The organism is Hymenobacter frigidus, from assembly GCF_014640435.1.
In the GTDB taxonomy this organism is placed as follows: domain Bacteria; phylum Bacteroidota; class Bacteroidia; order Cytophagales; family Hymenobacteraceae; genus Hymenobacter; species Hymenobacter frigidus.
This window is the reverse complement of the sequence record NZ_BMGY01000035.1, coordinates 1-49,735: the sequence shown is the minus strand read 5'-3', so window position 1 is coordinate 49,735 and position 49,735 is coordinate 1. Positions and strand designations below refer to the sequence as shown.

The window sequence follows — 49,735 nt, the reverse complement described above, 5'->3', positions numbered from 1 at the left end:
CGGCCCGGCCGGCCCCGCGCACGGCCCGGTCCAGGGCGGCCAGGCAGCCGGCCGTGTGCAAGCTGGCGTGGACGTGGTGGCCGACGATGCGTCGGGAAAACGCGTCGGTGACCAGGCTCAGGTAAACCGTGCCTTGGCGGGTCGGCAAGTACGTTATATCACTGACCCATAGTTGGTTGGGAGCCGTGGGCTTGGGCGCGTCCTTGACCCCGTTGGGGTGGCAGTGAAAGCGGTGATGCGAGTCGGTCGTTTTCGTGTAGCTGCGCTTGGGGGCAATCAAGAGCCCGTGTTGGCGCAGCAGGGTGAACAAGGCATCGCGCCCGCAGGCTACGCCCTGCACGCGCAGCAGCGGGGCAATTTTGTGCCGCAGCTTGCGCGTGCCCAGGCGCGGCAGTTTGGTGCGGACGGCCCGCACGTGCACCAGCACGGCCTCGGCCCGCGCGGCCGCGCGGGCCTGGCGCTGCCGACGCTGGTAGAAGCCCTGGCGGCTCACGCCGTACAACTGGCAGCTGCGCTCCACGCCTAGTCTTTTTTCATCCGCCAGCTGGGAAACGGCCGGCGAAAAGACTTTTTTGGCAAGGGGATACCGTGGTCCTCCTCCACCACTTGCAACATGGTGCGCAGCAATAAATTCAGGTCTGTACTGTCTTTTAATTGCTTCTCATACTGCTTTTTCTGTTCGCGCAAGGCGGTTTCCAACCGCTTGATGCGCTGCTCCGGGGTCGGGTCCACGGCGTGCGTGCCGACGGGGGAGGTGGACCCACCGGCCTGAAAAGTTACGAACTGGCTGGCGTAGCGTCGGCACCAGCTCAGCACCGTGCTCCGGCCTTGGATGCCGTAGCGCCGCTGGGCTTGTTTGTAGCTCAGCTCGCCGCGGCCGACTTCGCCCACCACGGCCAGCTTAAAGGGCAAACTGTAGTCACATTGACTACGCCGCACGCGCGGCTCAGAGGGGTTTTGCATGACATCTTTCGGAAAAGTGTCAACGCATAGCCGGACAAGACAGCCGGCTACGTCCTCGAAATTCGGGACACGGGCCTCGGCATCGGCAAGGAGCAGCTGCCCCGCCTGTTCCACCGCTTCGACAAAGGCGGCAGCACCGACCCCGACAGCTATGACCTGGGCTTGTCCATTGTGCACACCATTGCCGATTTGCACGGCATCGGCCTCGAAGTCAATTCCATCGAGGGGCTGGGCTCGTCTTTCCTGCTCACCTTTCCGCCCGTAACAACTGGACCGGGCGGTGACCGCCCAAAAGGACGGAAAGTGGTGGGCTAGCCACACCGAACAGCGCAGGAATTGGGCCTGCTCACCCCCCACGGCCCCGTTAACATGTACCCGCCCCCTTCCCGGTCGTCAACCCGGCGTTCCCCGACGCGCCGATTGCGCTCCGGCACCTGGGGCCCCTCACACGACCAGCACCCGCAACAACGACTTCTACTTGAGCAAGGACCGTTGGCCTCTGGCGCGGCCAAGACGTCAAGGGTCCGCCGCGGGCGTTCGAGCACGTGCAGACGTTTCCTCCCCGGGGCCTTGGGGGCCCTGCCTGAATTTCAGCAAAGTGTGCTGACCCGGCGGGCAAGTGGTGGCAGCCGGAGGGCATTATCGCCCGCCGGCCCGGCAAGCGACACGCGTATCGTTGCTCGTTTGCTGCGGGTATTACAAATTACTCATACATTAGGGCATTCTATTTCCAATTTTAACCGTTTCGCTCCAATTTTAACTGTTTCACCCCAATTTTAATCGTTCTAATTCAATTTCAACCGTTTCAACCCACTCGTCCTTTATGAAAAGCAAGTACAATGTAATCGGCAAGGCCCTGCTGGGCATGACAGCTGCGGCTGCTTTGACGCTGACTTCCTGCGAAACCTCCGTGGAGGCGCCCAAAGGGGGGATTGAGGCGGTGGACCAGTCGGCGGATGCGATGGGCACCCCGGGCCGGCAATACGTCGCCAACGAAGTGCTGGTGAAATTCAAGGCCGGCGTTTCGGCCGAGGCCCGCGCCAACGCCCTGTCCCGGATTAGCGGCCGGGTTTCCGAGCGCATTGTCACCAAAGCCATGGAGCGCGCCGGTGACCGGGAAGGCCTGACCGTGGTAAACACCCCGCTGGCGGCGTTGGAGGCGGCTGCCCGCGTGAAGGGCGCCGAAATTGAGTACGCGGAGCCCAACTGGATTTACCAGCACGCCGCGGCCAGCACCGACCCCTACTTCACCAACGGGTCGCTGTGGGGCATGTACGGCGATGCTTCGTCGCCCGCCAACCAGTACGGTAGCCAGGCCGCCGAGGCGTGGGCGGTGGGCCACACCGGCTTGAGGTCGGTGGTCATGGGCGTCATTGACGAGGGCATTCAGATTACCCACCCTGACCTCAACGATAACATTTGGGTGAACCCCTTCGACAAGGCCGACGGCATCGACAACGACGGCAACGGGTACGTGGACGACATCAACGGCTGGGACTTCGACGGCAACAACAACACCGTGTACGACGGCGGCACCCGCGGTGCCTACGACGACCACGGCACGCACGTGGCCGGCACCATCGGCGCCGAAGCCAACACCGAGGGCGTGGCCGGCGTGAACTGGGCGGTGACCATGATTTCCTGCAAGTTTCTGGGCCGCAACGGCGGCACCACGGCCAACGCGGTCAAAGCCGTGGACTACCTCAACGACCTGAAATCGCGCCACGGCATGAACATCGTGGCCAGCAACAACTCGTGGGGCGGCGGCGGCTTCTCGCAGGCCCTGTCCGACGCTGTTGACCGCGCCAATGCCCGCAATATCCTCTTCATTGCCGCCGCCGGCAACGGCGGCAGCGACGGCGTGGGCGACGACAACGACGTCACCGCCAGCTACCCCTCCAACCTGCCCCAGGCCAACGTCATTGCCGTAGCCGCCATCACGTCGGGCGGCGCTAAGTCGAGCTTCTCCAACTTCGGCGCCACCACCGTTGACCTGGGCGCCCCCGGCTCGGGCGTTTGGTCCACCACGGCCTTTAGCAATTACTCGTCGTACAACGGCACTTCCATGGCCACCCCGCACGTATCCGGTGCCGCCGCGCTTTATGCCTCCACGCACCCCGGTGCCACGGCGGCCGACATCAAAGCCGCTATTCTAAACAGCACCGTGCCCACGCCTTCCCTCACGGGTAAGTGCGTGACGGGCGGCCGCCTGAACGTAAGCGGGTTCTAGCGGCGAATTGCCACCGGCGCTCCGCTGCGAGCTTGCTGGCCCGCACCAGGCCCCGCGATTGCGCGGGGCCTGGTGCGGGCCTTTTCGTTGCGGCTAACCAATCGATAATTGCGGCTTTAATTGCGGCTTTGTAACTTTTTCTTGCTCTCTGTTAAGCTGCGCGTTGAAAGGCAACGGAAGCACGCATTCCCGGAGTGAACCGGGCATGCGACCCTGACCTGCTGCTGGGCAGCGCGAAACCCCGACCCTCGTTTATTCCAGGAACAGGCTGTGCGCGTTCCCAGGTTGACCGGCTGCCTTGAGCGGAGCGGCTGATGCGGCTGGTCGGCGTGACCGGGAAAAATAAGGAGTCAGTCCACTTCGCTGGCACCAAGCCCACGCTTGCCGAAGCCCTGCGCTTTTCGCTCCGGTTTGGCCTCATCAGTTCCGGCGGCCCGGCCGGGCAGATTGCCATCAGGCACACGGTGCTGGTGGAGCAGAAGCGCGGGATTGCCGACGTCAAGTTTCTGCACGCGGTCAACCACTGCATGCTGCTACCTGGGCCCGCGGCGCAACAGCTGGCTACTTACATCGGCCGGCTGCTGCACGGCACCTGGGGCGGGCTGGTGGCGGGCGTTCTGCTCGTGCTTCCTTCGCTTCACCGAACCCCTGACTAGCCCGCCCCGGGTTCACCACCCGGCTTCACTGGCCAAACTGCTGGAAGTAGCGGGCACCCGCAAGCGCATCGTGGAAGCCGGGGAGGTATCGGCCCGCGCCGATGATACCCGCACCGGGCACCTGCACCGTAGGCGCGCTGCGGCAGCTCGCCTGGGTGCTCTAGGTGTCCGAGGAGAACTTGTTTGCCATGGTGCGGGCTCAATCTTCAGCTGCTCCAGTAAGCCAGTAGGATGGACAGCGGCTGGCGTTAGCGTTTCGCCGTTGCTGGTGCGGGTGGCTCGGTGCAGCTCCACAGTAAAGCAGGGGCCTTTGCCCTGCGGGCTTTCCACCCACCGTTTGCCGCGGTGCTGCTACCCTATCTGCTTGGTGATAAAAAGGCCAAGTCCCGTGCTCGTTTCGCCGCCCACGCTCGAGCGGACCGACGGGTTGAACCTCCCGAACAAGCCGGCTGGCAGCGCTTCAGGAACGCCTGGGCCCATCTCCTTAATCGTGAGCAGCACCCAGTTGGGGCACTCCCGCAGCCCCAGCGTTACGCGTCCCCCGGCCGGAGGAGCAGGACCAGTACACTGAAAAGGCAATGGCCTTGCCTTTTTCTCATCAACCATGCGTTTCCTGCTGTGTGGGGAAGCAGCGGCCGCCAAAAGGGAAGCGGCCAGTGAACGGCCCGCCCGAAAACGAAACGAGCGGGCCCATGGGCCCGCTCGTTTCGTTTTCGGGTCACCCCTCGCCAAGCGGCCGGTCTCAAAACTCGGGGCGCCGACGGCCGGGTGCTTCACCGAACGTCGGCGCCGGGGGCTTCTGCTTCCCGGCCCGAGAGCCGGTCCCCACCCAGGGGCCGCCGTACGCGGGCCGAGAGGCGCCTCAGCTGGTCGGCCCGGCGTCGACGCGGGCCTCGACCACGTCCTGTACGGCCGTGGACACGGCCGAGAGGACGTTGTAGCCCGTGGCCGCTTCGATGGCGTCGACGCTGGTGCGGTACACGCCCCAGTTGGCGTCGAGCGCGTTGTCGTTGGGCGTGTTGATGGCAATCACGCGGGTGCTGGTGGTCACCCGGCCGGCGTCGGAAGAGCCTTCGGGCAGCACCACGACCACCTTCCAGCAGCGGTTGGGCACCGTCACGCGGCCGGCGTCGAGCGTGGTTAAGTAGCCGTTGGAGCCCGTGCCGCCCTTGCCGTAGGAGCCGGCGATGACGTAGAGCTCGTAGCCCTGGCCGACGAGCGTGCGGCAGTAGTTCTCGAGCCCGGCCCAGGTTTGCTGGTTGTTGCGCGGGGCCTGGGGCATCATGTTCGTCATCTTGAACGTGGCCGAGTTGTCTTCCACCGAGCCGGTGCGGTCGGCCGAGGGGCACAAGTGCCCGCGGTCAAAGCCCGAGCCGGTGTAGCTAGTGCTGGTGACCCGGTACCAGCCCGTGGGCAGGGACGCGTCGGACGAGAAGTTGTCCTGCCGGGGGGTGCTGCCGAGCCAGGCGCTGCTCAGGTGCCAGCTCACCCAGTTGGGCACGCCCCGGTCGCGGTGGTAGGACATGACGAACTGGGGCTTGGTGAGCAGGTAGTTCCAGTAGTAGTACGGGTCGGCCACCGCCCCGCTGGGGTTGCCCAGGGCCAGGTGCCCGTCGCGGGTCGCGTCCTGCGTCACCACGGCCGCCGTGGGGGTCGCCGGGACGTTTTGGGTGTCCTTGGCGCAGGAGGTGGCCAGGGCGGCGAGCACGGCCAGCGTGCCCAAGCGGGTAGTGAATGATGCCATGTAATGGTACTTAATAAGGAAAAGATGATAGGGAAAAAAGTGCAGGACGCCCGCCGCCGCGTTGCCCCGCCCAAAGCTAAGGCATTATCGTTCGGCTTGCTAACTTCTTCACGAACTATAAGCGGGTTCACCGGAGCGCGCCTCCCAAGCCAAGCAATAAGACCGTGCGAAACAAGATTAATTCAATAAGTCACGGGGCGGACGAAGCCCGGGGGCGGGCCAAGGGACGAATGGGCCGCTCGGCAGTGGCATCTAACCGTAGCGCCATTAAAGTGCACCGGAATGATTTGCCGAGAGTGAGTGGGCGGAGCAGAATCCCAACCAACGAAGGCAGTGGGGGCCTCACCGGCCAAGTTGAATAGGCGCATCCGGGCCGCCCACCGAAGGATAAAAATCTCTGATTCAACCATCCTGCTGTTTGGGGCACCGCCCTTTCCACCTCTCGCCCCGTTGCAACGAAACCCCTGTGCTCATCGCAGCCCGCAGATTTACAAAAACAGCTCGCCCGGATTCTTGGTGGCTTTCACCTCATCGGTTTTCAGCTGGTTGGTGAACTTGAACAGTTGGTCCAGGTGCTTGGGGTCGCCGAGAATGGTGGCCACCAGCTGGGGCTGGGTGATGCCCAAGGCCGACAGGTGCTGCCGAGCCGAGAAAGCCCGGGCGTCCTCGGCGGGCTGCTCGAAGGGAATGGGCAGCTGCTGGGGCTGCTGGCGGGCACCGGTGAAGCGCACCGCGTCGTGGGCCCGCCCCTCCTCGAGTAATTGGTAATCAATCTCGAGGCCGGTGTGCTCGCTGACCTGGCGCACGGCGATGTTGAGCACCCGGGCCCTGAGCTGGCTGATGTTCTGGAACAGCTCCGGCTCCTTGCCCTTGGGGTCTTTCAAGTGCAGGGTTTCCGCTACTCCGATACGGGGCCGTCTAGTCCCGTATCAGGATTGACTCGACCAAACCTTCCTCCAGGCAATTGTGCGCGTCTAAATGCAGGTGACTTCCCACGGGCACGGATTTTTGGTGAGGTTCAGTAAATGGTTGGCCGGAGCGCGCAATTCGGCTTGATTGCCGCGGAGGCAAACGGCCCCGGCTTCGAGGGTGACGCTGATTTTGAAGTTTCTTGCCCAGCGCGCTCGAAAGCCGGTTTCGGAAGAATAATCCGGGACGTCGAGGGTCATTTGCACAGCAGCGCGTGGAAGAGGGCAAGGACAGGGAAACGGTTCGACTAGCAGAGGAATGGCAGCAAAGGGTCGACCGCATGGTGTTGTACGTTCGCGTGCAAGCGATGGGAATTAACAAGCGAACGGTGTCCCTGGTCGAGTACGGCACGGACCGCAATTGGCTGGAGCAATTGCCGCCACATGGCACGACGATGTCGAGGAGTGCCTGTGGTTTGCGCTGTTTGCCGCGCACACCGATGCCGTGCTGGCGGTACTGGACATGACAAAGGGAATGGCCTTGCCGCACATCCAGGCGTACCTGGATACGTTGGCTGCTGGTGCAAACGAATAAGCCCTTCCAGAAAGCGAAATATCATGTGTACAACAAAACGGTCGAGGCTGTTGCAGAACTCAGATTTGACTCGGCAGATAGGTCATTTAGAGCGTGAAGCAGGCCAGCAATGTGATGGGACAGACTTTTTGCACCATTGCTTAATCTGACGTGGGCTCATTTTGAGCTGTTTGCCGAGTTCTGCAACAGCCACGCTCCTTTCTTTGAACGGGCCGCGTTTAGCTTGGGACCGTTTCTGTAAACGAGTGCTTCTTGCCGGCTACTTGTGATACCCTTCCTATGACAGCTAAACTGGACGCCCTTCTCTTAGCCATTCCATTGGAGCTACGGCCTGAAATCGTTCCCTTCTCCCCGGAAGTGTTTGTGCACCAGAACGGCCAAGCGCCGTCCGACTACCTGCAGGCCTTTGCCCGTTATCAGGGCGGTGCGGGCGAAGTGGGAACGGCCTACCTAGATTTATGGGAGCCGGCAGAAGTCTGGCAAGCCAACGAAGACTACCATGTAGCGGAGTTCACCCCCGGATTTACCATTTTTGGGTCTGATGGAGGTGGCACGGCCTATGCCTTTGAGCGCCGTTCCGGCTTTATCCATGAGTTCCCCTTCATCGGCATGACCATGGAGGAGCCGGCCACCTTCCGGGGCCAGTCATTAGAGGAGTTTTTGACGTGGTTAGCGGCACAGATGGACGAATAACAATTCTTCGTTCAACCCCGGACCCTTTTCCTGAACTGAGCAGGCATTCGGTTCTTTGGCGGCCAATTGGCACTTGCCTCCTGTTTCTGCCGTACATGTATAAATTCAACTTGATAGGTGGCTTCCTACTTGTAGTGCTCTGCTGCGCGGTATTGCCGGGAAAGCTCGTTGAGCGCGAAGTGGCCGTAGCTGGGGAGTTGGTTCCTGTTGAGGTAGTGAAGTTGAATTGCAATGCCTCGGCGGCCTTTCGGTTTATGCACTTTCGGTTCCACGGCCAGCAGCACTCGCTCAAGATTGACCTAGAGAGCTGCCAACGCCTTCAAGTAGGCCAAACTACGATGCTTCAACACCTGGACACGCATCCGGGGGTGTTCCTATTTCCAGACAGCTACAGCCCAGCTGAAAGCTTTTCCTGGGGCGCCCTCTTTCTCTTGGGAGGCTATGCCATCATAAACAGCGTGCTGTACTTCCGAAAGCGACCTGCCTAAACGCTCGTTTGACTTTTCAACCGTTAAAGTGAACACTTGGACGATGGGCTTGCTGGACTTGTTTTCGTCTCCGACCCGCTCATTTAACGCTCCTTAGAGTATGGGTATCGAGAGTAGGGGCAGCAACGCAAGAGCTATTACCCCAACGCCCAGCAGCGCGTAACGCACCCGATGCGGCTCCGGAGAAGGTGCGCGGCCGAGCCGTTGCAGGTAGTGTTGGGGACGAAAGTAACCCCACCAGAGCCCAGCCAGGAGCAGCAGTTCGGCGCACAGAGCCGTCCGTATGGAAAACAGGAGACCGCCGGCCATCAGGCTTAACACCAAGTAGTAGCCTAATGGCAGCAGGGTCAGACAAACGAATAATATGAATTTGGCTCCTTCCACGCGGTCGGGCCGTTGGCGCGAACTGAGGCAATAGAAGCAGTAGAACAAAAAGTCGAAGCACGCAATCATCTTGCAACGATACGCCCCGCTACTTTGATAACGACTCCCGCCTAAACGCTCCTTTTCCTGCACGGCGCGCGTTTAAGGCGCCACCGTTTACGTGCCCGAAGCAGGCAGAAAAAAGCCCTGCGGTGCTGGGTGCACCGCAGGGCTTTTTCGCGGTTCTGTTTCTTTACTGGGCCGCCGGGTACCAGTTGCGCAGCCGCACGTCAATTTTCTTATTGGCCGCGTTCACGGTTTTCTTGAAGGTGGCCACGTCGCTCAGGCCGTTCTGACCGCGGTAGTGGTAAGGGTACACGATGGCTGGCTTAAAGGCCAGGACACCCTGCGCGGCCTGGTTCACGTCCATGGTGTAGGGCAGATTCATGCACACGAGCGCAACGTCGATGTTCTTCAGGGCGCGCATTTCGGGGATGTCTTCGGTGTCGCCGGACAGGTACACGTTTTTGCCGCCCAAATGCAGCACGTACCCGTTGCCGCGCCCTTTGGTATGGGGCGCCTCGGCCGCTTCGGGCAGGTTGTACATCGGAATAGCCGAAACACTCATGCCTAATGTGTCGAGCCGCTGGCCGTTGCTCAGGACGCGGACCTGCGCTTTGTACTCCGCCGGCAGCTTCTCGGCCACCGCTTTGGGCACCACCATCAGGGCTTTGCCTACGGAGAGGCTGGCCAGCGTCTTGGGGTCGAGGTGGTCGCCGTGGATGTCGGTGATCAAGATAACGTCGGGCGTGGCCAGCCCGGCATAAGCCGCGGCCCCGCCGGTGGGGTCCACGTAAATGGTTTTGCCGTTCCAGGTAAACACCACGCTGCCGTGCGTGACGGGCTGCACCGTGAGGGGGCCTTTGGTGGTGGCAATCTGGTCGGCTGCGGCGCGCGGCGCGGGCGCCGTCTGCGCCTGTGCCGGAATCGCAAAAGTAGCCAGCGCGGCCGCGAGGAGGAAGGGGGTTTTCATCGGTTTCCTGCTTGTAGAGTGGAGTAGGTGTACGGGTTTTTCTAGCCGCAGCGCCTTACTACGGGGGTTGCCACCGAAATCCGCGAGCATAACCCAATTGCCCGGCACAAGTTCAGGCCAGCAAGCCGAGAAATTTAATATGGTGACTTTTGCTTTTTCCACCCTTTCGCTGAACAGCTGACTAGCTTGGTTAAATGCTAGCAGGCTCTGCCGGTTGGCCACCTCTGCTCTTCATGCTGCTCTGGGCGCTGCTGCTTTCCACGCAGTGGCGCCAACGTTATTCCCCTGTCGCATTGCCCACGGACGCCCCTTCGAGCGCGTGCGCGGCCTTTCCCCTGCTAGCGCTTGAGGAGGGGCCGAGCCGGGGCCTGGTCCACCTGTAGCCAGTAGAGGCCCGCCGGAAGGGCGGAAAGGTCCAGGGGCTGGCCGGCGTGGTACGTGCCGGTTAGCCGCGTGCGGCCGGTGCTGTCGAGCAGGCGCCACGTGCCGGTGCGGGCCCCGCCAGTGACAGTGAGTTGCTCGGCGACGGGGTTGGGAAAGAAGCTGGCCGTGGCACGGGGCCCGGCCGCGGGGCGCTGCAGGGGGCTGCTGGCCGTGGAAAATACCCACGTGGCCCCCGTACGGAGGAACCACGACCCGCCCTCCGTACGCAGGTCCCGCGACCCGCCCACGGCCAGGGTGGAGCCGTCGGCCGACAAAGCCACGGAAGTCCCTTGGTCTGCACTTCCCAAGGCCCCGGAGCCGACGAGCTTGGGGCCCTGCTGGCCCCAGCTCGTACCGCTGCGCACAAACACCCACGTGGCCCCGGCGTGGCGGTTGTCCAAAGGTCCGCCCACGGCCAGGGTGGAGCCGTCGGCCGACAGGGCCAGGGAAGCCCCTTGCTCTGCACTTCCCACGGCCCCGGAGCCGACGAGCTTGGGGCCCTGCTGGCCCCAGCTCGTGCCGCTGCGCACAAACACCCACGTGGCCCCGGCGCTGAAGTTGTCATCCTCACCGCTTACGGCCAGGGTGTTGCCGTCGGCCGACAAAGCCACGGCTCTGCCTTGCCCTGCTGGAGTCCCGGTGCCGACGAGCTTGGGGCCCTGCTGGCCCCAGTTCGTGCCGCTGCGCACAAACACCCACGTGGCCCCCGTGTAGTTGTTGTCCGAAGGTCCGCCCACGGCCAGGGTGTTACCGTCGGCCGACAAGACCACGGAATACCCTTGGTACGGCCGGCTTCCAACAACTCCGGTGCCGACGAGCTTGGGGCCCTGCTGGCCCCAACTCGTGCCGCTGCGCGTGAACACCCACGTGGCCCCCGTATAGTTGTTGTCATTCAAGCCGCTGACGGCTAGGGTGTTGCCGTCGGTCGACAAGGCCACGGAATACCCTTGGTTAGCTTTTCCCACGGCCCCGGTGCCGACGAGCTTGGGCCCCTGCTGGCTCCAGCCCGTGCCGCTGCGCGTGAACACCCACGTGGCCCCGGTGTTGGAGTTGTCCAACGTTCCGCCCACGGCCAGGGTATTGCCGTCGGCGGACAGGGCCACGGACTGGCCTTGGTCTACATAGCTCGAGGCCCCGGTGCCGACGAGCCTGGGGCCCTGCTGGGCGGTGCCCAAGGCCGTTCGGGTGACGGTGAAGGCGGCCGCAGCAGTCGCCGGGGCCCCACCGGTGGTGGTGAGGGGCCCGGTGGTGGCGCCGGGCATTACCAACAGGCGCAGGGCGGTGCTGGTCTGGTCCAGAATGACGCTGCTCGTGCCGTTAACGGCCACGGCGGTGACCAAGTCCAGGCGGGTGCCGGTGAGCGTAACCAGCGTGCCCACATTGCCGGAAGCAGGGGAAAAGGACGTAATGGCTTGGGCTTGTACGGTAGTAGGCGACCAAACTAAGAACAGGAACAGGAAGGAGTAGAATCTGGTCACGTGAAGGAACGTTAGGTTAACTGGCTGAGAAAACACCAGTTAACCGCGCGAATGGTTATCATCGCCGCGCGGCCAAGCAGGTCCAGTGCGCGGCGGAGGGAAGGAAAACCAGTCATGGGACGGCGGGAAAAAAGTGGAGTAAGGCTTTTGTGCAAGTTTTGGCAGGAAAAAGAGCCGGCGACTGCCCAAGTTAAAAGAGGCGTTTCAATTCCAAAATACTGACAAAACACCTGTTAACCCGACGAAGATAGAGCGATGGGCAACTACCGCCGGGTTACTTTCCTTCTATTCGCTCCTATTTTTGAACGCACCTCGTTTAGCTTGGGACCCTTATCTTGAACTTCCTACGCTTCTTCATCTTTGCGGTACTTGCTACCCCATTTGTTTAATGTGAGCGCGGGTTGAGCGGGCAGATGCCTCTCCAACACGGCCCCAATCAGTATGAAAACCTGCGACGTGTGCCGGCCCTTATTACACGGCAGCTCCGTGTTGTGCTGGCTGTTGTGTGCCTGCCAGCCCCAGGCGCCTCGGCTGCCAGTGGTCGGCATCTACTGGGATTTGGTGGCCACGGGCACAGGGCGCAGCCTGGGGCCCACTCCGTGCCTCAACGGACACGCCAAATACAGCTTCCGCTTTACCCCTGATTCGGTCTACCACTACGTCAACGCCACCGAACGTGAGGTGATTGATATTGGCGCGCACGGCGGAGATTTCATCTATTCCCACACGTTCACCCAGCGGAACGATTCCCTCTTTTTTGACGGTGGCAAGTACCGCATCGCCTTCCTCAGCCGCGACAGCTTGGTGTTGAGCCGCGGGGCCATCCGCGCTGTCTACACTGCCGCTCGTGAGCAGCAGAAAGTCAAGCAGAAGTTAAAAAAGTAACGCTCCTTTAACTGAACAGGTGGCTTCTTGCTGAACAGGTGGCTTCTTGCTGAACAGGTGGCTTCTTGCCTCTTTGAACCACCTACCTTTGCACGTATGGGGCATTACACCGACGCGCCGGAAGATAATTTACTGGGCTTAACCGACAAGGCGGCCCTAAACGAACAGGAAGCGCTCGGCGTGGCCCGGGTGGAGCGCTTCCTGCTGGAGGAATTTGAGTACCCGGTGGCGCTCTCGGTCGGGCTCTTGCAGGACCTGCACCGGCGCGCCTTCGGCCACGTGTACGACTGGGCCGGGCACTGGCGCACGCAGGTGCCCAACGTGGGCGCGTACCTGCCGCCCCCGGCCCCCCGCGTGCCGCATCTGCTCTACGAATTCATCGACGAACTGCGCCACCGACAGGCCCGGCTGCCGGCGGTGCCCGCGGCGGAGCAGCTGGCGGCCTGGCTGGCCTACGCGCACCACCGGCTGGTGGCCATTCACCCCTATACCAACGGCAATGGCCGGACCGCGCGCTTGTTTACCAACCTGCTGGCCTACAATTACGGCTACCAGGACGTGGTCTTGTACCACCGCGAGAACGGCGCGGGACGGACGGAGTACCTCCAAGCCATTCGGCAAGCGGATGCCTACGACCTGGCCCCGTTGCAGGCGCTGATCAGCGCCCAGTTGCGGCCGCTGGGGGCGTAGAACCCGTTTGCTCGTAGAGGGCCTCCAAGCGCTCGACGGACACGGTCTGGTTCTCCAGCGCCATCGAGGCGTACACCGAGCGCACGACCATGGCCTTGACCACGGCGGGGTCCTGCAGCTGGCGGTAGCGGTCGCGGAGTTTCATGGCGATAAGGGATTGGCTGGTTAGAAGAACAAAGGTAGCGGCAAAGTTCCCCCGTGCGCCGGCAAGAATGGGAGCCGGCGCGCCAGCAGCCCATTCAATACATAGCCCACGGAAGTGGTAAGCGATTTTGACCGTTTTCCTGAACTTGAATAGGTATGGTCAAACCTATCGCTGCACGGTGTTCATTTGTGGAATGACAGATAGCGTGTCCACAGAACTAGCCGATTTTATCCGCCACGAGTGCGGCTTTTCGGACGAGGAAGAAATTAACTCTCATACGGGCATGTCACGCGATTTGGGCGTGTACGGTGATGATGCGGTCGAATTCCTCGTCGCGTACGGGGCGCACTTTCACGTAGATGTCTCCGGCTTTATGGCCGCGGATTATTTCGATGGCGAAGGCATGGACGTACTGGGCGGGCTGCTGCGTGCAGTGGGGCTGGCCAAGAGTCGGAATCGGAAGGAACTGACCGTGGGCCACCTGCAACGAGGAATAGCAGCCAAAAGGTTGGATGAACAGGTCATTGCGGGCGGGTAACCAATCCGGTTGACACATAACTTAAAGGCTCCTTTCCGCAAACCACTAGCAGTGGCAAGAAACCAAGTGCCGATAAGCCATTGCAAGGCCCGGCGAGTTTACGAAACGCGTCTACGATTCAAAGTTTACGAAACGTGCCGAGGGGATGCGTGTCGTAAACTCACAACCACGTCCTTTCCCGGACCTAGGCAAACAGGATTTTGGGGGCAGTGGGGAAGTGCAATAAGCGCGATACCCATCTGGGTTGTGTCCCTTACCCTAATGCTAGTTATAGACCCACTCTTGGAAAAGTAGCAGTTTTGGCCTCCCTTCGCGGGGGGCTGCCAGCGTGGTACTTTGGCGGGGAACCGGGCTCTTGTTTGGAGTTTACGAAACTCATCTACTTTGTCAGTTTCCTAAACTTTGAATCGTAGACGAGTTTCTTAGACTCTCCGGGCCTTGCAATGGCCTACGAGCACCTGGTGCTGGGCAACTGCCAGACGTTTACCGGAAGGAGCGCAACTTTGAACCGAGTTGATTACCGCATCATGCGCTCCCTTCCTTGTATTGTAATAGCTGCCATGTCCCTGTTTAAGTTGACTAATCCTGTTCGGCACAAACTAGCGGTCCAACTGGAACCGTGGGCAGAAGTGTATTATCTGCGAAAGGGGCAGGAAATGGAGTTGCGGCAACCCGTTTCCGCTCAAGGATACTACCACCTGATAGTATGGGAGGATGGCGACGTTCAGGTATTTGTCGAAGGAGAGTTCGACAACCCGCAAGTATTCATCGACGGAGAAGAAGCACAGCCCTGGAACGACTTTGTGTAGAGGAGTAGCCTTGTCAGTGGTCGTAGTACTGCCTGTTCAAGAATACGGTCGTGCCGTAAACGCGCTTCTTTCATTGAAAGGAGGATTAATAGGTTATATCAAACCGGCCGTTGTGAATCGCGACATACGTTCCGGGGTGAAAGCCGTCTTCGAGCCGCCCCTCAAACGTGCCCGAAACGATGCGGTGCAGGGTGTCAACGCGCGTGAGCACGATGCGCGTGGCGTTGGCGCGGCTCACGGAGTGCTGGTTGAGGCGGCCCTCCGTTAGGCTGATGCCGTTGGCCCCGGTGCCGACGGCATCGGGCGGCCAGGAGGCCGGGGGCGGCCCTGCGAGGTACGTTCCGGGACCGCGCAACGTGTCGATGGATAACGCAAAATCTTCTTGGTGACTCGGCGTAATCAACCCGGCCGTGACCGACAGGGAGCGCACGCCGCGAAAGGTGTGGGACTGCCCCCGAAGCACGTTGTCCTGGCAGCGCCCGCCGAGGAGGCCGAAGCAGGCCCGGCCGTAGTTGACCCAGACGCGCCCGTCGACTTCGAAGCCCAGCGTGTTGGCGCCCACGGCGGTCGCCGCGGGCAGGGTAAAGGTGGGCTCTGGGGCACTCTTTTGGCAGCCGAGCAACCACAGCCCAGCCAGCAGGCCGGCCAAACGGGAAAGGAAATTTTTCATCAACGCCGAGAAAAAGAAGAGAACGAGTGAATGTACGCCTCGCGCTGAGCCTGACCAACCCGATTTATCGCGTAAACAGACGTAAACAAGGAGCGTTCAATCAGCCAAACCCATTGACGGTTAAATTTATATTCAAAAAATAAAGGACTTTACATTCGACGGGTGAGAAGAAGGTCAGCCCTTCCTGGATACTAAAAACCCAAGGCTTAATTACTTCCTAACTCGTTCAGGAAAAGGGTGGTTTAAATAACAAAGAAACCCTTTTACATTCTGCAAACGACCGTTCATAGCTTGTAAAGGGTTTGGTTCACCCTACGCTACCCATAAAGATCCCCCCGGCTAGTGGTACAGCCGGGGGGGCCGAAGCGGGTGCGGAAACACCCTGACTTCTGCTCTTATGAAACGGGAATACGCAAAGCTAACCCGCGGCCGGACAACTCCCGCCGGGACAATCGTGCCCGTCACTTGGCTACCTTACAGGCCGGAAAATCGGTCGTTTTACGGTTTTTAGCCTTGTACTTTTTAATCTGGTTAAGGTAGTAGACGCCTTCCTTGTCGAACTCCTTATTCTGGACCTGCAAGGCGGCGTGCTTCGCCTGCAACTGCTGCTGCTGCGCCTGGAGCTGCTCATAATCTTCTTTGTCCACCTTTGAGAACTGCCCCGTTACGGCCTGTCCCAGCAGCAGGGCCATCAACGGCACCAACACCAGGCCCGCCACCCAACGCCAGCCCTGCTTAAAATCCACCGGGATGGAACGAGGTGCAGCGGCCGTGGCCGTCCGATAATCCGCTGCGGACGCCGTGCTTTGGCGGGCACTCTCCTGCACACTGGCCACGAGCTGCTGCATCACACCCAACAGCTGCTGCACACTGGCCGCCGTGCCCGCCTTGATGGCGGCCTCTATGCCCGCCCTGCCCGCATTGAGGGGTTCTCGTTGCAAAAGTACGAATTTACACGCTAAGCATTTAACGTTTTGGTTATATGATACTTGCTGCCTTATTGAGTTTGCTTTACCAGAGAGGATTTCCTTTTTGATAAAGCTGGCATACCCTCTGGATTGCTTGGAATCGCCCTTTTTAAGGAGGTTTTTGGGCTACCCTTTTTGATAAAGGGCTTCGCGTGTAAAACCGCCCTTTAGGAAGAAGAACCCCTATCAGGAGGCGCTGCTTACTCACTATGTCTGCCAGTAGGGCGCACCACCGGCGGTGTTGGCTACCCAGCGACCCTCCTTTCATCATGTACCCGCCACGTTTCGGGTACTGGAATTTGCCCCAACGCTTGCGCGGACGATGTGGACGTATACGACGTGCGGCATGTCCTGGCCGGACATGCCCCAGCTGCTCGAACTGCACCTCTTCTCGCCGCGCCAAAGCCCGGAACTGGTGGACTTGCTGACGGCCGTGGCCCATTACCATCAAACAGCGCACGCCCTGGGCGTGGACCATGCGGTGAATTTTGGCGTGCCTTGGCTGCCGGATTCGGCTTGTTCCTGCGGCCTGGTGTCGCTCCCCTACCTGGACGGTCCCGCGCTGGAGCGGATGCCTTACCAGGCGCAGCAAGTGCAGTGTTTGTGGCTTATTCCCATTGCCCCAGCCGAGCGTGACTTCAAGGTAGCCTACGGCGTAGAAGCCCTCGAAGAGTTGTTTGAGCAAACAGGCTTTGATTACGTGAATCCAACCCGGCCCAGCGTGGTGTAGCTCCCATCCCTGACAGCAGGAGTTCGGGAAAAAAGTCTGACTAGCAAAAGGAGCAGAAAAGCGATAGCGGTAAAAGGAACGGGGACCGCGTGGCAGGAAGGCTTAATTTACCACCAGGCGGCGCGTGACTGTATACGCCCCGACCTGCACCTGCACCACGTAAAGGCCCGGGGTGAGACCCCGCAAGTCCAGCTCGTGACGCAAGCCGGCGGCAGGCAATGCAACCTCTATGGTGCGCACAGGGCGGCCCAGTGCGTCGCAGATGCGCAAGGCAACGGCACCGACACCGGCCATCGATGGCACCTGTACCGTGGCCCTCGCGTGAGTTGGGCTCGGAAATACAGCCACCAACTCAGCCTGTAGGCGGGGCATCACCGCCAGGGGGGCCGTAACGCTAAAACTGCTGGCCGGGCTGGTGCCGTGGGGCGTCACCACCGCCATCGCGTAGGCACCCGCAGCCAGGCTGGCGGGCACCAAGAGCCCGATGGTGTTGGGGGTGGCCGTGTAGTTGGTGCTGGTGAAGCTGGCGGCCGGCACGGTCGCCACCACCTGCGTGCGGCTGCTGAAGGTCACCGCGGTGGCTCCAGCCAGCCGGGTGCCGCGCAGGGTAATGGGTGCGCCCGCGCTGCCGCTCGCGGGGCCGGTCAAGGGCAGGATGGGGGCTTGGCTTAAAAATACGCCGGCGGTACCCGTGTTGAAGTTCGCCGACACCAAGTCGGGGGCCCCGTCGCCGTCCACGTCCCCGATGGCCACGCTGATGGGGCTGCTGCCAAGGCCAGTGGTGTAGTTCGTAACCTGTCCGAACAGGCCCGCGCCGGCTCCCAGCAGCACCGACAACTGGTCGCTGCCGAAGCCGGCTGTGACCACGTCGGGGAGGCCGTCGTTGTTGACATCGCCCACGGCGATGCCCACCGGTGCTGCGCCCACGGGGTAGGCGGCCGCCGGCCCAAACTGGCCGCCCCCGGCATTCAGGCGCACGCCCACGCTGCCGCCGGTATTGGCCGTGAGCAGGTCGGGCTGCCCATCGCCGTTTACGTCGCTCACGGCCATGCCCAGCGGCCCCGTGCCCGCGCCCATCACGTAGCTCGTGGCGGGCCCAAACGCCCCGCCGCCCAGGTTCAGGAGCACGTCCACCGCATCGGTGCCGGCGTTGGCCACGGCCATGTCGGGCCGGCCGTCGCCGTTCACGTCGCCCAACGCCACGGCTTCGGGCTGGCTGCCCACGGCCAACGGGAAGGTACGGGCCGGCGCAAAAGACCCATTGACGCGGCCCAGCAGCACGGAAACTTGCTCGTCGCGGCTGGTAGCCGTGCTGGCCGCGGCGACCGTCACCACGTCGGGCTGGCCGTCGCCATCCACGTCACCGAGGGCCATCGCCCCGGGATTGCTGGTCATGTGCATCGTAAACTGCGAACCCGGCGGGATGAGTACACCGGTCGTCGCATTCAATAGCGAACCGCCGGTGCGGGACCCGGCCACCACGGCATCGGGCCGGCCGTCGCGGTTGAGGTTGCCGACCTTCAGGGCCACCGCGCCGGCCCCGGCCGCCGGCAGCACCATCAACTGGCCCAGCGTGCCATTGCTCTGCCCATAGAGCAGGCTCAACGATTGGGTGGGGTCGTTGGCGGTGAGCACATCGAGACGGCCGTCGCCGTTGAAATCGGCCAGGACAATGCCCAACGGCCTGACATTAACGCCCAAAGCGTACGGAATCATGGCCCCGAAATTCTGCGCCTGCGACGGCAGCCCGGCCCCGAGTAGCAACCCGGCCGCCGCCAAACGCCACGTCGCCGATGCCGCAAAACATACTGGTAGTTTCATAGGAAGGCAAGATAAGCAGCCGCGACGGCTCCGTGCTGCGAGACGTGGTAGCGCTCTTCAAAAGTGACGACGACGTACCGGTTGGGCGGTCCCTGGGCGTTGGCTCGGAAATAGCCGGCCAGTGCCAGCAACACGAAAAATAAGAAGCGCCCCAATGTGGTAAAGGGAATGCGCCCTCTCCGGTTTAAGGAAACGGTCCGATTGGTTTGGGCCTGCCCGCCGGTGAGGCTCGTCAACGACGAATTGAGTGCGCACGTGGTGCATGGCCAATGAGCGACTGAACGAGCAGGTTGTGCGCACGAGCACGGCACCATTCCGGCGCAAGCAGTAAGTGCCGGCGTCGACGATGGTTTGCCCGCTACCTTTAGCACTGGGCCGATGCGCTGATCAAGTCAAGACCCGCTTTTATGCCTTCCACTCCTCGGTGAAGAAGCAGGTGCCCGCCCGATCGCCTTGCGGCAAGGCGGCCCACCAGCGCCGGGCCGGGGCCACGCTCCGACAGCCCAGCACCCCGGTCAGGATGCACCGGCGTGGCGCGCCGCCGCGAACCAACGCCACTAAAGAAACACCCCAATAAATGTACATGAAGAAAAAGTTGCTCGTAACGGGTCTGTTTGCCGCCCTTAGCAGCCTCGCTTACGGCCAAGCCCGCCCAACGCCCGGCCCGGTTCCCACCGCCACCGATACGGTAAAAAAAGTGGCGGGCGCGGCCGGCCTGCAGGGTAATGCCACCCCGAAATCGCAGCCCAAACCGTACAAAACGGTAATTACTGACAAGGCAATCACCAGAACCGGCCTTTTTAAAGTCCACAAAGTCGACGACAAGTACTTTTTCGAGCTGGCCGATTCGGTGATGGGCCGGGACATCCTGGTGGTCAACCGAATTTCGAAAGCCGGTGCCGAAGTGCGGGCGGCCGCCGGGTACGCCGGCGACCAGATCGGCAGCTCGGTCGTTCGATTCGAAAAAGGGCCGAACAACCGCGTTTTTCTGCGCAAAATATCGTTTAGCACCTACAGCCCCGACAGCACCAAGGCCATGTACCAGGCCGTGCAGCGCTCGAATATTCAGGCCATTGTCGCCGCCTTTAACGTTGCCGCGTACGCCCCCAATAAGAAAGGCAGCGTCGTTGACGTTACCGATTACATCAACGGGGAAAACGAAATATTCTCGTTCAGTTCGGCGGCCGCCAAAACCCGCATCCGGCTGGGCAATTTCATTGGCGACCGGAGTTACATCGAAAACGTACGCAGTTTCCCCACCAACGTTGAAGTAACCACGGTTAAAACCTACGCGCTCGCCCCGGCCCCGGCGGTAACCCCGGCCCCGGGCAGCCCCGGACCGCCGGCGGCTGGGAGCGGACCCAACAATTTGACGGGTTCCGCTACCATTGAAGTCAACACGTCGCTCGTGGTGTTGCCGAAAAAACCCATGCAGCCCCGCTACTTCGACCCGCGGGTGGGGTATTTTACCGTGGGGTATACCGATTTTGACACCAACCCGCAGGGCGTGAAAGAGATCCAGCTGGTGAAACGCTGGCGCCTGGAACCCAAGCCCCAGGACGTGGCCCGTTACAACCGGGGCGAATTGGTGGAACCGCGCGAGCCGATCGTCTTTTACATCGACCCGGCGACGCCCAAAAAATGGGTACCCTACCTGATCGCGGGCGTCAACGACTGGCAGAAAGCCTTCGAACAAGCCGGGTTTAAAAACGCCATTGTTGGCAAGGTGGCCCCCACCGCCAAAGAAGACCCCAACTGGAGCCTCGACGACGCCCGGCACTCGGCGATTGTGTACAAACCCTCGGAAATATCCAACGCCAGCGGCCCCAGCATTTCGGACCCCCGCAGCGGCGAAATCATGGAAAGCCACATTAACTGGTACCACAACGTCATGAAACTGGTGCACGACTGGTACATGATCCAGGCGTCGGCGAGCGATCCGCAGGCCCGTAAAATGGAATTCAGCGACGAGCTGATGGGCGATTTGATCCGGTTTGTTTCGTCGCACGAGGTGGGGCACACCATTGGGTTGCGGCATAACTACGGCTCCAGCTCCACGGTGCCCGTGGAAAACCTGCGGAACAAAAAGTGGGTGGAAGCCAACGGCCACACGCCCTCCATCATGGATTACGCCCGCTTTAACTACGTGGCCCAGCCCGGGGACAACATTTCCGCCAAAGGCCTTTACCCGCGCATCGGCGATTATGATTTGTGGGCGATCGAGTGGGGGTATAAGGTATTGCCGAATGCCAAAAGCGCCGCCGATGAAGTGGGTATTTTAAATGAAGTGACGGTCGCAAAATTAAAAAACCGCCGGCACTGGTTTGGCACCGAAACCAACCCGAACGACCCGCACTCGCAAAACGAAGATTTGGGCGACAACGCCATGAAAGCCAGCGAGTACGGCATCAAGAACTTGCAATACATCCTAACCAAACTGCCCGACTGGACCCGCGAGCCCAACGAAGACTACAAAAACCTGGAAACCATGTACGGGCAGTTGACCGCGCAGTACAACCGCTATTTGGGCCACGTAGCCAAAAACATCGGGGGCGTTTACGAAAACCCGAAAACGGTGGATCAGGCGGGCCCGGTTTACGAACGCACCCCGGCGGACACGCAACAAGAAGCGCTGGCTTTTTTGGACAAGAATTTGTTTACGACGCCGTTGTGGCTACTCGACAAGCCGGTGTTGGACAATATTGGCGGCAACCCTATAATGGTCGTGTCGCGGAGTCAAGAAACCATCCTTTCCCGCTTACTCAGCCACAATACGCTATCCAAATTAATCGCCGGCGAGGCCTTTGACGGGAACAAAGCCTATAAGATAACTTCGTTTTTTGCGGAGATAAACACTTCCATTTTCAAAGAAGTAAAAATCAACCAGTCCATTGACGTTTACCGCCGCAACCTGCAGAAAATTTACGTTGAGAAGGTAATCGAACTGCTCAAACCCGCGTTGGCTTCTGCGGTGGGGGTGCCATCTGCTGGCACCCCCACCGCAGAAGCCAACGCGAAACACGGGGATGTCGTTTCCGTGGCCAAAGCCGAGCTGCGTACGATTAATGCCCTCGTAAAAGCTTCGTTACCGAGCCAAAAAGATGCCTTAAGCAGCTACCATTTACAGGATATTTCGGATCGGATAGAGGAAGCCCTGAATCCCAAAGGCTAAAGAAAAAACAAATAATGCATGAAAGAGCGCTGCCCCTGATTTTAGGGGCAGCGCTCTTTCATGAAGTCCGGTAATATCAAAAACTGTATTGACTAACTCTAGCCGCTTCGCTTGCCTCGTTCAGCAAAAGGGTCCCAAGATAAACGAGGCCCGTTCAAAATAAGGAGCGCTTACTTTGCTGCCTGCAACCTTCTCGGCACGCGAGCGCCTCCTCCGTTGGCACGTCCCGAGGTGGAACCAGCCCCAGAAAGGCTGCTGACCCGGCACGCGCGGCCCCACTCGGCAGAACCCCCGCCTTATTCGTGCCACGCCGCGGCGTGCCCCCCTGCCATTCATGCGCCTTCCAAACCTGTTGCTCCTGCTCCTGCTGCTATGCTCGCTGGCGCCGGCCGGTGCCCAACCCACCGTCGACCGAGTAGCCTACCTAAGAGACCAGGCAATCGTGGTCCGCAACGTAGAGCCGACCAATGAAGATTATACAGATTTATACTCGTCACGAAGTGAATTGCGAATAAGTTACCGGCAAAGTCCTAAACTTGTGTTATGAACGTGAAGTTGACCGCGCCCGAACGCCAGCAGTTGCGGCAGTTGCAAAAGCAACGGCGTGACGAGGCGGGCTATGTCAAGGTCACGGTCATTCTGCTTCTGGACAAGGGTCGCCCACTGGCCACCATTGCCGATGACCTGGGCCTGGACGAAGTCACGGTCTACCGTTACGTCCGGGCCTTTGGCACGTTAGGCGTGGACCAGTACCTGGCCCACGAGCAGCCGGGTTACTGGGACTTACTGACCAGCGCCCAATTGGCGCACTTGTGCCAGCAGGTCAACGCGACGCTCTACACGGACTGTCAGCATGTGCGAGACTGGCTGTTGCGCACGTACCAGGTGCACTACTCACGCTCGGGCCTGACGGACCTGCTCCATCGCTTGGGCTTTACCTACAAGCTCACCACGCCCGTGCCTTGCCAGGCCGATGCCGGGGCGCAAGCCGACTTTCTGGACGAATTGGCCGTGCTCGAAGCCCATGTCGAGCGGGGCGAAGCGGTCCTCTATTACGCCGACGCGGCCCATCCCACCCACAACACGCGCTGCACCCGCGCCTGGTGCGCCGTGGGCCAGGAGCGCCCCCTGCTCACCGTCAGCGGCCGCGAGCGGGTCAACCTCAACGCCGCCCTCAATGCGTACGAGCCCACGCAGGTACTGCTCGACGAAACCACCTGCGTCAACGCCCAGAGCACCCGGCGGCTGTACGAGCAGCTGCTGGCCGCCCACCCCGACAAGGCCCGTATTTACGTCGTGTGCGACAACGCCCGCTACTACAAAAACAAAGAATTGCGGGCCTGGCTGGCCGATAAGCCGATTTGTCAAGTGTTTCTGCCCCCGTATTCGCCCAACCTGAACCTGATTGAGCGCTTTTGGAAGTACCTGCGCCAGAAGATTATCAACACCACTTTCTACCGCACCAAAGGCCAGTTCCGCACGGCCGTCCTCGACTTCTTCAACCGACTTCCTGAGTTTGGCCAAGACCTCGCGTCCCTCCCAACCCGTAAATTTCATGTTCTCGATTCGCAAACTGCTTCGTGACGAGTATAGCCCCTCTTAAACAAAGCCTCCAGCAGGTTACTATTGTCGGATTGGGCGAGCCAATCCATTACGACGGCAGTGCCTTCAAGGCCAAAACCCGGCTCGTTAAATTTCTGCATCAGGAACTGGGATTTAGCGTCATTGCTTTTGAGAGTGGGTTTTATGACTGCTACAAGGCCTGGCAGGAAATCCAAGCCGGGAAATTGACCATTGATGCCGCGCGGAAGTCACTTTATCCGTTCTGGATTAGTACGGAAACGCAGGAGCTGTTTGCCTACATTGACCAACAGAAGAACACCGATAAGCCGCTGATACTGGCCGGAATGGACTGCAAATTCTCCGGCCCTTACTCTGACGAGAGCCTGCTTCCCGACTTGAGACGTTACCTGCAGGCTGTCCACTCGGGGTTGGTGCAGGACACCGCCAAATGGCGCGCGTTCAGCGCTTCCTTAAAGCGGGCGGTCGCCATCTCCGATTATCTCACCAAGCCCAGCCCCGCTGACACGCTGGTCCTAAACACGGCCTTCAAAGGCATCCTTGCTGAATTGAAAGCAACGGCCGTCTCGCCGACAGCCCGGCTACCGGACCACTTGTTCTGGCAGCAATTCTGTCGCAGCGCGCTTGCCGAAATAGCCAAGAAGTTCGCGAAATCAGACGAACAGGTGCGGGACCGGCAAATGGGCGATAACCTCGTTTTCCTCCAGCGCGAACTGTACCGCGACCGAAAAATGATGGTGTGGTCGGCCTCTTCTCACCTCACGTATAACGGGGCGAATATCGAGCGCAAATTCTACCACCAGAATCCGAGGGTGGGAGATTACCTCAAGCAGGCCTACGGCGAGCACTATTACCACATGGGGTTTACGGGCTACCGGGGCGAATTTGGGAAGCTTCTTTTCTTTCACGTGCTGAATGTGAAGAAACACAAGCAAAACAGCATAGAATACCTACTAGAGCAGACGAAGCAGCCCTTTCTGTTCCTCGACTTTCGCAAGCCTGCGCTCCCGCAATGGTTGCGAGAGCCCCTGATTGCCATGCCGTTTGGGTACCGGGAAACGCAGATGCGATTACCACTCGTGATGGACGGGTTGTTCTACACGGAAGCCGTTTACCAGAAACATTGGATTCCGCCGTCGGTGCCGCCAGGGCCGAAGTGAGGCGGTCCAGGGGGCACCGACGAAGGTGGGCCTGGAGTGGCCAAGTTTGAAAGGCGCGCCTTTCGGGGGCATCCATTTGTTGTGTATCGCGGGGTCATGTACCAGTATGAAACCCTTTTTTCAGTTTGCGCAAACGGTCGTTTTTGTGAACCCTATCGAATGACCGCCGCTGCGCTTCGGCTCCGGAACTCCCCGTGCTTGCCTGGTGCAGGGCCCAGTTCCCCGCAAGCAGGCGGTTGACCCGGTTACAACGGCGCCTGAAAATAGGGCCACGTGAAATAGAGCACCGCCCCTTGCCGCAGCGTCAGCCCCAGGGTAACGCCCCAGAAAGCAGCCTTGCGGTTTTTATGGTGCAGCAGCCAGATAGCCGCCCACGCGCCGGGCGTCGCGCCCGGCAGCGTGGCTAGGTGCAGCATTTTTTCGGCCATGCGCCGCTGGTCCCGTTGGGCTTTGCGTTTATCCAGGGCAAAGAGCAGGAAACACAGCAGATTGAAAAACAACAGGCAACTCAGGAGTAGTTTCATGGGGCGGTCGGCGGGCCTTTCGGAGTCGTCTGTTCCGGGTTTCGGCCCGGGTGGTCGCGGCAGGGGTCTGAACCGGGTGGGCGGGTTCAAAAAGGGGAGGGGAAGACGGGATACCCGTGGGTTGACAGACGACGATTGCACCCGCGGGGCCGCAAGTTATGGAGCTGCGTTCAAGAAAAGGTCGAGCCGCAGCAGCGGTTGGTGGCCCAAATCAAGGAAATCATCGCCCACCTGCTGGCCACCGAGCCGGCGGTGCTGCGCAGCGGCCACTTTTCGCGGCAGCTTAGCGAGCAACTGCAGCGGCGGTTTGCCTACCTGAGCGACGTGTTTTCCGCCACCGAAGGCCTTAGCCTGGAGCATTTCATCATCCGGCAGCGCGTGGAAGCGGCCCAGTGCCTGCTGCGCGAGGGGACGTTGCCCGTGGGCCGCGTGGCGCGGGAGTTGGGCTACAGCAACCTGGGGCACTTGTCGCGGCAGTTCCAGCGCGAAACGGGCACTTCGCCCACCGAATACCGACGGCAATGCTTGGCAACTGTGGTAAGTCAGCTCAGCGCTGAAGAATATAATGATTTTGGTAATCGTGTGAATTATACAGGGAGTGGTTGGCAATCGTGCATAACAAGGCCGGCTAATGGGAGTAAACCCATCACATACCATCATCCACCTAATCCTCTTTCCCATGCACGCTCAAAACCAATCATTGCTTGACGCCCTCAATGCCTGCATCGCCTCGTGCGAGCATTGCGCCACCGCCTGCCTCAGTGAGCAGGACGTAAAAATGATGGCCCGCTGTATTCAGCTCGACCGCGACTGCGCCGACATCTGCGCCCTGACCGCCCGCTTCGTGGCCCGCGGCTCGGAGCACGCTGCCCACCTGCTGAAGGAGTGCGCCGAAATCTGCAAGGCCTGCGGCGACGAGTGCGAAAAGCACGGTGCCCACTTCGCGCATTGTAAGGAGTGCGCCGAAGCCTGTCGTCGGTGCGAGCAGGCCTGCCGTCAGGGCATGAGCACGGCTGCTTAAACAATTCAGCACAAAAAAGCCAGCTTGCGTCATGCGAGCTGGCTTTTTTGTGTTTCAGGAGTGTGCAAATCATGTAAGCTGGTAGCGCAATTCTGTACCCCTTTCAATGCACGTACCGGTACTTTTTGGCGTTATCCACCTGAAACCGACCCGCTCGGCCTACCCTAATTCTGGCTCTCATGAAAACCCTTCAGTTTAAAACCAACATCAATTGCGGTGGTTGCCTCAAGGCCGTTACGCCCACGCTCAACCAGCAGGCCGGCGCCGGCAACTGGCAGGTGGATACGGCCAACTCCGACAAAATACTCACTGTCACCTCCGACAAGGTCACGGCCGAGCAAGTAGTGCAGGCCGTCGAAAACGCGGGCTTTAAGATTCAGGCGGCCTAAGCGTCCGCGCTTCCCCCATTAAAACGCCTGGCTTTGCCGGGCGTTTTTGTTTCTGGCCCATAAGGTGAACGACATAGCTGGTAACATGCTGGCCCACACCGGGGGCAACGCAAGCGGGAGCTGCCGCTGCTATTACCAGGCTTCGTAACCCCTGGTAATTCAACAAGCAAGTAGGTCTAATCGTGTGAATCCATATTCATAATGAGCACGTTAGGTGATTAATGTCATTGACGGAGCCTGTTATTGTCATGTCAGCGGGGGGTGGCAAGGCCGAATTTTGCATTACTCTTTTTGCTTCCTCTGACCCAACTGGCTGAAGCACTTGCGGAGAGGTCACTCATTTTAGCGCTTATCAACCACATTTTTCTTTTCAAACCATGAACAAGTTCGCCTACCTCCTTTCCGCCCTGCTCGTCACCGGGCTCACCACCGTCGCCACTGCCCAAACGGCTCCGAAAACCAAAACCGCCAAGTCCATGGGCAAGATGTCCAAAGACTATTGCATGATGAAAGACGGCAAAATGATGATGATGAAGGGCGGCAAAATGATGCCCATGACTGAGAACATGACCATGAGCGACGGCACCATGTGCATGACCGACGGCACCTGCATGAAGAAGGACGGCACCAAGATGACCATGACCAATGGCCAGTGCATGATGATGAATGGCAAAATGACCACCATGGACGCCATGAAGAAGAGCGGCAAGATGGGAGCGATGAAAATGTAAGCCCGGTACCAGCGGACGGGGCGCTGCATTGGTCTTCGTTGGACTGGTGCGGCGCCTCGCCTTTTCTGACTGGCTGATTCCCACAACGCCCCCGCTTGTTGCTTCTCCTCACCTGGATAGGGAACTGCCCTCTTACAGCCTTGGCCCGTGTCCAACCGCACTATAACGCCCTCGGCACCGCCGGCCCGCGGCCTTTCCGGACCTGTACGGGGCCATGATTGGGCTGCTGCGCTACCCGCAGGGACTGGCGCGTTTTTTTGCCAACGCCTCTTTTCGGCGGCCCGCCCTGAAAATGCTCGACGCGGGCTGCGGCACCGGGGCCGCCACGCTGGCCCTGCACGCGGCTTTGGCCAAGCGCGGCTGGCAGCCCGCTCACGTCGATGCGTTTGATTTGACCCACAAGCATGTTGAGCCGGTTCCGGCAAGCCTCGCAGCGGGCAGCCATTGCCGGGGTCGAACTCGCGGTGGCGGATGTCCGGCACCTGGATACCTTGCTTGTCGCGTGGCAGGACTACGACCTGATTGTTTCCGCGGCCATGCTCGAATACCTGCCCAAAGCGGCGGGCACGCTGGTCGTCTTCGTTTCCCGCCAGAACGCCCTGATGGTGCCCTTTATTACGAAATGGTGGCACGCCCAGCTGTACGGGAAAACGGAGTTGCGCGCTGCCTTTCAACAAGCCGGGTTCCCGGATGTCGTTTTTGAGCGCTTTCCCTTCCCCTACAACTACCTCAATGCGTGGGGCCACGTGGTCGTGGCTCGGCCCTGAAAGACGCTTTTTTCTTTTTTATCCGCTTAGCACCGCATCGTGCTGCACCGCTTGGCGCCCCTTCCATAGCCGGCCGATTTCAGCCGCTGCCCCCCGAATGAAACTATCAACTGTCTTATTCCCGCTGCTGGTTTTGCTGCCGGCCTTCTTGCCGGCTGTGGCCCAAACCATGCCCGGCATGCAGATGCCCGCCAGCGCGGCACCCCAGCCGCCCCGGACGGTCCCCGCGCCCAAAGCCGCCCCGGCCGGCGCGACCACCGGTGCCCGGCCGGCTCAGGTCGGCAAGCGCGTGGAGTACGATTTGTACGTAATGGACTCGCTGGTCAATTTCACCGGCAAAATTCGTTCGGCCGTGGTCATCAACGGCCGGCTGCCGGGCCCCACGCTGCGCTTCACCGAGGGCGACACGGCCGTGGTGCGGGTGCACAACCGGCTGAAGGGGGCCACGTCCATGCACTGGCATGGCTTGATTCTGCCCAACGCCCAGGATGGGGTGCCCTACCTGAACACGGCCCCCATTCTGCCCGGCACCACGCACACGTTCACCTTTCCGCTCGTGCAGCACGGCACCTACTGGTACCACGCCCACGGCCTGGAGGAGCAACTAGGGATGTACGGCTCGTTCGTGATTCAGCCCAAAGAAAGCAAGCCCGCGATGCGGGAGTACGTGCTGCTGCTCTCCGACTGGACCGACGAGCGGCCCGCCGAGGTGCTGCGCTACCTCAAGCGGGCCGGCGAGTGGTACGCCGTGAAAAAAGGCGCGACCCAGAGCTACGGCGAGGCCCTGGCGGCTGGCTACTTCAAGGATAAGGTGAAGCAGGAGTGGGGCCGGATGCCGGCCATGGACGTGTCGGATGTGTTCTACAACAAATTCCTGGTAAACGGCCAGGAACAGGCCTATTTCAAGGATGCGCAGCCCGGCGAAGTCGTTCGTCTGCGCGTCATCAACGGCGGCACCTCGTCGTATTTCCACCTTCAGTACGCCGGCGGCCCCCTGCAGGTCGTCGCCGCCGACGGCAACGACGTGGTGCCCTTTCCGGTCACCAAGCTGGAAATCGCCACCGCCGAAACCTATGATTTACTCATCACCGTGCCCCCCATTGGCGCGGCCGAGCTGCGGGCCACGTCCTCGGATGTGACGGGCTATACCTCCGCCTACTTTGGCAGCGGCGAGGCCATGAAGGCCCCCGACCTGCCCAAGCTCGACTACTTCCAGCTGACGCGCGAGATGAACCAAATGGGCCCGATGACCGGCCTGAGCGCCGACGGGGCCGGCCAGATGAGCACGGCCAAGAAGGGCCAGGCTGCGCCAAACGCTGGCGACATGAAGGGCATGAAGATGCAAAACAGCCCCGAACCGGCCGCGCCCGTGCCCACCCCCCGCGACCGGCCGATGAACCGGCAGGAACGAAACGGCCTGAGCATGGGCAGCCTGCAGGACCAGGGCATCGGGATGGACATGGGCGGCATGGCCGGTGAGTTTAACTACAACCGGCTCCGCGCGCCGCGCCCTACTACGCTGGATTCGACCCACAAGTGGCGGGAAATCAAGCTCACGCTGACCGGCAACATGCTGCGCTACATCTGGTCGTTCGATAACAAGACCTTGTCCGTGGCCGATGCCATTCCCATCCGCAAGGGCGAGAACGTGCGCATGGTGCTGCAAAACCTGACCATGATGCGCCACCCGCTGCACCTGCACGGGCATGTGTTTCGCCTGGTGAACGCCCAAGGCGCCTACTCGCCGATGAAAAACACGTTTGATATCCCGTCGATGAGCGTCGTCACCATTGAGTTTGCGGCCAACGCCGAGCAGGACTGGTTTTTCCACTGCCATACCCTCTACCACATGGCCGCCGGCATGGGCCGCGTCATCAGCTACGAGGGCAGCCCGCAAAATGAGTTTGCCAAAACCGGGTACAAAGTGGTAAAGGCCGGCGACAACGCCCGCTACCCGTGGCTGGACTTCTCGGTGCACTCGCAGGCTACTTTTCTGGAAGCCAACGTCTCCAACAACAAGAACGCCCTGGAATTTGAGGGCCGGTTTAATTACCGGGGCGACTACGAAACCGAAACCCATCTATTGCGCTACCTCGACAAGCGGCAGTTTCTGGCCGCTTACGTCGGCTTCGATTCCCGCAACAACAAGACCCTGCGGACCGAAAGCGAAACGAACACGAAAAACAACCGCCGCGTGGTGGATGCCGGCGTGTACTACCTGCTGCCCCTGCTGGTGCGCTCGGAATGGCGCGTCGACAACACGGGCAAGCTGCGCCTGCAGCTGGAACGCCGCGACCTGCCGCTAAGCAACAATGTCTTCGCTGATTTAAGAGTCAATACCGACAAGGAATACACGGTGGGGTTTCGCTATATGGTGCGCAAGTGCCTATCCCTGAGCACTAACTACGACAGTGACTACAAATGGGGCGCCGGCCTCACGTTTCACTACTAAGCCTTGATGCGGGTGGAGTACCGCCGATGTAGCCGAACGATTAACTAACCTTTCCCAATCATCATGAAAACGGTTCTGATGGCTCTATTGGGCTTTTTTGCCCTAATTACTACGGGTCGGGGCCAGTCCCCATCATTCGGCAGTGGGCTACACCGCTCGGTTGAAGACTTCCGCAACCACCGCCTCACGCTGGCGGTGGACTGCAAAACAGCAACCCACAAGTTGCGCTTCCACGAATTCAACGGCAAGCCTTACCTGACGGTAATTCACGGGGGCAAGCCCTACCAAGTGGCCAAGGACAGCCTCTTCGGCTACCGCGACTGCGACGGGGTCGAGTACCGATTCGCCTCCGGCAACCAGCACTATCCCATCCTGAACCCTGGCAAAGCGATACTACTCTACAAAGTGGAACAGCCCGCCGTGGGCAAGAATCCTGGCTACGTGCACCTGTTTTTCAGCACCACGGCCGCCGCGCCCATTCAGCCCCTGACGCTGCTTGCGGCCAAAAAAGCCTTCCCCAACAACCACCGCTTCCACGACCTGCTGGACGCCCAAATTCAGAATGGGGACCTGACCGCCTACGATGCCATGCACCACATGACCAAACTCAACTGGCTGCTCCGGCAGAGCCAGGCTGCCACTGTTTCGCACTGAGGGCACTCTTCCAACAGCCCACATGAAACGGTACCCCTGTACTCCAAAGCTTTGGCGTTCGGGGCTTCCGTTTGCTCAGCATCGATTGCTATTTCCTCTTGCTGCACCTGCCCTTACTGCCGGAAGATGCTCGATTGGCGGGATGACGGCGGTGAATTTCTGCTCGCTTCCGACTTCAAGTGGCTGCTGGCGGGGCTCACGCTGCCGGGGGTAGCCGTCCTGCTGCTTTACCGAATAGAAAAGTGAATACCCGGTTGAGGACGAAAAATTGCTGAAAACTGCTCTAGCTGTAGTGCGAAAGACGATGACGAAACTTCGCCGCAAAAGCTCCAGCCTTCGAATCCTGCCTTGCCAGGCCCCGCTCAGCCACTACATGATGCACTTTCAGATGGTGGACAAGGCGGTGGTCGTGCAAGGCAACGGACAAACGAAGGCGTGCTGCGGTGGGGTCGTGGTCGCGCAGTGCAACAAGCGCCACCAAACCACGGCGTGGAATGACCTCAAAGGCGTGGGATACTACAAGCACCATTAAAATCCGACCGGAGTCATGCCGGCGGGCAAAATCATTGATAATTACCTGGCATACATCAACAAGAGATGACCAACCTTACCCCGGCGATGTTCGTAGCTCCAACAATAGCGCTGCTCAGCGCGGCATGGCTCTATGCCTACTTCCGCAAGCGCACGGCTGACAAATTCCTATTCCGACGGTTTATCAGCTGGGTAACTGTTCTGGCTTTTCTGTTGAATTTTGCCTGGGAGTTAAGCCACTGTCCCCTGTATAAGGGATGCGGCTACGACTTCGCACACGTTACATTTTTAGCCCTGGCCTCGCTGGCGGATGCCATCTTAGCGGTGTTGCTGTACTTTGGTTTTGCGCTTGTCTACCGAAACGGTATGTGGGCTCATCCCCTGACCGCAAGGCGCGGTTTTTGGTTGATGGTGGTGGGTGGTACGGGAGCAGTCGTTTCCGAAATGGCTCATCTGGCCGCGGGAAATTGGGCTTACACCGATGGTATGCCGCTTATTCCGGGCATTGGAGTAGGCGTTACCCCGGTTCTCCAGTTTACCGTCCTTCCGCTGTTGATTTACAGCCTGAGTTCCTATCTCACGACACCGAAAGCAGGACCCTCCGCTCCCAAATCCGTTTCAGGAAGTAGTTCAGGGTAGCCGAATTTTTCGTGCCCTGAGAATACCCCGGTATGCACGCTGCCCTTGTGCTCACTTCTTAGCCACTCTTTATGGGCCTTCAGTTCCTTTTGCCACGGGCGTCGAAAACAGTAACCCAACTATTCAACACGGTAAGCAACGCGTGGATGAGCTGGAAAAGAGTGGTCATTACACCTGCTGGCAAAAGGATTTCGACTTGGTGCAGGAGCTGGGCATCCGCTTTCTGCGGTACGGGCCGCCCATTCACACCACGTTTTTGGGACCGGGCAAGTACGATTAGGCTTTTGCCGTTGCCACGTTCCGGGACCTGCGGCGGCGCGACACCGTGCCCATTGTGAACCTGTGCCATTTTGGGGTGCCCGACTGGATTGGCAACTTCCAGAACCCCAATTTCCCGGCGTTGTTCGCGCAATACGCCAAGGTCTTTGCCCGTCGTTTTCCGTGGGTGCAGCTCTACACGCCCATCAACGAAATGTACGTGGTCCTCTACGGGTGGTGGAATGGGCAGTTGAGCAGCGACCAAGTCTTTGTGATGGCGCTCAAGCACCTTATGAAGGCCAACGTGCTGGCCATGCAGGGTATTCTGGAAGTGCGCCCCGATGCCATCTTCATTCAGAGTGAGTCGTCGGAATACTACCACGCCGAAAATCCGGCCGCCATCAAGCCCGCCGAGCAAATGAATGCCAAGCGGTTTTTGTCGTTGGACCTAAACTACGGGCAGCGCGTGAACTCCGAAATGCACGACTACCTGCTGGACAATGGCATTACGCGGGACGAATATCACTTCTTCCGGCACGGCAACCCGAAGCACCACTGCATCATGGGCAACGACTACTACAAAACCAACGAGCACCGCGTGGCCGCCGATGGCAGCACCCGCGCCTCGGGCGAAATATTCGGCTACCACGCCATCACTATGCAGTACTACGACCGCTACCATTTGCCCGTGATGCACACCGAGACCAACCTATGGGAAGGCCTTTGGCGCGACGAGGCCGTAAACTAACTCTATAAAGAATGGGCCAATGTGCTGCGCGTGCGTAACGATGGAGTACCCATCGTCGGCTTCACCTGGTATTCCCTCACCGACCAGGTGGATTGGGACTCGGCCCTGCGCGAAAACAACGGCCGCATGAATCCCGTGGGCCTCTACGACCTCGACCGCAACATCCGGCCCGTGGGTACGGCGTACCAGCCGCTCATCGCCGACTGGTACCAAGTGCTGCCCACGCAAAGTATGTGCCTGCAAGTGCCCATCGTGATGCCCAGCGAGCACAATTACGGGTGGGCCAAAAAGCAGCGGGAAGACGTGCCGGCGTATCAATCGGTACCGATACCTGAGCAGGACGGCCCCGCGCCGCCAACTGCTAATGCGAATGTAGACAGGTAGTTACAACTTGTGCATAAGCTACGGCGTATAGAAAAAAAAGTGCATTAGCGGTGCCGTTTGCTGGAATTTACTGACCGGCCCTTTCCTCCCAAATCCCTGAGGGTAAAACACCTGCCCTAAATAGCTATTCTGTTGTCACTATTAAACCTTTGAAAACGCCATGAAGCCAGAAACCATCATCGATGCGATTACTCGCCAGGACTGGCTGGGTACGGCCGGCGACGCCATCCAGCCCGCCATCATCAAGGCGTTTGAAGCGGGCGGCGAAACCGGGCAGCAACTCAAGGATTTCCTGCACGGTACCTGGCTGGGACACCCGCTGCATCCGGTCATTACCGACGTGCCCATTGGCGCGTGGACGGCAGCGGCCGTGCTGGATTGCCTGGAGCTAAGTGGCCAGCGCAAGTATGCCCCCGGCGCTGATGCCGCCATTGCCATTGGGCTAGTCGGGGCCCTGGGCGCCGCGGTAACCGGTTTGACGGATTGGACGGGTCTAACTAAGAAAAAACGTAGAATCGGGCTGCTGCACGCCTTCCTGAACATCGGGGCCACGGCGCTCTATGCCACCTCCTACATACTACGGCGGCGCCAGGACTCCCGGGGCCCGGCCATTGGGCTGGCGCTGGTGGGCTACGGCATCGTATCTGCCTCGGCCTACTTGGGCGGGCACTTGGTTTACGCCGAACAAGTGGGCGTGGACCATACGGCTACGTCGGACGAATATCCCAAGGAGTTTGTGGCCGTACTGCCGGACGCCGAACTGGCCGAAAACACGATGCGACGGGTCCAGGCGGGGAGTATACCGGTGCTGCTGGCCCGCAAGGACGGCGAAATCTTTGCCATTGCGCACACGTGTTCCCACTTGGGTGGTCCCCTTTCCGAGGGTGCGCTGCTGCCCGATGGTAGTGTGCGCTGCCCCTGGCACGGCTCGGTATTTTCGCTGGCAGACGGACGGGTGCTGGCCGGACCGGCCACCGAGCCGCAGCCTAAGTTTGACGTGCGCGTGACCAACGGGCAAATCGAAGTGCGCCTATTCCAACCCCAAAATAAGTAAGCGCAACGAGCGCCCCCCCCCCTCGTTAACCTAACGCACCTTCTTTTCTTCGGCCCTGCCCAGAAGGCATACTCTTGATGCGGTAGCACCTGCTCTGCGGCTGCTTGGCGGTGACTCAGCGGTTTTACCCTATTTGTTTAACAACACCCAAGGGTGCAGCGCGGCCAAAAACTCCTCCCGGCTCCGAGTGGAATGGCCGATGGTTCAGATGGTCCGATTATTTTCTCCCGTGTAGCGGTTCGTTAGAGCCGTTGTTGAGGCTTGGCCTTTTCCTGCCGCACCATCCGTCGTCAAACCCGCAGTTTCGTCAGCGCGGTGCCTTTGTGCGCGGCAACGTGGTCGGTTTTGTCGCTTTTGATTTCGTATTGCGGCTCCGCCGGGCTGGCGTGGTGCGTGTAGCCCTGGTACGCAAAATCAGCGGTGTGGACCTTGCTGATGGTGCCCGACACCCGGCCGGCTTCGGAGTTCCACCGTACGTGGTCGCCCACGCTAAATTTCGGTTTTATAGCCATGCGTTCCTCTTACGTGTCGGCTAGCAAATCGAAGTATTCGTCGTCCTCGTTTTTGCCCCCGAACCCTTTGCCGACCTGCTCGTGGCTTTCCACGAACTCGACCCGGCAAACCCACTTCACCATTTTGTAGCCCAGCTGGTTTTCCACCCGCAGCCGGAGCGGCGCGCCGTGCCCTTCGGAGAGGGGCGCGTAATTCATTTCCCAGGCCAGGATGCAGGCGGGTTTCAGGCAGTTGGCCAGCGTGTGGGTGTCGTAGTACGCGCCGCCGTACAGGCCCTCGCCGAAGGAGTAAAACGCCACGGTGGTCACGGCGGCGTGGGGCTTCACCAAGTCAACCAATTTGCGCAGGGGCAGCCCGCCCCATTCGGCGATGCCCGACCAGCCCTGAATGCAGTGGTGCATCGTGATGTTTTGCTCCAGACCGAGCGCTTTCAAGTCGGCCAGCGACAGCTCGACGGGGTTTTCGACCAGGCCGCCCACGCTCAGTCGGAAATCTTGGAAGTTGGTAGCCGCCAGGGTGCGCCACTGCTCCGAATCCGGCAGTTTGCCGTTCAGCCAGAAGTAGGACGTGATGTCGGCTTTTTTGTAGTAGGCAGTGGGCTTGAATTGGTCAATGGATAACCGCCACAGGTTACCGTTGATGGCGGCCGCGGTTTGCTGAAGCGCGCGGGGCCGTTGCCACGACACCCACTGCGCCCCCACGGCGGCGGCCACGGTCAGCAGCAGCACGCCAGCTCCAATCCAGAGCCCGGTGTGGCTCACGGAGTCATCCCGCCCGGTGCCCATGTGGTTCATGTTGCGGGTGAGGCCGGTGGCGGCCACCATCGCCACGTGAATGATGGTGAAGGCCACGTAGGCCACCGTCACCAAAAAATGCACCGAGCGCGCCCCCTGTCGGCTGCCAAACAGCTTGGGGAACCAGTGGAACCGATTTTCAATGGCCGGCGACATGGCCATGCCGCTTAGCATTGAAATTGGGGCGAGCAGGAACACGACCGCGAAGTACGACACCTGCTGCAAGGCGTTGTAGTGAAAAAAGCCGTTCGGCTCCACCGGCAAATGGAACGTGGCGTAATGAACGAAAATGCTCCAGGCGTCGGGCACCACCTGCCACGACGTGGGCACCAGCCGCCGCCACTGGTTGGTGAAAAACAGCAGGGCGATGAACACCGCGCCGTTGAGCAGGAAAAACGGTACCGTGATAAAATGCCAGTGCCGGGCCAGTCCCACGGTGTGCCGGTAGCCGGGCAGCCCCAGCACGGGGCTGAGGTAGCGGGCGTCTTCTTTGGCCGTCCACATCCGGTCGGTGGGCACGGCCACCGGGGTGAAGCGGAGCCAGTCGGTGCCCGGCGCGCAGCCGTTGTTCCAGTACAAGCGGGCGTGGTCGGCCAGGATGGAAAGCCCGCTGCGGACGATGAGCACCAGGAAAAAGAAATTTACCCAGTGGCCGATGCGCAGCCACGCCGGAAAGCCCTGCGGGTCGGCGGCGGTGGGGGCCACCAGCCGCGCCGACGGGTCGGTGGGCAGCCCAAAGGCCAGGTACTGCGCCCAGGCAAGCCCCACCGGCACCAACACCAGCGCCGCGCAAACCGCCAAGGCCCCCGGCTGGAACCGGGCCACCAGCCGCCGGTCGGCGGGGTAATGCACAGCGCGTTCCGCCGCGTTGAAGTTGGTAAACATAGTTGGGTTGGAAAGGAAAAACGTGTTTACCGAAAGTAGCTCCGCTGTCTTATTTTTTTGTGGCCAGCGTGAGCAGAAAAACGGACTCCGTGACCGCGGTTACGCTGTGCGGAATGCCAGCGTGCAGCGTCAGCAGTTGTCCTTGGGCTAATTCGGTCGCTTGCTCGGCCGTGCGGAACATCAGCCGGCCTTCCAGTACCTGCACGCTGATAATGCCGGGGGCGGTGTGCGTTTTTAGCTCCGCGCCCGCGTGCAGGGCCAGCAATACAATGCGCATTCCTTCCGTTTTGAAAACGGTCAGGGCGTTCCGATCGCTGGTGCGGTAGGCGGGCTCCTGCCGGACTTGTGCCAGTAGGGCGGGCAGGTCGAGCACCAGCAGCGGGGCATCGAAGGGCTGGCCTCCTTCCGGCCGTTGGGGCGTGGGGTCGTTCGATTTATCTTCCATCGTGTCGTTCGGGGTCTGGGGCTAAAGTCTGGTTAAGTTGCGTACCACCGGGATGCAGGCGGTTTTCACCGGCTTTTTCTTTGGTCAGGCCCCGCGGCCATAGTCGGTCCACCAGAATGCGGGTGCCGTCCTCCCGAGTCGGTTTTTCGTAGACTCTTTTGATGTTGATTACCATGGCCTTGTGCAAGGTTATTGGACGTCACTTTGGCCACCAGGTACTTGCGGTTCAGGGTCGCGATATTTCCCTGGGTGATGCCGGCTGGGCATTCGGCCGCGCATAAGCCGATGTTGAAACAGGACCCGAAGCCTTCCTTGTCCAATTGGGCCACCGTGTTTTCGGCGCGGCTTTGGCGTTCGGCCTGCCCCTGGGGCAACAGGACCAGCTCCATCACCTTAGCCCCTACGAAGAGCACGGCCGACGAGTTTTTGCAGGCTGCCACGCACAGCAACTCTTCGGCATATGGCCGGTAATTACCGCCTCATTTAGAGCAGGTAGTGGGAATTATGTAATGCTGTCAGTTAATAGCAGCAAACATTAAGGGGGTTAGATGGCGTAAGGAAGCAAAAGTACTGGCCAGCATATTCCGCATCAGCCTTTTGGCTGCGCACTATTTTCCAGAAGTTTAGCAGCAGGTACTGCTCGGCCCCTAACCGCCACCACTACCAGTTACTTTATGTTCAAAGATTTTCCCAACCTGCACCCCTTGGTGGTGCATTTTCCCATCGTCCTCATCCTGCTCAGCGCGGCCCTGCAGGCGGTACTGGTGTTCAAGGATTGGCCGCCCGTCCGATGGATTACGCTGGTCATCATGGCCGGCGGCTTCGCCGGGGCGCTGGCCGTCAGCACGGTGTTCCACGCCATGCCTGTGGGCTTGTCACCCAAGACTGCAGACTTGTTCAGCGCCCACGAGCAGTACGCCAGCTACGCCCTCTGGCTTTCCGGCATTACCCTGCTGCTTGGTGGAGTGGGGGAGTTTTTTCAGCTTCATCGCCGGGCGTTTGACGTCCTGGTACTGGTTTCGGCGTTGGCGGCGGCCGGGGCCGTTTCCGTGGCCGGCCACCACGGGGCGCAGCTGGTGTACATCGCTGGCGTCGGCCCGCAGGGCCACCTAGTGATGAAGGGCGACGAACACGGCGAGGCTCAGGCCATGCCCGGCATGGAGATGAAGGCGGATGGGCACGACGAGCAGGGGAGGGCGGATGACCACCCCGAAGACGCTACTCCCGCATTACCCGGCCCACAATCAACCGCTGAAAAGCCTTCCCCGAAAGCTATGCCCAGCATGGAGATGGAGGGCCCGGCTGCCCCTAAAAAGGGCAGCGGCAATGCTACCCCCGACCAAATGGGTGACATGGACATGTCCGGCTCCAAGCCTGGCAGCCAGACTCGGCCGGCTCCCCGGGCGGGCGCTATGCAACGCACGCCGGGCATGAAGATGCCTGCCTCAAAAAGCGCGCAAGCGATGCCCAAAGGCATGAACATGAGCACTCCGGCCAAACCAAAGCAAACGCAGGAGGTGCCCGGAATGGCGGACATGCCGGGCATGAACAAGCCGGCAGCTGGCACGAAAAAGCCTAATAAGGCCAAGTCTGAAATGGGTGGCATGCCGGGCATGGACAACATGGCGGCTATGCCCGGCATGAAGGCTTCCACCCCCAAACAGCCGAATCAAGCTGGGCAGATGATGGGGAAAATGAAAGACATGCCCGGCATGGCAAAAGGCCAGGCGATGCCCTCCACGGGCTCGATGCCGGGCATGAGTACGCCGGCCAACCCGATGGACAAGTTCCGCTTTGAGGACAACAACCCCGCCCGGAACAAACCCAAGAATGCTAAACAGTAGCGTATTCATGAGATTATTCACCTGCCTACTCTTTTTGCTTGGCTCGCTGCCCTTGGCTGCCCAAATGCCCCAGCACCAAGCCATGCCCAAGGGCAAGGATGCCAATGGCATCGCCACGCCTCCCCCGGACCAGGACCTGCGCGGGCACGTGGTGACTCCCCGGGCCGGCCACGCCGGCCACCGCGTCGAGTACGACCTGTACGTGGACGAGCGCAAGGTCAACTACAGCGGCAAAACCCGCCTAGCCATCGCCATCAACGGGCAGATTCCGGCCCCCACGCTGCGCTTTACCGAGGGCGACACGGCCATCATCCGGGTGCACAACCAGATGGGCGTGGAAACCAGCATCCACTGGCACGGCATCCTGCTGCCCAACCAGTACGACGGCGTGCCCTACCTCAACACGGCGCCCATCGCGCCGGGCGGCACGCACACGTTCACGTTTCCCCTCATTCAGAGCGGCACCTACTGGTACCACTCCCACACCATGCTGCAGGAGCAGTCGGGTCTTTACGGCTCCATCGTCATCCAGCCCAAGGAAGTGAAGTACGAGCTCAAGGAGTACGTGCTGCTGCTCTCGGACTGGACGGATTATAAGCCCAAGGAGGTGATGCGCTACCTCAAGCGGGCCGGCGAATGGTTTGCCGTGCAGAAAGGCGCGACGCAGAGCTACGGCGAGGCCCTGGCCGCCGGCTACCTCAAAGACAAGGTGAAGCAGGAGTGGCAACGCATGCCGGCCATGGACCTGACGGACATCAACTACAACAAGTTTCTCACCAACGGCCGCGAGAAAAGCTACTACCCCGACGCCAAGCCCGGGGAGGTGGTGCGCCTGCGCGTCATCAACGGCAGCGCCTCCTCGTATTTCCACCTGCAGTACGCCGGCGGCCCCCTGCAGGTCATCGCCGCCGATGGCATCAACGTGGAGCCCTTTCCGGTGTCCAAGCTCGAAATTGCCACGGCCGAAACCTACGACCTGCTAGTGACCATCCCACCCGCGGGCGCAGCCGAGCTACGCGCCACCGCCAACGATATCACCGGCTACTCGTCCAGCTACTTCGGGGCCGGCGAGCCGATGAAAGCGCCCGACCTGCCGCGCATCAACTACTTCCAGATGATGCGGGAAATGAATAGCATGGGCAACATGACTGGCATGAACATGGGCGGCAACGACCAGATGGACCCCAAGGGCGGGGGCCTGAAAGGCATGGACATGAAAGGGGGCGGTGGGGATATGAAGGGGATGGACACGAAGGGCCAGCAGCCGAAGCCGGCCGCGGACCCCGCCATGAAGGGCATGGACATGAAAAACGGCACCATGCCCGCCAGCGCGGCCCCCTCGCCTCAAGACCGGCCGATGAACGAGCAGGAGAAAGCCGGCAAGAGCATGGGCACCATGCAGGACCAAGGCAGCATGGCCGGCATGGACATGGGCGGCGGCATGGCCGGTATGAGCATGGGCGGCGGCGGCGGCGATTTCAACTACAGCCAGTTGCGGGCCTTGCACCCCACCACGCTCGACTCCACCCGGCAGTGGCGCGAGGTCAAGCTCACGCTCACCGGCAACATGCTGCGCTACCTCTGGTCGTTTGATAATAAGACCTTGTCCGAAGCCGATAAAATCCCCATCCGCCGGGGCGAAAACGTGCGCATGACCTTCACCAACCTGACCATGATGCGCCACCCGCTGCACCTGCACGGGCACTTTTTCCGCATGGTGAACGCCCAGGGGGCCTATTCGCCCATGAAGCACACTTTCGACATCCCGGCCATGGGCACGGTCACCATCGAGTTCGAAGCCAACGAGGAACAGGACTGGTTTTTCCACTGCCACATCCTCTACCACATGATAGCCGGCATGGCCCGCATCGTCAGCTACGACGCCAGCCCGCAGAACGAGTACGCCAAAGGCAACTACCGCATGCTCAAGCGCGAAGACAACGCCGTGTACCCGTGGTTCGACCTATCGGTGCATTCGCAGGGCGCTTTCCTGGAAGGCAACCTCTCCAACAACCGAAACGCATTGGAATTTGAAGGCCGCGTGAACTACCGGGGCAACTACGAAACCGAAACCCACCTGCTGCACTACCTCGACAAGCGGCAATTTTGGGCCGGCTTCGTCGGCTACGACTTTCGGGACAACAAAACCCTGCGTTCGGCAGCCGATACCGAGGGCGGCAACCGCCGCACGACGGAAAACAACCGCAACTTCCGCCGGCAGGCGGAAGTCGGCGTGTACTACCTGCTGCCCCTGCTGGTGCGGGCCGAGCTGCGTACGGACCTGACCGGCCAGCTGCGTCTGCGCCTGGAACGCCGCGACCTTCCCCTGAGCAACAACGTGTTCATGGACATCAGCGGCAACACGGACCGCGAATTTACCATCGCATTTCGCTACATGGTCAGCAAGTACGCCTCGCTCAGCACCAACTACGACAACCAATACGGCTGGGGTGCCGGCCTCACCTTCCACTACTAGGTTGGTGCCCACCTCAGGGCCAGTCGCTTACACATCAGTGGATTATTCACCGTTTGCCTTCCTGTTATGACCTTATTCAAATTTGCCTGGCTCGCTGCTGCCAACCTGCTGCCGGTTACTGCTCCGCCTCCTACTGCGGCCACCACGACGGTGACCGTGGTCGTGACCAAGCTGCCTTCCGCTCAGGCTACCCTGAAGCTGTACTTCTACAACGTGAAGGCCAATTTCCTGGTCCGCAACCAGTACACGCTGCTCAAGCACATCAAGCCCGCGGGTAGTAATAAGGTCGTGTACCCCATTCAGCTGCCGCCCGGCGAGTGGGCCATTGCTGCCACGCAGGACCTGAACGAAAATGACCTGGTGGACCGCAACCTGATTGGTATTCCCACCGAGCTCTTTGACTTGTCCAACGTCGGCCACCCGCGCTTCAAGGTGCCCTCCTTTGAGGACTGAATGTTCAAGGTCAACGGGCCGACTATGGTAACCTGAGGTGGTCTAGTTAATCTGGACAGAGCAGGGTGGCACCTCTCCTTCGTCATGAAAGACACACGAAAACCCGACAACCGCCGCACGTACGATGCGGCCTTCCGCGCCGAAGCCGTGCGCCTGGCCGGCCCAAGCCGCTCGACCCAAGCCGCCGCCCGGGCACTCAACATCGACCTCAAACGCATCTACCAGTGGCAAAAGGCCGCCCAAACGCCGGGGACGGCCGCATTGGGGGCGGCGCTGGACCCGGCCACGGCCGCCGAACTGCGCCAGCTGCGGGTCCTGGCCCGGCGGCAGGCGCAGGAGCTGGACATTTTAAAAAAAGCCATCGCCAGCAAACGCTTGAGGCGCGTTATCTCGCAGACGCCGGACCAATGAGCCGCTACCGCTTCATCGCTGCCGAGCGCGGCCACTACCCGGTGCGGCGGCTCTGCCCCGTGCTCGGGGTGCCGGCCAGTGGGTATTATGCGTGGCAAACGGGGCAGCAGCGGGCGGTGGACCAGCAAACGCCGGCTTGGGAAACAGCCTCGGTCAAGACCTTTGGGGTACACCAGCGCCGTTATGGCACCCGCCGGCTGCAAGTTGCGCTGCGCCAGAACGGGTACGCCGTGGGTCGGCAGCGCCTGCGCACGGCCATGCGCCGCCGGGGCCTGCAGGCGCTCCAACCCAAGGCCTACACTCCACGCACGACCGACTCCACGCACGGGCTGCGCTGCGCTCCCAACCGCTTGCTGGACCAGCCCAAGCCCACCCGGGCCAACCAGGTGTGGGTGTCCGACATCACGTACCTGCTCCTGGCCAACGGCGACTGGGCCTATTTATGAGGTGTACCAAGCACGTGGTGGGCTGGCACGTGGCGACCACGATGCCGGAAGAGTTGGTCACCACGGCCTTGCAGCAGGCCTTTTTCGCCCAGTCGCCCACTCCAAGCCTTGTCGTCCACTCCGACCGCGGTCGTACCCGGTAGGGCGGCCAGTACTGCGGCAACGCCTACCGCGCCCTCTTGCACCGGCACGGGGCCGTGCGTTCGCAGAGCCGCCGCGGCGAATGCTACGACAATGCCCTACCGGGTACGACCCAAGCCGAAAGCCTCTGGTCCCTCCTCAAAACGGAGGTGCTCGAACTCCGCGAGTGGCCCGTGTTTGCCGACCCGGCCGACGCGCAAGCCAGCATCGCCGACTATTTTGACTACTACAATCACGACCGCCTGCACTCCAGTATTGGCTACCAGACGCCGTATCACGCTCATCGACAATTACTTAAAACCACTGCCCTAAACTGTCCAGCCTAAATGGACCACCTCAGATTTATACGCTAAGCCATTTAGTCACCGGAATGTCGGAGTGGACGGCGGTGCGAAGGGTCGAGTTGCGCCGGGTTGGTGAAGGAGTGTTTGCCGAGTCGGTTGATGTGCTCGCAGCGGCTGGGCGAAAGGTATTCGGAGTGCGCTTCGTTGACGGGGCAGCCCCCGGCCTGTCGTTGCCGCAACACCTCTTGCCTGTACACCGTGTTCCAGAGCAGCACGCAGTTGGTCAGCAGCGTCAGGCACCGGGCCGTTTCGCTTTGAGCTTGCGGCTGCTTGCGGCGGCTGACGCCTTCGCTGCCAAACCAGAGCCAGGCCCTCCGCACGCCGGGCTGGCAGGTATTCTGCGCCGCCCCCGGCCCGGAGGCTACCGCCGCGTGGGCACGCGCGCACGGGTTGCCCCTGACGGAAATAGCCCCCGCCGACCAGGAGACGCCGGGTACCCTCTACCTGCTGCGGCCCGATGGCTACGCAGGGCTGGTGGTGCCTTCTCTTGATGAAAAGGTTTTTCCCGCTTGCCTCACGCCATGGGTAGCGGTGGATACACTCGCTATAAAGTGAGTGGCGACGCGTGTAGCGAAGGAAAGGACCACAGCGCGCCTCCGCATCCCGGGTGCGCCGCGGGCGCTACCGGCCGGCCGGCGGAGCAGGTGTCGGGGGCCGCGGCTGGCCGGTGGCGGCTTCGTCGGGCGCCTCCAGCGCCACTTCGGCCCGCAGGTTGTCCAGGTCGCGCTGCACGCTGGCCACCGCCCGGGTCTGGCCCTGCCGAACGAAGGCCACGTTCCCCGCCCGCTGCGCCAGCGGGCCGTCCACTGCCAGCGTATCCCACTGCTCGGCGTGGCCGGAGTAGCGAATCGAGAGGTCGTAGTGCTTGCTCCAGAAGAAGGGCACCGCGTCGAACCGCTGCCGTTGGCCCAGCAGGTTACGGGCGGCCGTCTGGCCCTGGCGCTGCGCCACCACCCAGTGCTCCACCCGGATGCGCTCGCCGGTGTGCGGGTCGGGCCAGCGGGCTATGTCGCCAGCAGCGTAGATGCCGGGCACGCTGGTTTGCAGGTACTCGTCCACCACCACGCCCCGGTCCAGGGCCAGGCCGGCGGCCTCGGCCAGCGCCAGGCGGGGGCGCACCCCGATACCCACCACCACCAGGTCGGCGGGCAGCCGCTCGCCGTTTTTGAGCACCACCGCGTCGGCTTCGATGGCGGTGGCGGTCTGCTGCAAATGAAACACGATGCCCTTTTCCTGGTGCAGCGCCTGCACCATCGCGCCCAGCTCCGGGCCCAGCACCTTGACCAGCGGCACTTCGTCGGGGGCCACTACGTGCACTTCCAGCCCCAAGCCCCGCAGCGCGGCCGCCACTTCCAGCCCGATAAAGCTGGCCCCCAGCACCATGGCCCGCCGGGCGTGGGCGGCCCCGGCCATAATGGCGCGGTGGTCGGTCAGGGAGCGCAGTACGTGCACGTGGGGCCGGTCGTGGCCGGGAATGTCCAGCCGCACCGGCTCGGCCCCGGTGGCCAGCAGCAGCGCTTCGTACGGGTGGGCGGAGCCGTCGGCCAGCAGCACGCGGCGGCCGCTCACGTCCAGAGAGACTACTTCGCCCTGCACCAGGTCAATGCCGTGGTCGGCGTAAAAGCCCGCCGGGCGCAGGGGAATCTGTTGCTCGTCGTCGGGGGAAAAGCTTTTGGAAAGATTTGTCCGGTCGTAGGGCACCTCCGCTTCCCCGTCGAGGAGCGTCAGGCGGCCCCGGTAGCCTTCGCGGCGCAGCATCTCGGCGGCAGCGCTGCCGGCCCCACCGGCTCCGACAATTACGATGGTTTTGGGGTGGCCCGCTGGCGCGGTTGCGGCGGGCAACAACGGAGCTAGCGGGTCGCGCTCCTGCTTGCCGGTGACGTAGGCCCGCCCGTCGCGGCGCTCCACCGTCCAGCAAGCCAGCGAGTCGAGGGCCGGGGCCCGCAGGGCCTCGCCGGTGCGCAAACTGAAACAGGCGTGGTGCCAGGGGCAGCGCACCGTGTCGCCCACGAGCAGGCCCGTTTCCAGCGGCGCGCCGAAGTGGGTGCACAATGCCCCGACGGCCAGCAGCTCGTCGCCGCGCCGCACCAGCAGCACCGGCTCGCCGTGGGCGTGGCCGCGGATTAGGGCCCCTTCGGCCAGGTCGGGGAGGGCGATGCCGGCTGTGCCGAAATCGGGGCCGGGGAGCGGAGGAGCTGCATCCATAAAAAGGGAGGTTGGGAGACGGAGCGGGGGAAATCCGCCGGAAAGAACTGCTGGCTGCTTGCCGCGCAGCTTGGGCGCTTGCGAAGGCAATCCGATGTGCCGGAAGACCCGGGCCACCACCGCATCGCGGTAAATGAGATTAAATACGCATGAGTTGGTGCGGGGGTACCAGCTTTTTTAGCTGCCGCCGCAACAGGCCTACGGGTAGCAGCGCGGCCGGGCAGTGCACCGGGACGAGGCGGGACAGGGTTGGTTCAGCTTCGTGCCCGGCAGGCTTAAGTGCCCACGCATAAGTAACCGGATAAAGAAGAACGTCATTCCGAGCTTGCCGAGGAATCTCGCTCGCGCCAGTGGGCGGCGCGGATGACTCCAGCAAGATTCCTCGGCAAGCTCGGAATGACGTTCTTTTTGGTTGACTACGGTTACTTAAGCGCGACTGCTTAGACGAGTACGTACACCAGCAGCGTCACGAGGCTGCCTTTGATGCTACTTGGCGAAGCGCCAACGCGCTTTGTTCCCAACTTTGGGCAGTATCTCCGTTTGACCGTTGGCTTTCGACCCACGTAGGGCAATTTGGACGTGCCGGGAAGCGAACATCTACTGATTGGCTGGTCAGCTGCCCCGCACCCAAGGCCCTAGCCTGCCGCACCAAGGCATCGGCCTCAGACTTTCACGTCGTAGCGGTCAAGCATCATCACTTTATCCCACGCCTTCGCAAACGCTTTTAGGAAGCGCGGATGGCCATCACTGCCGGCGTAAATTTCCGCGACCGCGCGCAACTGGCTGTTGGCGCCGAACACGAGGTCCGCCCGCGTCGCCGTAAAGCGCTGCTCCCCCGTCGCGCGGTCGTCGAGCGAGAAGGTCATGCCCTGCGCGTCCGCTTTCGTCCATTCGAAGTCCATGCTCGTGAGCACGGTAAAGAAGTCGTTGGTCAGCACGCCGACGCGGTCGGTAAAGATGCCGTGCGCGGAGCCGTCGTGGTTGGCGTTCATCGCCCGCAGGCCTCCCACCAGCGCGACCCACTCCGGGGCAGTGAGCGAGAGGAGCTGCGCCTTATCAAGAAACAATTCCTCCGGGGCCACGCCCTGCGAAATTTCCGCGAACCCGTCGTCGAGGTAGTTGCGGAACCCGTCGGCCACGGGCTTCAACCACGTAAACATCTCGATGTCAGTGAATTCCTGCGTCGTATCGCGGCGGCCCGGCGTGAAGGGAACAGCGGTCGCGATGCCCGCATCGGCCGCCGCTTTTTCGAGCGCGGCGCAGCCCCCCAGCACGATGAGGTCGGCGAGCGAGACCTTTTTGCCACCCGTCTGCTGGCCGTTAAATTCCGCCATCAACGTGCGCAACGCGACGACTACCGGTACGGTCCGGCGATTGACCGCCCAGTCCTTTTGCGGGGCCAGCGCGAGCCGCCCGCCATTGGCGCCGCCCCGCTTGTCGCTGCTCCGATGCGAGACCGCGGCGGAAAAGGCGGTGTACACCAGGTCGGAGGGGGAAATGCGCAACGCCAGGATGGATTGCTTCAGGGCCGCGATATCCGCTGCGTCGACCAGCGCGTAGTCAGCCAGCGGGATAGGGTCCTGCCAGAGCAGGTCGTTGTCGTTCCGCTTCTCGGAGCCGAGGTAGCGTTCACGCGGCCCCATGTCGCGGTGGGTCAGCTTGTACCAGGCCTTGGAGAAGGCTTGGGTGAACGCGTCAAAGTCGTGGAGGAATTTTTCGCAGACCTGGCGGTAGTCGGGGTCGACCTTCAGCGCAATGTCGGTCGTCATCATCATCAGGGCGTTCAACTGGCCGGGGATGTGCGCATCGGGCGTTTTCGACGCGTTCGGGTCGGTCGGGGTCCACTGTAGCGCGCCGGCCGGGCTCTTGGTCTGCTCCCATTCGTATTTGAACAGGTTTTCGAGGTAGTCGTTGTCCCACTGGGTCGGGTTTGACGTCCAGCTCCCCTCAATGCCGTTGGTCATCGTGAATTCGGCGTTGCCCGGGCCCTTGGGGTTGTGCCAGCCAAAGCCCATCGCCTCCATCGGCGAAATCTCGGGCGGGGCCCCGATTTCATCCGCCTTCACCATGCCGTGGCTCTTGCCGAAGGCGTGGCCGCCGGCAATCAGGGCCACGGTTTCCTCGTCGTTCATGGCCATGCGGGAGAAAGAAACGCGAATGTCGCGCGCCGAACCCATCGGGTCGCCGTTGGCGTAAGGGCCTTCGGGGTTCACGTAAATTACCGCTTGGTGCGTGGCAGCCAGCGGGTTTTCGAGGTCATAGTCCGCATCGCCGTTGCGGCCGCGCCACCGCTTGTCGCGCATCACCATGCTGTCGAACGAGGTCACGTTCTTGGGGTCCCACACCTCGGGGCCCCAGTAGGTGGCGTTGTCGGCCTCCCAGGCGTCGTGGCGGCCACCGGCGAAACCGTAGGTGGGAAAGCCCATGATTTCCAGCGCACAGTTGCCGGTCAGCACGATAAGGTCGGCCCAGGAGAGGGCGCTGCCGTACTGCTGCTTAATGGGCCAGATGAGCCGGCGCGACTTGTCGGTGTTGCCATTGTCCCACCAGCTGTTGATGGGCGCGAAGCGCATCAGCGCCTCCCCGGCGCCGCCCCGGCCGTCGGCGATGCGGTAGGTGCCGGCGGAGTGCCAGGCCATCCGAATCATCTGCGGGCCATAGTTGCCGTAATCGGACGGCCACCAAGCGACCGAAGAAGTCAGGAGGGTTTTGATGTCTTGCTTCAGCGCCTCCAAATCAATGGCGTTGAAAGCCTGGGCGTAGTCGAAGTCGTCGCCGAGTGGATTGGCGCTCGCACCGTTCTGATGCAGCAGCTCCACCTTCAGCCGGTTGGGGTACCAGTCGGACAGGGCTGGCGGCGTGCCCACCGCGCCGCCGATGCGGTCACCGCCGAAGGGGCATTGGCCGGTCATTTCGAACGTCTTGGTATCGGTCTTGTCGGGGCTTAGGTTATTCATGGGAATATTTTATAAAATCGTTGATTTCGGATAAGTCGTCGGTAGCGTGATGCAATCTGGGTCCCTGGTTTGAGCCATCCGCCGGGCGCTTCCAACCACCAGTTGTGCGGCGAACGAGACGCCGGGCAAAGGCGGGTGCATCCCGTACGCGCGAGTTGGGATGGAGTTGCGCGCAAGAGTCCTTGTGTCTCAATTGAGGGCCCGCGTGACGCGCGCTGCCTTAATGACTGGTTTTCGACGTGCCATTGCGAAGCGCCAAGGCTGCCAGTTCGCTGGTTTGGAGGCGGTGCTGGGCCAGGTGCAGGGCCAGCAGCCCGTAGAGGGGCGGGTCCAGAACGGGGAGTCCCGGGGCGGCGGCCAGGTGCTGGGCGAGATGCGTCAGGTCCGCGGGGGCCAGTCCGACGGCGGTGCCGGTGAGCCACCGGTCCGGTTGGTATTCAGCGAGGACGTGGGGCAGGTGCTGGGTTGATATGCCCAATGCCCTGGTCAATAGCTCATTGCAGCGGCCGCTGCTGGCCCAACGGCCCGCCCCCGGCCTCATCGTTCATTCCGACCGGGGTCGTACCCGGTAGGGCGGGCAGTACGTGGGCAATGCTTACAAGGCCCTGCTACGCGACGTCCAGGCCCGGTTCTCGCACAGTCGGCAGTCGGCGCGGCGAATGCTGTGACAATGCGCAAGCGGAAAGTCTGTGGTCCCGCCTCAAAACCGAGGTGCTCGAAGCCCGCGACTGGCCCGTGTTTGCCGACTTAGCCGATGCGCAGGCCAGCGTCGCCGATTATTTTGACTTTTATAACCACGAGCGACGCCGCTCCAGCATTGGCTACATGAAGCCCTATCAATTTCACCAACGAGAACTTAGTAATATCACCCTATTCTCTTGTATGATTGCACTGCCTCTCAAGTAGAGAGGTAGCCAGAAAAGGAA

At 61.1% G+C, this 49,735-nt stretch carries 56 protein-coding genes and 2 pseudogenes; 35 read left to right on the top strand and 23 right to left on the bottom strand.

Annotated elements, in window-relative coordinates; translation table 11 throughout:
• On the bottom strand, positions 1-520 hold a 520-nt coding region (locus IEW17_RS15830), incomplete at its 3' end, for a DDE-type integrase/transposase/recombinase (protein ID WP_188563030.1).
• Positions 521-797: 277 nt separating this feature from the next.
• Positions 798-963, bottom strand: a pseudogene (locus IEW17_RS21600) (IS3 family transposase); the annotation flags it as partial.
• Positions 964-1,020: 57 nt separating this feature from the next.
• On the opposite strand from IEW17_RS21600, the pseudogene IEW17_RS15820 reads away from it, so the two are divergent.
• The 3 genes and pseudogenes from IEW17_RS15820 to IEW17_RS15810 form a co-directional block, all read left to right on the top strand.
• Positions 1,021-1,278 (top strand): annotated as a pseudogene (locus IEW17_RS15820) (sensor histidine kinase); the annotation flags it as partial.
• A gap of 508 nt (positions 1,279-1,786) precedes the next feature.
• Entirely contained in the window at positions 1,787-3,193 is a 1,407-nt protein-coding gene (locus IEW17_RS15815; RefSeq protein WP_229749056.1) for a S8 family peptidase, read from the top strand.
• A gap of 329 nt (positions 3,194-3,522) precedes the next feature.
• The gene (locus tag IEW17_RS15810) at positions 3,523-3,849 is read left to right on the top strand and encodes a chromate transporter (RefSeq protein ID WP_229749055.1); all 327 of its coding nucleotides are present in this window, start codon (positions 3,523-3,525) and stop codon (positions 3,847-3,849) included.
• Positions 3,850-4,711: 862 nt separating this feature from the next.
• Here the strand turns inward: IEW17_RS15810 and IEW17_RS15805 are convergent.
• From IEW17_RS15805 to IEW17_RS21015, 3 genes are all read right to left on the bottom strand, one after another.
• Complete coding sequence (locus tag IEW17_RS15805) at positions 4,712-5,593, bottom strand: DNA/RNA non-specific endonuclease (RefSeq protein WP_188563028.1); 882 nt, start codon at positions 5,591-5,593, stop codon at positions 4,712-4,714.
• Positions 5,594-6,081: 488 nt separating this feature from the next.
• Complete coding sequence (locus tag IEW17_RS15800) at positions 6,082-6,477, bottom strand: replication initiation protein (protein ID WP_188563027.1); 396 nt, start codon at positions 6,475-6,477, stop codon at positions 6,082-6,084.
• A 90-nt stretch (positions 6,478-6,567) separates the two neighbouring features.
• Positions 6,568-6,768, bottom strand: a complete 201-nt coding sequence (locus IEW17_RS21015) for a hypothetical protein (protein ID WP_229749054.1) — start codon at positions 6,766-6,768, stop codon at positions 6,568-6,570.
• Positions 6,769-6,922: 154 nt separating this feature from the next.
• On the opposite strand from IEW17_RS21015, the gene IEW17_RS21010 reads away from it, so the two are divergent.
• Both IEW17_RS21010 and IEW17_RS15795 read left to right on the top strand, forming a co-directional pair.
• On the top strand, positions 6,923-7,096 hold the full coding sequence (locus tag IEW17_RS21010; RefSeq protein ID WP_229749053.1) for a hypothetical protein: 174 nt from the start codon (positions 6,923-6,925) through the stop codon (positions 7,094-7,096).
• A gap of 279 nt (positions 7,097-7,375) precedes the next feature.
• Positions 7,376-7,789: a hypothetical protein gene (locus tag IEW17_RS15795; RefSeq protein WP_188563026.1), complete on the top strand. Its 414-nt coding sequence runs from the start codon at positions 7,376-7,378 to the stop codon at positions 7,787-7,789.
• A 1,104-nt stretch (positions 7,790-8,893) separates the two neighbouring features.
• Here the strand turns inward: IEW17_RS15795 and IEW17_RS15790 are convergent.
• Together IEW17_RS15790 and IEW17_RS21260 are read right to left on the bottom strand one after the other, a co-directional pair.
• Positions 8,894-9,673 carry an MBL fold metallo-hydrolase gene (locus tag IEW17_RS15790; protein WP_188563025.1) on the bottom strand — a complete coding sequence of 260 codons (780 nt, stop codon included), beginning with the start codon at positions 9,671-9,673 and terminating at the stop codon, positions 8,894-8,896.
• Between the two features lie 338 nt (positions 9,674-10,011).
• Positions 10,012-11,574: an IPT/TIG domain-containing protein gene (locus IEW17_RS21260; RefSeq protein ID WP_188563024.1), complete on the bottom strand. Its 1,563-nt coding sequence runs from the start codon at positions 11,572-11,574 to the stop codon at positions 10,012-10,014.
• A 441-nt stretch (positions 11,575-12,015) separates the two neighbouring features.
• Here IEW17_RS21260 and IEW17_RS15780 point away from each other — a divergent pair, with 441 nt between their 5' ends.
• Positions 12,016-12,459 carry a hypothetical protein gene (locus tag IEW17_RS15780; protein ID WP_188563023.1) on the top strand — a complete coding sequence of 148 codons (444 nt, stop codon included), beginning with the start codon at positions 12,016-12,018 and terminating at the stop codon, positions 12,457-12,459.
• A gap of 96 nt (positions 12,460-12,555) precedes the next feature.
• The gene (locus tag IEW17_RS15775; protein WP_188563022.1) at positions 12,556-13,149 is read left to right on the top strand and encodes a Fic/DOC family protein; all 594 of its coding nucleotides are present in this window, start codon (positions 12,556-12,558) and stop codon (positions 13,147-13,149) included.
• Here IEW17_RS15775 and IEW17_RS15770 read toward each other — a convergent pair.
• The gene (locus IEW17_RS15770; RefSeq protein ID WP_188563021.1) at positions 13,118-13,294 is read right to left on the bottom strand and encodes a hypothetical protein; all 177 of its coding nucleotides are present in this window, start codon (positions 13,292-13,294) and stop codon (positions 13,118-13,120) included. The genes IEW17_RS15775 and IEW17_RS15770 overlap by 32 nt on opposite strands.
• Before the next feature lie 205 nt (positions 13,295-13,499).
• Here IEW17_RS15770 and IEW17_RS15765 point away from each other — a divergent pair, with 205 nt between their 5' ends.
• Positions 13,500-13,832: a DUF1493 family protein gene (locus IEW17_RS15765; RefSeq protein WP_188563020.1), complete on the top strand. Its 333-nt coding sequence runs from the start codon at positions 13,500-13,502 to the stop codon at positions 13,830-13,832.
• A 443-nt stretch (positions 13,833-14,275) separates the two neighbouring features.
• Positions 14,276-14,641, top strand: a complete 366-nt coding sequence (locus tag IEW17_RS15760) for a hypothetical protein (protein ID WP_188563019.1) — start codon at positions 14,276-14,278, stop codon at positions 14,639-14,641.
• A gap of 85 nt (positions 14,642-14,726) precedes the next feature.
• On the opposite strand, the gene IEW17_RS15755 is transcribed toward IEW17_RS15760, so the two are convergent.
• Both IEW17_RS15755 and IEW17_RS15750 read right to left on the bottom strand, forming a co-directional pair.
• On the bottom strand, positions 14,727-15,311 hold the full coding sequence (locus IEW17_RS15755) for a Riean_0653 family protein (protein WP_188563018.1): 585 nt from the start codon (positions 15,309-15,311) through the stop codon (positions 14,727-14,729).
• A gap of 461 nt (positions 15,312-15,772) precedes the next feature.
• On the bottom strand, positions 15,773-16,252 hold the full coding sequence (locus IEW17_RS15750) for a hypothetical protein (protein WP_188563017.1): 480 nt from the start codon (positions 16,250-16,252) through the stop codon (positions 15,773-15,775).
• Positions 16,253-16,517: 265 nt separating this feature from the next.
• Here IEW17_RS15750 and IEW17_RS15745 point away from each other — a divergent pair, with 265 nt between their 5' ends.
• Positions 16,518-17,009 carry a suppressor of fused domain protein gene (locus IEW17_RS15745; protein ID WP_262891838.1) on the top strand — a complete coding sequence of 164 codons (492 nt, stop codon included), beginning with the start codon at positions 16,518-16,520 and terminating at the stop codon, positions 17,007-17,009.
• A gap of 102 nt (positions 17,010-17,111) precedes the next feature.
• Here IEW17_RS15745 and IEW17_RS15740 read toward each other — a convergent pair whose 3' ends face one another.
• The 3 genes from IEW17_RS15740 to IEW17_RS15730 form a co-directional block, all read right to left on the bottom strand.
• Positions 17,112-18,830, bottom strand: coding sequence for an FG-GAP-like repeat-containing protein (locus IEW17_RS15740; RefSeq protein ID WP_188563015.1), 1,719 nt, complete (start codon positions 18,828-18,830; stop codon positions 17,112-17,114).
• Positions 18,827-18,985 carry a hypothetical protein gene (locus IEW17_RS15735; protein WP_229749052.1) on the bottom strand — a complete coding sequence of 53 codons (159 nt, stop codon included), beginning with the start codon at positions 18,983-18,985 and terminating at the stop codon, positions 18,827-18,829. The genes IEW17_RS15740 and IEW17_RS15735 overlap by 4 nt, the downstream gene beginning before the upstream one ends.
• A gap of 250 nt (positions 18,986-19,235) precedes the next feature.
• Positions 19,236-19,415, bottom strand: coding sequence for a hypothetical protein (locus tag IEW17_RS15730; RefSeq protein WP_188563013.1), 180 nt, complete (start codon positions 19,413-19,415; stop codon positions 19,236-19,238).
• A 112-nt stretch (positions 19,416-19,527) separates the two neighbouring features.
• Here IEW17_RS15730 and IEW17_RS15725 point away from each other — a divergent pair, with 112 nt between their 5' ends.
• The 3 genes from IEW17_RS15725 (at position 19,528) to IEW17_RS15715 (ending at position 24,743) form a co-directional block, all read left to right on the top strand.
• Positions 19,528-22,002, top strand: coding sequence for a zinc-dependent metalloprotease (locus IEW17_RS15725; RefSeq protein ID WP_229749051.1), 2,475 nt, complete (start codon positions 19,528-19,530; stop codon positions 22,000-22,002).
• A 543-nt stretch (positions 22,003-22,545) separates the two neighbouring features.
• On the top strand, positions 22,546-23,586 hold the full coding sequence (locus IEW17_RS15720) for an IS630 family transposase (RefSeq protein ID WP_188563011.1): 1,041 nt from the start codon (positions 22,546-22,548) through the stop codon (positions 23,584-23,586).
• Between the two features lie 50 nt (positions 23,587-23,636).
• On the top strand, positions 23,637-24,743 hold the full coding sequence (locus IEW17_RS15715) for an erythromycin esterase family protein (RefSeq protein WP_188563010.1): 1,107 nt from the start codon (positions 23,637-23,639) through the stop codon (positions 24,741-24,743).
• 245 nt (positions 24,744-24,988) lie between these two features.
• On the opposite strand, the gene IEW17_RS15710 is transcribed toward IEW17_RS15715, so the two are convergent.
• The gene (locus tag IEW17_RS15710) at positions 24,989-25,267 is read right to left on the bottom strand and encodes a DUF1294 domain-containing protein (protein ID WP_188563009.1); all 279 of its coding nucleotides are present in this window, start codon (positions 25,265-25,267) and stop codon (positions 24,989-24,991) included.
• Positions 25,268-25,423: 156 nt separating this feature from the next.
• The gene (locus IEW17_RS21000; RefSeq protein ID WP_229749050.1) at positions 25,424-25,732 is read right to left on the bottom strand and encodes a hypothetical protein; all 309 of its coding nucleotides are present in this window, start codon (positions 25,730-25,732) and stop codon (positions 25,424-25,426) included.
• On the opposite strand from IEW17_RS21000, the gene IEW17_RS21515 reads away from it, so the two are divergent.
• From IEW17_RS21515 to IEW17_RS15655, 13 genes are all read left to right on the top strand, one after another.
• The gene (locus IEW17_RS21515) at positions 25,619-25,975 is read left to right on the top strand and encodes a helix-turn-helix domain-containing protein (protein WP_373286170.1); all 357 of its coding nucleotides are present in this window, start codon (positions 25,619-25,621) and stop codon (positions 25,973-25,975) included. The genes IEW17_RS21000 and IEW17_RS21515 overlap by 114 nt on opposite strands.
• On the top strand, positions 25,947-26,288 hold the full coding sequence (locus IEW17_RS15700) for a four-helix bundle copper-binding protein (protein ID WP_188563007.1): 342 nt from the start codon (positions 25,947-25,949) through the stop codon (positions 26,286-26,288). Before IEW17_RS21515 ends, IEW17_RS15700 begins: the two co-directional genes overlap by 29 nt.
• A 179-nt stretch (positions 26,289-26,467) precedes the next feature.
• Positions 26,468-26,677: a heavy-metal-associated domain-containing protein gene (locus IEW17_RS15695; RefSeq protein WP_188563006.1), complete on the top strand. Its 210-nt coding sequence runs from the start codon at positions 26,468-26,470 to the stop codon at positions 26,675-26,677.
• Between the two features lie 377 nt (positions 26,678-27,054).
• The gene (locus IEW17_RS15690; RefSeq protein ID WP_188563005.1) at positions 27,055-27,408 is read left to right on the top strand and encodes a DUF6799 domain-containing protein; all 354 of its coding nucleotides are present in this window, start codon (positions 27,055-27,057) and stop codon (positions 27,406-27,408) included.
• Between the two features lie 404 nt (positions 27,409-27,812).
• Positions 27,813-28,175, top strand: coding sequence for a class I SAM-dependent methyltransferase (locus tag IEW17_RS15685; RefSeq protein ID WP_188563004.1), 363 nt, complete (start codon positions 27,813-27,815; stop codon positions 28,173-28,175).
• Positions 28,176-28,272: 97 nt separating this feature from the next.
• On the top strand, positions 28,273-30,627 hold the full coding sequence (locus IEW17_RS15680; RefSeq protein WP_188563003.1) for a multicopper oxidase domain-containing protein: 2,355 nt from the start codon (positions 28,273-28,275) through the stop codon (positions 30,625-30,627).
• Positions 30,628-30,690: 63 nt separating this feature from the next.
• Entirely contained in the window at positions 30,691-31,281 is a 591-nt protein-coding gene (locus IEW17_RS15675; RefSeq protein WP_229749049.1) for a hypothetical protein, read from the top strand.
• 304 nt (positions 31,282-31,585) lie between these two features.
• A complete protein-coding gene (locus tag IEW17_RS15670) occupies positions 31,586-31,813 on the top strand; it encodes a hypothetical protein (protein WP_188563002.1) in 228 nt (75 codons plus the stop codon).
• 65 nt (positions 31,814-31,878) lie between these two features.
• Complete coding sequence (locus IEW17_RS15665; RefSeq protein ID WP_188563001.1) at positions 31,879-32,451, top strand: hypothetical protein; 573 nt, start codon at positions 31,879-31,881, stop codon at positions 32,449-32,451.
• 142 nt (positions 32,452-32,593) lie between these two features.
• Entirely contained in the window at positions 32,594-32,731 is a 138-nt protein-coding gene (locus tag IEW17_RS20995) for a hypothetical protein (RefSeq protein ID WP_229749048.1), read from the top strand.
• A 54-nt stretch (positions 32,732-32,785) separates the two neighbouring features.
• Positions 32,786-33,457 carry a glycoside hydrolase family 1 protein gene (locus IEW17_RS20990; RefSeq protein WP_229749047.1) on the top strand — a complete coding sequence of 224 codons (672 nt, stop codon included), beginning with the start codon at positions 32,786-32,788 and terminating at the stop codon, positions 33,455-33,457.
• A 30-nt stretch (positions 33,458-33,487) separates the two neighbouring features.
• Positions 33,488-33,841 carry a hypothetical protein gene (locus IEW17_RS20985; protein ID WP_229749046.1) on the top strand — a complete coding sequence of 118 codons (354 nt, stop codon included), beginning with the start codon at positions 33,488-33,490 and terminating at the stop codon, positions 33,839-33,841.
• Positions 33,842-34,001: 160 nt separating this feature from the next.
• Positions 34,002-34,895, top strand: coding sequence for a Rieske (2Fe-2S) protein (locus IEW17_RS15655; protein WP_188563000.1), 894 nt, complete (start codon positions 34,002-34,004; stop codon positions 34,893-34,895).
• A gap of 290 nt (positions 34,896-35,185) precedes the next feature.
• Here IEW17_RS15655 and IEW17_RS15650 read toward each other — a convergent pair whose 3' ends face one another.
• The 4 genes from IEW17_RS15650 to IEW17_RS15635 are packed head-to-tail and all read right to left on the bottom strand — an operon-like array spanning position 35,186 to position 37,707.
• The gene (locus IEW17_RS15650) at positions 35,186-35,407 is read right to left on the bottom strand and encodes a hypervirulence associated TUDOR domain-containing protein (protein ID WP_229749045.1); all 222 of its coding nucleotides are present in this window, start codon (positions 35,405-35,407) and stop codon (positions 35,186-35,188) included.
• Between the two features lie 9 nt (positions 35,408-35,416).
• Positions 35,417-37,087, bottom strand: coding sequence for a molybdopterin-dependent oxidoreductase (locus IEW17_RS15645; RefSeq protein ID WP_188562999.1), 1,671 nt, complete (start codon positions 37,085-37,087; stop codon positions 35,417-35,419).
• Between the two features lie 49 nt (positions 37,088-37,136).
• Complete coding sequence (locus IEW17_RS15640; protein WP_188562998.1) at positions 37,137-37,532, bottom strand: cupin domain-containing protein; 396 nt, start codon at positions 37,530-37,532, stop codon at positions 37,137-37,139.
• Positions 37,522-37,707: a DUF488 family protein, N3 subclade gene (locus tag IEW17_RS15635; RefSeq protein WP_188562997.1), complete on the bottom strand. Its 186-nt coding sequence runs from the start codon at positions 37,705-37,707 to the stop codon at positions 37,522-37,524. The genes IEW17_RS15640 and IEW17_RS15635 overlap by 11 nt, the downstream gene beginning before the upstream one ends.
• A 499-nt stretch (positions 37,708-38,206) precedes the next feature.
• Here IEW17_RS15635 and IEW17_RS15630 point away from each other — a divergent pair, with 499 nt between their 5' ends.
• From IEW17_RS15630 to IEW17_RS15600, 7 genes are all read left to right on the top strand, one after another.
• Positions 38,207-39,376: a DUF2231 domain-containing protein gene (locus IEW17_RS15630; RefSeq protein ID WP_188562996.1), complete on the top strand. Its 1,170-nt coding sequence runs from the start codon at positions 38,207-38,209 to the stop codon at positions 39,374-39,376.
• Positions 39,377-39,383: 7 nt separating this feature from the next.
• Complete coding sequence (locus IEW17_RS15625; protein ID WP_188562995.1) at positions 39,384-41,852, top strand: multicopper oxidase domain-containing protein; 2,469 nt, start codon at positions 39,384-39,386, stop codon at positions 41,850-41,852.
• A gap of 66 nt (positions 41,853-41,918) precedes the next feature.
• Positions 41,919-42,305: a DUF2141 domain-containing protein gene (locus IEW17_RS15620; RefSeq protein ID WP_188562994.1), complete on the top strand. Its 387-nt coding sequence runs from the start codon at positions 41,919-41,921 to the stop codon at positions 42,303-42,305.
• 84 nt (positions 42,306-42,389) lie between these two features.
• Entirely contained in the window at positions 42,390-42,716 is a 327-nt protein-coding gene (locus IEW17_RS15615; protein ID WP_188562993.1) for a transposase, read from the top strand.
• Positions 42,713-43,162, top strand: a complete 450-nt coding sequence (locus IEW17_RS15610) for an IS3 family transposase (RefSeq protein WP_188562992.1) — start codon at positions 42,713-42,715, stop codon at positions 43,160-43,162. Before IEW17_RS15615 ends, IEW17_RS15610 begins: the two co-directional genes overlap by 4 nt.
• On the top strand, positions 43,159-43,305 hold the full coding sequence (locus tag IEW17_RS15605; RefSeq protein ID WP_188562991.1) for a hypothetical protein: 147 nt from the start codon (positions 43,159-43,161) through the stop codon (positions 43,303-43,305). The genes IEW17_RS15610 and IEW17_RS15605 overlap by 4 nt, the downstream gene beginning before the upstream one ends.
• 36 nt (positions 43,306-43,341) lie before the next feature.
• Positions 43,342-43,629, top strand: coding sequence for an integrase core domain-containing protein (locus IEW17_RS15600; RefSeq protein ID WP_229749044.1), 288 nt, complete (start codon positions 43,342-43,344; stop codon positions 43,627-43,629).
• A 32-nt stretch (positions 43,630-43,661) separates the two neighbouring features.
• On the opposite strand, the gene IEW17_RS15595 is transcribed toward IEW17_RS15600, so the two are convergent.
• On the bottom strand, positions 43,662-43,967 hold the full coding sequence (locus IEW17_RS15595; protein ID WP_188562989.1) for a Tn3 family transposase: 306 nt from the start codon (positions 43,965-43,967) through the stop codon (positions 43,662-43,664).
• A gap of 70 nt (positions 43,968-44,037) precedes the next feature.
• On the opposite strand from IEW17_RS15595, the gene IEW17_RS20975 reads away from it, so the two are divergent.
• A complete protein-coding gene (locus tag IEW17_RS20975) occupies positions 44,038-44,202 on the top strand; it encodes a hypothetical protein (protein ID WP_229749043.1) in 165 nt (54 codons plus the stop codon).
• Between the two features lie 66 nt (positions 44,203-44,268).
• Here the strand turns inward: IEW17_RS20975 and IEW17_RS15590 are convergent, their stop codons facing one another.
• The 3 genes from IEW17_RS15590 to IEW17_RS15580 all read right to left on the bottom strand — a co-directional run bounded on the left by IEW17_RS15590 (position 44,269) and on the right by IEW17_RS15580 (position 49,287).
• A complete protein-coding gene (locus tag IEW17_RS15590; RefSeq protein ID WP_188562988.1) occupies positions 44,269-45,852 on the bottom strand; it encodes an FAD-dependent oxidoreductase in 1,584 nt (527 codons plus the stop codon).
• A gap of 662 nt (positions 45,853-46,514) precedes the next feature.
• Positions 46,515-48,809, bottom strand: a complete 2,295-nt coding sequence (gene katG / locus IEW17_RS15585) for a catalase/peroxidase HPI (RefSeq protein WP_188562987.1) — start codon at positions 48,807-48,809, stop codon at positions 46,515-46,517.
• Between the two features lie 220 nt (positions 48,810-49,029).
• Complete coding sequence (locus IEW17_RS15580) at positions 49,030-49,287, bottom strand: hypothetical protein (RefSeq protein WP_188562986.1); 258 nt, start codon at positions 49,285-49,287, stop codon at positions 49,030-49,032.
• On the opposite strand from IEW17_RS15580, the gene IEW17_RS15575 reads away from it, so the two are divergent.
• Entirely contained in the window at positions 49,287-49,715 is a 429-nt protein-coding gene (locus IEW17_RS15575) for an integrase core domain-containing protein (RefSeq protein WP_308420628.1), read from the top strand. The two genes, IEW17_RS15580 and IEW17_RS15575, sit on opposite strands and share 1 nt — an antisense overlap.
• Positions 49,716-49,735: the final 20 nt, after the last annotated feature.

Excerpts from the sequence above, each read along its gene's own strand:
- IEW17_RS15695 (WP_188563006.1), top strand. The coding sequence starts at position 26,468 with ATGAAAACCCTTCAGTTTAAAACCAACATCAATTGCGGTGGTTGCCTC.
- IEW17_RS15775 (WP_188563022.1), top strand. The coding sequence starts at position 12,556 with ATGGGGCATTACACCGACGCGCCGGAAGATAATTTACTGGGCTTAACC.
- IEW17_RS15675 (WP_229749049.1), top strand. The coding sequence starts at position 30,691 with ATGAAAACGGTTCTGATGGCTCTATTGGGCTTTTTTGCCCTAATTACT.
- IEW17_RS15710 (WP_188563009.1), bottom strand. The coding sequence starts at position 25,267 with ATGAAACTACTCCTGAGTTGCCTGTTGTTTTTCAATCTGCTGTGTTTC.
- IEW17_RS15590 (WP_188562988.1), bottom strand. The coding sequence starts at position 45,852 with ATGGATGCAGCTCCTCCGCTCCCCGGCCCCGATTTCGGCACAGCCGGC.
- IEW17_RS15630 (WP_188562996.1), top strand. The coding sequence starts at position 38,207 with ATGTTCAAAGATTTTCCCAACCTGCACCCCTTGGTGGTGCATTTTCCC.
- IEW17_RS15620 (WP_188562994.1), top strand. The coding sequence starts at position 41,919 with ATGACCTTATTCAAATTTGCCTGGCTCGCTGCTGCCAACCTGCTGCCG.
- IEW17_RS15755 (WP_188563018.1), bottom strand. The coding sequence starts at position 15,311 with ATGAAAAATTTCCTTTCCCGTTTGGCCGGCCTGCTGGCTGGGCTGTGG.
- IEW17_RS15760 (WP_188563019.1), top strand. The coding sequence starts at position 14,276 with ATGGCCTACGAGCACCTGGTGCTGGGCAACTGCCAGACGTTTACCGGA.
- IEW17_RS15610 (WP_188562992.1), top strand. The coding sequence starts at position 42,713 with ATGAGCCGCTACCGCTTCATCGCTGCCGAGCGCGGCCACTACCCGGTG.
- IEW17_RS15795 (WP_188563026.1), top strand. The coding sequence starts at position 7,376 with ATGACAGCTAAACTGGACGCCCTTCTCTTAGCCATTCCATTGGAGCTA.
- IEW17_RS15740 (WP_188563015.1), bottom strand. The coding sequence starts at position 18,830 with ATGAAACTACCAGTATGTTTTGCGGCATCGGCGACGTGGCGTTTGGCG.
- IEW17_RS15645 (WP_188562999.1), bottom strand. The coding sequence starts at position 37,087 with ATGTTTACCAACTTCAACGCGGCGGAACGCGCTGTGCATTACCCCGCC.
- IEW17_RS15655 (WP_188563000.1), top strand. The coding sequence starts at position 34,002 with ATGAAGCCAGAAACCATCATCGATGCGATTACTCGCCAGGACTGGCTG.
- IEW17_RS15625 (WP_188562995.1), top strand. The coding sequence starts at position 39,384 with ATGAGATTATTCACCTGCCTACTCTTTTTGCTTGGCTCGCTGCCCTTG.
- IEW17_RS15780 (WP_188563023.1), top strand. The coding sequence starts at position 12,016 with ATGAAAACCTGCGACGTGTGCCGGCCCTTATTACACGGCAGCTCCGTG.
- IEW17_RS15670 (WP_188563002.1), top strand. The coding sequence starts at position 31,586 with ATGACGAAACTTCGCCGCAAAAGCTCCAGCCTTCGAATCCTGCCTTGC.
- IEW17_RS15790 (WP_188563025.1), bottom strand. The coding sequence starts at position 9,673 with ATGAAAACCCCCTTCCTCCTCGCGGCCGCGCTGGCTACTTTTGCGATT.
- IEW17_RS15665 (WP_188563001.1), top strand. The coding sequence starts at position 31,879 with ATGACCAACCTTACCCCGGCGATGTTCGTAGCTCCAACAATAGCGCTG.
- IEW17_RS15685 (WP_188563004.1), top strand. The coding sequence starts at position 27,813 with ATGTTGAGCCGGTTCCGGCAAGCCTCGCAGCGGGCAGCCATTGCCGGG.
- IEW17_RS15700 (WP_188563007.1), top strand. The coding sequence starts at position 25,947 with ATGCACGCTCAAAACCAATCATTGCTTGACGCCCTCAATGCCTGCATC.
- IEW17_RS15635 (WP_188562997.1), bottom strand. The coding sequence starts at position 37,707 with ATGGTAATCAACATCAAAAGAGTCTACGAAAAACCGACTCGGGAGGAC.
- IEW17_RS15575 (WP_308420628.1), top strand. The coding sequence starts at position 49,287 with ATGCCCTGGTCAATAGCTCATTGCAGCGGCCGCTGCTGGCCCAACGGC.
- IEW17_RS15615 (WP_188562993.1), top strand. The coding sequence starts at position 42,390 with ATGAAAGACACACGAAAACCCGACAACCGCCGCACGTACGATGCGGCC.
- IEW17_RS15720 (WP_188563011.1), top strand. The coding sequence starts at position 22,546 with ATGAACGTGAAGTTGACCGCGCCCGAACGCCAGCAGTTGCGGCAGTTG.
- IEW17_RS15680 (WP_188563003.1), top strand. The coding sequence starts at position 28,273 with ATGAAACTATCAACTGTCTTATTCCCGCTGCTGGTTTTGCTGCCGGCC.
- IEW17_RS15640 (WP_188562998.1), bottom strand. The coding sequence starts at position 37,532 with ATGGAAGATAAATCGAACGACCCCACGCCCCAACGGCCGGAAGGAGGC.
- katG (WP_188562987.1), bottom strand. The coding sequence starts at position 48,809 with ATGAATAACCTAAGCCCCGACAAGACCGATACCAAGACGTTCGAAATG.
- IEW17_RS15805 (WP_188563028.1), bottom strand. The coding sequence starts at position 5,593 with ATGGCATCATTCACTACCCGCTTGGGCACGCTGGCCGTGCTCGCCGCC.
- IEW17_RS15605 (WP_188562991.1), top strand. The coding sequence starts at position 43,159 with ATGAGGTGTACCAAGCACGTGGTGGGCTGGCACGTGGCGACCACGATG.
- IEW17_RS15815 (WP_229749056.1), top strand. The coding sequence starts at position 1,787 with ATGAAAAGCAAGTACAATGTAATCGGCAAGGCCCTGCTGGGCATGACA.
- IEW17_RS15650 (WP_229749045.1), bottom strand. The coding sequence starts at position 35,407 with ATGGCTATAAAACCGAAATTTAGCGTGGGCGACCACGTACGGTGGAAC.
- IEW17_RS15730 (WP_188563013.1), bottom strand. The coding sequence starts at position 19,415 with ATGTACATTTATTGGGGTGTTTCTTTAGTGGCGTTGGTTCGCGGCGGC.
- IEW17_RS15770 (WP_188563021.1), bottom strand. The coding sequence starts at position 13,294 with ATGAAACTCCGCGACCGCTACCGCCAGCTGCAGGACCCCGCCGTGGTC.
- IEW17_RS15690 (WP_188563005.1), top strand. The coding sequence starts at position 27,055 with ATGAACAAGTTCGCCTACCTCCTTTCCGCCCTGCTCGTCACCGGGCTC.